Here is a 57671-nt window from a genome sequence, read left to right as displayed (position 1 = left end):
GTGGTAGGTAGGGCTGGGCGGCTGGGCCTTACGATGTATCTTCACTAAGTATCTGCATAGGCAGTGTTGTGCAGAATAGAAAATCAGGGCGAGTGAGAAGGAAAGCGGGGTGCGGAAAATGGTGAGCAAGAAACCCATAGGCGGCGGCCACGAACCTGAGACCGAGCTGCGGCCTGACTCATCCGAGCATCCCGGACTCGCGGGCGATACCGGCGGCATTGAGCCCATTTTGGCGCAGAAAATGCTCGATTTTGAGAAGGAATGGCTGAAAGTTGCCCGCCGCGGACCGCGTATGGCCGGTGCGCGACAGGAGGCAATTCGACGTCGCTTTGCCGAGGACTTCGGCAACAACACAATCCGTTACCACCAGGTGCTTTCACGACTTTTGGATTCGCCCGCAGCGGAAGCTGCCGAGCCCGTGCTGGTTCATCGGCTGCGTGCCGTGCGGGATAACCAAGACGCATAACGTTCAAGCTTCACTTCACGGTTTGGCAGCAGAACATATAGGATGTGGGATGTGTCTGACCAACTAAACCCTCAGAATTCACCGCGTCCGGGCCGTCATCGACTCGATGACGACTTCGACGACTTCGATGAGTACAGCGATTACGCGGAGGCTCCTGCCGCTGGCGGCGCTCATGCGTACTCCGAGCCGTCGGATGCTCAACACACAGCGCCAAAATCTGCGGCTCCCGCCGCTGGTGCAGCTGCTGCTGGTGCCACCGCCGCCTCTACCGATGCCAGCGCTGGGGCTGCTAGTAATTCCGCAGCTGCTGATGGTGTTGATGACGGCGACATCGGTGACGGTGCCGGTGATGGCCGCTACATGCGCGTTCTCGCTATCGTGCTGCTCGCTATCGGCGTGTGTCTGGTCGCCTACGGTGCCTACGCACTCAGCACACGTGGCGACGATGCCGAGAACACCGGCCAGAATGACACCTCGGCATCCGCTCCGGCTGACTCTGGTGCGCCTGCTGACTCGGCCAAGGGCAGTGATCCGGCAAAGGATGGTGCTGCTGGAGACAGCGACGGCGATGTCCCGGCGCCGCCACCGGCAAATGAGCCAGGCAAGCCGGTTCCTCCCTCAGAGAATCCACCGGCACAGGATGAGGCCAACGAAGCGCCCCAGATTGATCGCAAGGCTGTCAAGGTCAGTGTCCTGAATAACTCTGAGGTCGTGGGTCTCGCCGATGACCTGTCCAAGCAGATGGGCGAGCAGGGCTGGGGCGCCGGTGAGACCGGTAACGCTCCTGAAGAGAAGATGGGTGTGTGGGAGAAGACCACCGTCTACTTCGACCCGAGGAACGAAGAGGAAAAGGCCGCCGCTGAGCAGATCGCGCACGACAACGGTTGGGAAGCCGCACCTCGCGATGACCGTCTCCGGGAGGCTCCGGCGGGAATCGTCGTGGTCGCCACTGACCCGGCTCACTAGACTCCCGGCCCACCAGGCTTCGGTCTCTCACTAAGGTTTGCGGCCTAAGCCTCAAAACCTGCCGCCGTGGTGCGAAGCCCCCATAGCTTCCCAAGCCCCGCGTAAGCCACACATTTCATGGCTTACGCGGGGCTTTTGCATATTTTGCAGTCTCAAACAGATCACGGTTGAAAAAGGGGTACTAGTATTCTGCTAGTAGCCAGTGAGGTCTGTGAGGTTGTTATGTTCGCCGTAAAGCGTCGTCGCGTTGCTGTCGCCACCGCGTTGGGTTGTGCTGCAACACTGTTGGTGTCCTGCTCGGGGGTTGAATCCAGCAGTGACAAGGACGGGAACGCAGGCGCGTCGACAAGCACTGCGCCAGTGCGCGTAGATCCGGCTGCACCGAAGCTGACCGAGCGCGTCAGCGCCTATAACTTCATCCGCACAAACGACGACGGATCAATGAAAATGCTGGCAACTGTACAGGTCATGAGCGCCAAGGGGTGGATGGGCCTTTCCGACGAAAAAGGTCAGTTCACTACCTTGGATAAGGGCAAGTACACAGTGCAGGCGCGCGGTGCATCTGGCTGCAGTGGCATCGGCAGCCCCGCAACCGAAGGGTTGGGTGTCATCGGCGAAGTGCACGTCGATGACAAACGGAATGCAGATGTCTGGAACGTTCCGTCCAAGGTGGATGAAGACAGTTTCACCACAGTTGCGCTTGTCGATTCCAACGGTGACCTTGCCTCCTGCGCAAAAACCGTCACCTGGACGGAGCCAACTGAGGAAAACGACTCCTAGTGTGAAAAAATAGCGGTATGACTGAGCAATTTTCCGGATCGGCGCAGCCATCACTGGGAGTGGAATGGGAAGTGGCGTTCGTTGACCGACGAACGCGCGACACCGCCCCCGCTGCCGCCGAGGTGCTCGACATCATCGATGCGGAGCATCCCGGACATGGGCTCCAGCGCGAGTTCCTCGCCAACACCGTGGAGCTCGTCACCGGTGTGCACATGAACGTGCCCGATGTCGTAGCGGAGCTCCAAAGCCAGCTGGACATGGTTCTCGAGGCCGCTGACCGCGTTGGGGTGGATGTGTGGTCATCGGGTTCGCATCCGTTCGCCCGCGGTACTGCTCAGCAGGTCAGCGCTAAGGGGCACTACTCCGAAATCATCAACCGCACTCAGTGGTGGGGTAACCAGATGATCATCTGGGGAGTCCACGTCCACGTTGGCATTAAGGACTCCGAACGCGTTTGGCCGATCATTCAGGCCCTGGCAACGAAGCTGCCGCACATGTTGGCGCTGTCTGCCTCCTCACCGGCCTGGAACGGCGAGGACATGGGTTACGCTTCCAACCGAAGCCTGCTCTACCAGCAGCTTCCCACCGCTGGTCAGCCGCCGGCGATTTACACGTGGCCCGAGTGGGAGTCCTACATGCACGACCAGTCCCGCTCCGGCGTCATCAACCACACCGGCTCGATGCACTTGGACATTCGCCCGGCATCAAAGTACGGCACCATTGAGATTCGCGTCGCTGACGCTACCTCTAACCTGCAGGAACTCGCCGCTGTCGTGGCATTGACGCACTGTCTGACGGTTTACTACGACCGCATGTGGGAGGCTGGCGAGGAACTACCGTCGCTGCAGCCCTGGCACATCGCCGAAAACAAGTGGCGCGCCGCCCGCTACGGCATGGACGCGCTGGTCATCGTCAATCGCGATACCGACGAGCGGTGGGTTCGCGACGAACTCCGTGAACTTGTGGTTCAACTCGCCCCGCTTGCCGACGAACTGGGTTGCAGAGCCGAACTGGAATTCGTCAACAACATCGTGGAAATGGGTGCGGCATACGAGCGTCAGCGCGCTGTGGCGGATGCGGCCGGGGCGTTGCCTTCCATGGCTACCGAGGATGACGTACGGGCGAACGAAGAGCGCATTGGCTACACCCCGTGGCGGGCCGCCGTGGATCTTGCGGTGCAGGAACTGCGCGCTGGGCATCCGATAGCGCCTGCAGATTTCCACGAGCAAGTAGACGACTAGCCGTCGTTAAGCGGTGTGTGCCTAGACAAAAATTAGTGACTAAGCCTATAGCACTTTTGGGGTGCATAAACCTAGCCACTAACTGAAGAAAGGCGCCCCCTGGGCGGCCCCGGTCGAACCCGGTTCCGCTCCAGGTCGGGGTCCAATCTTGACGGGGAGTGTCCTCTCGTTATTCCCGGCTGTCATCGCGGGCGAGGCTGTCCTCGTCGACGAGCCTCTCCTTGAACGCCTCGTGGCCAACGCGGTTACTAACAATTGGCGATGTACCCAGAGCAAACAGGATAATCAGGGTCAACAGAGCCAAGTCACTACTAGTAGCTGTGTGCGCTGACGCGTGCGTGGCGACGTGCAAAAGCGAACCCGACAGCGTCAGAATTAGCCCCAGCGTTTGTGGCTTGGAGGATGCGTGCATGCGACTGATGGTGTCGCGGAAGCGTATTAATCCCACGGACGCTGCAACGCACAGTAGCATTCCGGTGATAATGAGTGCGATGGCGATAATGTCTGCCACGAGAATCATTTGGGCTCTCCCTTCACTGTTTTCGGAGCTGCTGTAGGTGTTGCCTTAGACGCTGCTTTCTGTGCTGCCTTCGGCGCCGCTTTCTGTACCGGTTTCTTCGGAGCGCCCTTCACTGAGCCTTGTCCTGCGACTTTCCCCGTGCCCTTCCGAGCGCTCTTCGCGGGCTGCTTTCCGTCATCCGGAACACGGAACTTGGCGACTGCCAGCGAAGACAGGAAACCGAGCAGCGCAATGATGAGCATTGGGTAGACCACCGAAGTGTCCAAGCTCCAGGCCATGAACGCAGCGAGCATGCCCTGCAACATTGCAGTCATGGACTCCAGAGCCACCAGGCGGTCCAGCGAGTTTGGCCCTGCGATCATGTGCCCGAGGGTAATCATCACCGCAATGAAATAGCCTGCAGCAGCTACGCCGAGCAGAATGTTAAAAACTTCCGGATTCATCGGCTGCTCCTTTCTCCCCTTTTTTCGCTGCTCGTTTCGCCTTGCTCGCCGCTTTTCGCACTGCTCGGCTGCTCTTCGCCAGAGCCTGCCTTAGTCGGTTGCTCATGGACATCGCGGTTCTCAAACGCGCGAATCACCCGTCGCTCGATTCGGGTCAGCTGGTTGATCTGCTCAGCTACCTTGCCTGTCGACGAAGCGTCGAGAAGATGCATGGTCAGCGTCTTTTTTCGCTTATCGATGTCCACGATGATGCCGCCCGGCTGCAGATTAATTAGTGCCATTGCAGTTGTGAGCGAAATATCGTCATTGGTACGCATGGGAACTTTGATGATGGCCGTCGGCGGTGGATCATCTCGTCGGATGGCCAGCCAGGCGACACTAATAGAGGCCTTCACAAAGTCGATTGTCCAGGAACCGAACAGTCGCACCATGCCACCGAAGTTGATATCCAGCGCGCTGTTTGGCGGGATAGGCATGGCGAGGTTGAGCAACGTGGCTACCAGGATTCCCGAAAGCACATTGGCAAATGTCACCTCGCCCCACAGCATGACCCAAATAATCAGCGTGAACAGGAACAGCAGGATTGAAATACGCGGTGGTCGTTTTGTGGCCACCTTGGCGCGAGCTTTACTCATGAGCTTTCACCTGCCCCTTCCAATGTGCTGGTGGGACGTTCGGTCACCGGGGTCGACTCCCACGGGCTCTTGGTGCGGCCTGGGTTTTTCAGTTGCTCCAGTCCCTTGTCATCGGCCGAGTCGATACCGAGAACTGCCGCGCGGTACTCATCAACATTTGCGACGTTGCTTGCCGCTTCGGTAGCCACATTGGACAGTGGTCCGGCCAGAATGGTAACCCCCACAGAGGCCATCACCAGCAGGGCCGTCGGCATCACCATGCCGAGTGGCATCCTGCCGACGTCGTCACGCTCTGCGATAGCAACCATCTGAGTCCTTTCCCGGAGCGCGGCTGGCTGCGCCAGCACGGTGTCACCCTCTGGGGCATCGGAACGGTCGCGCCAGAAGGCCTTCGACCAGACGAGAATCATGGTGTAGAGGGTCAGCAGGCTGGTGATAATCGAACCCGCAACCAGAATCCACGCGGTGACGGAACCGTCTTGGGCACCGGCCTCGATGAGCATGACCTTGCCTAAGAAGCCCGAGAACGGCGGGATACCACCGAGGTTGAGCGCGGGCACGAGGTATAGCAGCGCCAGCAATGGTGAGGATTTGGCCAGGCCGCCCAGGCTGCGCAGGGAGGAGGAGCCCGCCTGGCGCTCGATAAGTCCGACCACCAGGAACAACGCTGTCTGCACCAGAATGTGGTGGACGATGTAGAAAATCGCGCCGCCGAGTCCCAGCGTATTGCCGACGGCAATACCGAAGATCATGTATCCGATGTGGGACACCAGCGTAAATGACAAGAGACGTTTGATGTCATTTTGGGCCATGGCACCGAGAATGCCCATGAGCATTGTCGCTAGGCCGGCCCACATCAGGACGTCGTCAAGCCTGCCGTCTGGGAAAACGACACTGCGCGTACGGATGATCGCGTAGACACCCACCTTCGTCAGCAGCCCCGCGAAGACCGCGGTAACCATCGACGGTGCGGTGGGGTAGGAGTCTGGCAACCACGCCGACAGCGGGAACACCGCTGCCTTCACTGCGAAGGCAACGAGCAGCACTGCGAAGATCGCGGTACGGGTGCCATCGGGGATGTCCTCCATACGCAGAGAAATATGCGCGAAGTTCACCGTGCCGACCGCTTGATAAACCAGGCCAATCGCCAGCAGGAACACCATCGAGGACAGCATGTTGACCATCACATACGACACGCCTGCGCGCGTGCGTGACGACGATGCCCCCAGCGTGAGCAGCACGTAGGAGGCTACGAGCAGAACCTCGAAACCGACATACATATTGAACAGGTCGCCAGCCAAGAAGGCCATTGAGACGCCCATGTTGAGCAGCATGTACGTCGGAACGAAGACGGAGATCGGCTCATCTTCGTCACCATCGCTAATACCCTGGCCGATGCCGAACCACATCACGGCAAAGAGGACCAGCTGAGAGACGGTGACCATCAACACTGCGAGGTTGTCGGCTACGAGCGTGATGCCGATTGGTGCGTCCCAGCCGCCCACCTGGACCGTGTGGATGCCGTGCGCGTAGATGAGATACACCAAGGCGCCGGCGACTCCCAGCAGACTGCCGAGCGAAAACAGCGCGATCGCCTGCTGTGCTTTGGGAAAACGTGCCAGCAGCAGTGCAATCGCGGCGGTGGCGGCGGGGACGATGATAGGCAGCGGAATTAGTGCCAGAATTAGTTGCTCAGTCGTCATCGTCGTCACCTCCTGGGGAGTTGGATGGCGGGGTCACGGGCTTTTCGAAACTGGCCGGACCGAAGCTATCGCCGGCCTCTGTGGGGCGACCGGTGGTGGGATCGTCGGACTTGTCGTGGTCCGGAGCAGCTGATGGGTCGCTGGCCCGACGCATTGCCAGGCTGCGGTCCTCGTGGTCATCTTGCACGTGATCGCCGATGCGGTAGCGGTGCTGGCGATAGAGCAGAGCCAACAGGAAGGCGGTCATGCCCATAGAGATAACGATCGCGGTGAGGATGAAGGCCTGAGGCAGCGAGTCGGCCTGGGCATCGCTGACTAGCGATTCTCTATCCCAAATCGGTGGCTGCCCCGGGGAACCGGAGCCAAGCAGGATGAGCAGGTTGATACCGTTGCCCATCAGCAACAGTCCCATGAGCATCCTCGTCAACGAACGATCGAGGAACAGGTACACCCCTGTAGCGATCAGCGTGCCGACAGTAGCTAGCAGAACAAAATTGAGAATCACTGGTGAGTGTCCTTTCCTTCGGTCCTAGCTGGGGCTGTCGGTTCTGAGGCCTCTGAGGTGGCTGTATTGGCAGAGCCTGCGGGTTTAGTGCCGGCAGGTTTAACGCTTGCTGGGTTAGCACCTGCGGACTTAACCCCTGCGGACTTAACACCTGCGGGCTTAGCCGCCGCCAACTTGCTGCGCAGCTGGCGGGACTGGCCGAGTGCGGCTCGATTCACACGACGTGAACGATCACGCTCAGCGCGAAGGTTTATCTGAGCATCGATGCCACCGCCCAAACTGCGCAGGATGTAGACAATCGTGCCAACCACAATCATGTACACACCCAGGTCAAAGAGCATGGGGGAGACAACAGTGACATCGCCGAGCAGCGGAATCTCCTTCGAGCCGTACCAGGAAGTCAGCGGAGCCCAACCCACGAACAGTGGCCATACAGCGCTAAGAGCCGACACCAGCAGACCGCCGCCGAGAAGTATCTCGTTAGGAATCGGCAGAGTTGCCGCCAACTCACGACGACCACCGATGAGATAACGCATGGTCAGTGCCAGCGCAGCCACGAGACCACCGGCGAAGCCACCGCCGACATCGTTATGGCCGGCAAAAAAGAGGTAGAAGGAAACCACCATCATGGTGGGGAAGAGCACGCGCGATGCCACCAGCACCATGATCGGGTAGCGCAACCGCTCGGCTTCACCGGACTCATCGATGGTGTTCAACCAGCGGGTGGTGCGGCGAGCACGATTCCGCTGCGGCTTGATCTTTGAGCGCATGTGCATCGTGTGCGTGCGGAATACCAGCGAGGTAATCCCCAGCGCCACCATCACCAGCACGGTGATTTCTCCAAAGGTATCCCAGGCACGGATGTCGACAAGAAGCACGTTCACCGCATTCTGGCCGTGCCCAATGTCGTGAGCCAGTGGCGGAATGTCGCCGGAGATCGGCTCAGTGCGACGGGAGCCCATGGCGTAGGCGGCCAGCACTGGGACAGTGACACCGACTGCGATGGCCAGCCATGCACGGTGTCGTATCCATCGCGGATTTGATGCCGGTGCCCGTGGCGAGAGCGTGCGCAGCACCAATACGAAAACAATCATTGAGACCGTCTCAACCAGCAGCTGCGTCAGAGCCAAGTCAGGTGCGCCGTACATGGCGAAGATAATGGCCAAACCGTAGCCGGTCACACCTACCAGAATGACACCGGAGAGCCTGTTTTTCTGTTGGGTAGCGGCCAGAGCCGCGATGATCATAATCAGCGCGACCGCGCCCTGCGGTGCGGAGTCCCACAGTTCCATCCGGAGCTCATCACGGTCACCGAGCAACAACGCGCCGATGGACAGCACGATGAGGGTCAGCAGAATGACCGCTTCATTTAACGGAAGGGAACCACGCTGGGTCGCAGCAGTGGCACGGAGAGAAAGACGGCGGGCCAAGTCCAGGATGCCGTCGTAAAGCGCATCGGCACTACCGAGAGCCGGTTGCTCAAACTGCAGCTGACGCACCAGTTTGCGCTGCCAGTGCATGATGCCGCCTGTGACCAGAATAGTGGCTGTCAGCGCCAGTGGGAGGGTGAAGCCGTGCCAGAGAGCCAGGTGCGATTCTGCTTCCGCATTCGGGAAGGCACTGGTGAGGTAAGGCGAGATAATCGAGTCGAGGACCTGCGGAATCAGACCGAAAACCAAACCTGCCAGCGCCAGCAGCCATGCCGGGCCAATCTGATCCCAGGTCGGGGAATCCATCTCGGCGACGACGGGGGAAGTGCCACCACCGCTAGCGTGCGTGTCGGCCTTAGTCGCAAACGCGGCTCGCAGCAGGTACAGCGAGTACGCCACGGTAAGAATCGACCCTACGACCAGGCCAATCGTGGTAAACACCGACGGCATACCATGCAGTGGTTCAGCATTGAGCGTGGCCTCCAGCGCCGCTTCCTTCGCGACAAAGCCGAAGAACGGCGGCACACCCATCATCGAGGCGGCAGCGAGAATCGAAATCACCAGCAGCTGTGGCGACTTTTTGCCCAGCCCGGAGAGCTTACGGATATCGCGCGTACCAGTCAGCCTGTCAATCGTTCCCGCCACCATGAATAGCGCGGCCTTGAACATGGCGTGACCGAGAGTCAGCGCCAGGGCGGCCAGTAGCGTCGCGCGGGTGCCTATCGACGCTACCGTGATGATGAATCCCAACTGGCTGACGGTGCCATACGCCATGATCAGCTTGAGATCCTTCTGGCGCAGAGCCATCCAGCCGCCCATAATCATGGTCAACAGGCCGAGCGGGATGATGATTGGTTGCCACGCGCTGGTGGTGTTGAAAGTTGGTGCGAGGCGGGCGACCAGGAACACACCGGCTTTGACCATCGCTGCCGAATGCAGGAAGGAAGAAACCGGGGTAGGGGCAGCCATTGCGCCGGGCAGCCAGAAGTGGAAGGGTGCGATAGCGGACTTAGAAAGTGCGCCGATGACCAGCAGGATTGCGGCTGTGGAGACCGCCGTGGAGTTCAGCTGCGACGTGGTCAGCGCGCCAGGTGCTGTGAGGTCGGAGAAGTTCCAGAAGCCGGTGGTCACTCCCATCAGGACGATACCGACCAGCATGATTAGCCCGCCAAGTGTCGTGACCAGGAGCGCCTGGCCTGCTGCGCGACGGGAGGAAGCTCGCTCGGCATAGTAGCCCACCAGGAGGAAGGAAAGAACCGAGGTAATTTCCCAGAAGACGAACATCAGCATGATGTTGTCGCTGATGACCAGGCCGTACATAGCCGCGGCGAAGGCAACCATCTGGGCTGCGAAAGAGCCTATGCGACGGCGTTTTCCGGGCGGTGGATTGACGAAGTATCCGGAGCAATACACCAGTACGAGAAAGCCGATGGTCAAAACCAGTGTGCCGAAGAGCGATTCAATAGGGCCTAATCGCAGGTTGACACCCAAGTGGATAATGGGCATCCACGAAAAATGCGTGACGGCGGGTTGCGTGATTGCGGAAGTTTCCCCGTTTGCATTCGCTAGAGCTAAGCGAATCAGATGGGCGCCGGTGTAGATAGCGCCGCCTGCCAGAGGGAGGCTGAGAACGAGGAACCCGCGGGTTCCGAGCCACTTAATCGTCCATGGTGCGATCGCTGCCGTAAGGAACAGGATGCACAGGAGAGAAGTCACCACTCCATAATGAATGGAACGCACCAGTTCATGCAACCCCGTTTTAGGGACTTAAGTATCCAAAACGGGGTTAACTGAGTGTGAGAAAACGGGAAGTTTTTTCCGGTGTGGTGAAAATTTGGGGGTGGGAATTTGGGCATTTTTTTGGGGCTTGGCAACCGACTGGCCAAGCCCCAAAATCAATGCACTTGTTACTCGTGTGCTGTTCGAATGTCACCTGCGCATTAGCCATGCAGGCGGTTAGCAGCACAGACCAAAGCGGAGAGCACAGAAGCCTCCGGAGTCTGGCCAAAGCCCATGGTCCACACATGGTCATTGTTGTGACCTGCGTAGACAAAGGTAGCCGTAGCCTCGAAAATCTCGAACTGGTGGAATTCCACAATTTCAACGCGGTAACCTGCATCAGCCAGCAAGTTGGTGCAAGCCGACACCGGCCCCATAGCGGTAATCTCCTGGGTGAAAGTGCGAGTGTGGCCGTCCTTGTCGGTCAGTGACAAATCAGCGTTGAAGTTCCAGCGGCCCAGGGTGCCGCGGGTTGCCTCGAAATTCTTGATTTGGATTGGGCCGTTAGTGGGGGAGTAAGTGTCCTTGAACTTCTGCCAGTTCATGCCACGAGCTTCCTGCCTCAAGCCGCGAGGCAGGCGATGTCCGAAGCGAGCCCTAAACGGATCGTCGGAATAGGTTCGCACATTGCCGTTGTTCTGATGCTCCAACGAAGGGCGCTTGCCCGTGAAGGTCGTCGAAGTGGACATGTTCTTCTGGGTGCGAGTGGAAAACATTCTTTTCTGGTCCTTTGCTTAATTGCTTTGCTGTGAGTGGCGGACCAACCAAGTGCTTCGAGAAGTTGCGGCCAGAGACCCCGCGTGGAGGGGTCAGTCCTGTCGGCCTCCACCGGGGTTCGTAGCCTTCGCTACTCGAATAAGAATGTTCTGCTGCATGGGTCGAACCTTACTACAGAAAAAAGATGTGACACAAGTCATTCAGCCAATATTTTTGGCATTGACTTAAATTCCGTTGACGGAAGCCAGGAAAACTGCCTCGCCAATAGCGATGTCGCGAATCTCGTTCGGGTCCACCGATTCGTCAGCCGAGTGAATGCGGGCCTGTGGCTCTTCCACGCCGTAGAGCGCGATGTCAGCACCGGGTACGGCCTCGAGCAAAGTGGCGCACAGTGGAATCGAGGCACCCTCGCCCATGCTTGCGGTCTCCTTGCTGTAGGCGGCCGACAGGCTGTCGGCAACCAGTTGCACAACCTTGCCCTCAACATTGGCCCGGAATGGGTTCGCCAACTCGTCGCGCTCAACCGTCACCTTCACGCCCCACGGAGCATGAGCACGCAGGTGATTCTCCAGTGCGTCCTGTGCTTCGGCCGGGTCGACGCCGCCTGGGATGCGGAAGTTGATGTGCGCCATAGCGGTCGATGGGATTGCATTGACAGCATTGGTCGCTGGTGGACAGTCGATTCCGGTCACAATCACAGACGGACGAGCCCAGGTCAGATCAGAGACGGAAGCGTCCTCGTTGCTAATCAGGTCCACGCCGTCGAGCACACCCGCATCGGCGCGGAAAGTTTCTGGCGCGTAGTCCAGCCCCTCCCAGCGCTGCGAGCAGTCCAGGCCATCAATAGAAGTAAAGCCATTTTCATCGCGCAGGCTGTCGAGCATACGAATCAGCGCCGCGAGTGCATCCGGAGCCGCGCCGCCGAACATGCCCGAGTGAACAGGCTGTTCCAGCGCATCGACGCGAACTTCCACATCGGCGGTGCCGCGCAGGGTGGTCACGAGCGTCGGCTGGCCAACCTCGGCATTGCCGACATCCGCAATGAGGATAACGTCGGCGTCGAAAAGCTCCGGCTGTGTGGCGATGAGGTTGTTCAGGCCCGCCGATCCGCGCTCCTCGGAACCTTCCACGATGAGCTTGATGTTTGGCATGTCGACGCGGCCTGCAAGCGCGTCGTCACGCAGCGCGCGCAGCGCAGCTAGGTGCATGACCACGTTGCCCTTGCAGTCGGCAGTACCACGGCCGTACCAGCGACCGTCGCGCTCGTCGAGCGTCCACGGATCTGCGGTCCAAGCGGATTCGTCGCCCGCCGGCTGAACGTCGTAATGGGAGTAGAGCAGTACGGTCTTCGCGCTTTCCGACGACCCGGGGACGAAACCCGACAGTGCAATCGAGCCGTCGACGGTGTGGTGCGCCTTCAGTTCGATGCCCAGCTCTGCGTACATCTCGGTAACCGCCTGAGCTGCGTCAATGCAAGCCTGTTTGGTTTCTTCGGTGCCGTGTACGGAGGGGAAAGCCACCAGCTCGGTCAGCTGGGTGCGGATGGTCTCGCGTTGGCTGGAGATGTGGTCTCGCAGGGCGTCCGTGAGTTCCTTATTAATAATGCTCATGTGCGACAGTGTAGGCGCACAACCATGATGACGTTGGCAGTGGCATCGACGTTGGGAGTTACGGCGCTTAACCTTGCACTCTAGGGGGTTGAGTGCTAAAAAAGTGAATTAGCACTTGCTCTAATTGAGTGCTAATAAAAACAACTTCACACCTTGTGTATGTGTGCGTTGTATGCGAGTTGCAGCAAACTGCAGCACATACTGCAGCGCACGCTGAAACAAGTGTTGAAAAAGTCGTTAAAAAGTACAGTGTTGACTCCGGTGATGGAGAGGGCGGCGCTTCCCTCGAATCACATGCCGTCGCGGGCGCCTGGGTCAACTTCCAATGTAAGTGCCACATAAATAGACGGAGGATTCTTCAAACCTCATGGCTAAGATGATTGCATTTGACGAGGAGGCCCGCCGCGGTCTCGAAACGGGTCTGAACACCCTGGCAGACGCTGTCAAGGTTACGCTGGGCCCGAAGGGTCGCAACGTAGTCCTCGAGCGCAAGTGGGGCGCACCGCTGATCACCAACGACGGTGTCTCCATTGCACGTGAAATCGAACTTGAGGATCCTTACGAGAAGATCGGCGCTGAGCTGGTCAAGGAAGTTGCCAAGAAGACCGACGACGTCGCTGGTGACGGTACTACTACCGCTACCGTTCTGGCTCAGGCTTTGGTTTCCGAGGGTCTGCGCAACGTTGCTGCTGGCTCCAACCCGATGGGCATCAAGCGCGGCATCGAGAAGGCTGTCGCGGCTGTTACCGAGAAGCTCCTGGAGTCCGCTAAGGACATCGAGACCAAGGAGCAGATTGCTGCTACCGCTGGTATCTCCGCTGCTGACCCGGCTATCGGTGAGCTGATTGCCACCGCTATGGACAAGGTCGGCAAGGAAGGCGTCATTACCGTGGAAGAGGCCAACACCTTTGGTCTCGACCTGGAGCTGACCGAGGGTATGCGCTTCGACAAGGGCTACATCTCCGGTTACTTCGCCACCGACATGGAGCGCCAGGAGGCCGTTCTGGAGGATCCGTACATCCTCCTGGTTTCCGGCAAGATCTCCAACATCAAGGACCTGCTGCCGCTGCTGGAGAAGGTCATGCAGTCCGGCAAGCCGCTGCTGATCATTGCTGAGGACGTCGAGGGCGAGGCTCTGTCCACCCTGGTCGTCAACAAGATCCGCGGCACCTTCAAGTCTGTCGCTGTGAAGGCTCCGGGCTTCGGTGACCGTCGTAAGGCAATGCTGCAGGACATGGCGATCCTGACCGATGGCCAGGTCATCTCTGAGGAGGTCGGCCTGTCGCTCGAGACCGCTGACCTGCCGCTGCTGGGTCGCGCTCGCAAGGTCGTCGTCACCAAGGACGAGACCACCATCGTCGAGGGTGCTGGCGACCAGTCCGCTATCGAGGGCCGCGTCAACCAGATTCGCGCTGAGATTGAGAACTCCGACTCCGACTACGACAAGGAGAAGCTGCAGGAGCGCCTGGCTAAGCTCGCCGGCGGTGTTGCAGTCATCAAGGCTGGCGCCGCAACTGAGGTCGAGCTCAAGGAGCGCAAGCACCGCATCGAGGATGCCGTCCGTAACGCAAAGGCTGCTGTGGAAGAGGGCATCGTCGCTGGTGGCGGTTCTGCACTGCTGCAGGTTTCGCACGTGCTTGACGACGAGCTGGGTCTGGCCGGCGACGAGGCAACCGGTGTCCGCATCGTGCGTGCGGCTCTGGCAGCTCCGCTGCGCCAGATTGCTCTGAACGCTGGCCTCGAGGCCGGCGTCGTTACCGAGAAGGTTGCTTCCCTGCCGCAGGGTGAGGGCCTGAACGCTGCTACCGGCGAGTACATCGACCTGATGGAAGCTGGTATCAACGACCCGGTGAAGGTTACCCGCTCCGCACTGCAGAATGCCGCTTCCATTGCGGCTCTGTTCCTGACCACCGAGGCTGTTGTCGCTGACAAGCCGGAACCGGCAATGCCGGCAATGCCGGGTGGCGACGAGATGGGTGGCATGGGCTTCTAAGAGAGGTCCTAACTGCTTGAGTTAGCCTTAAAAAGCGCCGCTGAGGGGTGTCCCTCAGCGGCGCTTTTGCTGTGTAACTTGAGAAAGTTTAAGTCCCCGAACCCACCCTCGTCGCATCAGATGCCTCAGCGCTTGGTAGTGAAAAATAACCGATGATCTGTACCCATGTACGCAATGCCGAGGACTATCTGTTATTAATCCTGCTGCCTCAGTACAGGTGAGATCTTTGGGTGTCCCTTTAAGGCCAGAGACAGGCCGTCGCGCTCGCCGACAATCTGGATGCAACTACCGACTTATTAAATTGTATAGGCTTCGCTTTTTAGCCTTGCCGGTTTCACTACCGGCCCTGGCTGCTGTACTATTCGGCCGGCTTGTTTTCGGCCTCAATAAGCTCGGTGGCCCAGTTAACTTGCTGGATACGGGTATCCAACGCGCGGTACTCCTTTGCTGCCCTGTCGGCCTTCTTACGCAACGACTGAATATCCACAGTCGCGACATAACGAATCTCCGAGGCCGAGTATCGATCACGTCGGCCCGAGGCTTTGTCGGCTGCGGAAGTGTAGAACTCCCGCAGAGTTAGCTGGTGGTCGCGCTTCGCAAGCGCGTCGCTAAGCGTGCCGTCATCGAATGGGGTAGCAGAATTAGTGGCGTTGATAGAGCGCACTAGCCACTCGAAGCGCGTCATCAGCCGTTCGGCTTCAGCGATGAGCGACTTGGGGTCTTCATCGGGGGTATCTCCTTCTTGCACCAGAGAAACGATTGCTAGTCGACGCCTAACCTCAGCTAGGCGGTCAGCGGTTTCTGCACGGGAGGCAAGAGCTTCGGATAACAACATGGCCTTTATTGTACGCGCAGCGCTTATCGACGGCCTTTGTGCGCGGTTCCACCCCACAATCTTGGTAACACGGAACGTTAACTGCTGGGAAATTGCAGGTAAGGGCACCCGCATGGGGGACGTGCGACAGAGATATTCAGTAGGATAAGGGGTATGGCTGACAAGAATGAAGAGGAATTCCACATCGTCGATTTGGCGAAGACCGAAGGTTACGTCGTCGATGATTCTGATGAGGACGATCCGGTACTGGTCACCCCAGACGGTGAGCGGGTTGATACCTGGCGCGATGGCTACCCGTACGAAGAGCGCATGACGCGCAAGGAATACGAGTCTATTAAGAGGAAGCTGCAGATTGAGCTTCTGAAGTGGCAGAACTGGACCAAGGAAACTGGTCAGAAGCACATCATCCTCTTCGAAGGCCGTGACGCCGCCGGTAAGGGCGGTACCATTAAGCGCTTTAATGAGCACCTGAATCCGCGTGGTGCTCGTACCGTGGCTCTGGAAAAGCCGTCGCCGCGTGAGTCCACCTCGTGGTACTTCCAGCGCTACATTGAGCACTTCCCGTGCGCAGGCGAAATCGTCTTCTTCGACCGTTCTTGGTACAACCGTTCGGGCGTTGAGCGCGTGATGGGTTTCTGTACTGAGTCTCAGCACGCAGAGTTCCTGCGTGAGGTTCCAATGCTGGAGAACATGATTCTGGGCTCCGGTATTTCGCTGACCAAGCTGTGGTTCTCGGTGACCCAGAAGGAGCAGCGCACTCGCTTCGCTATTCGCCAGGTTGACCCGGTGCGTCAGTGGAAGCTCTCTCCGATGGACCTCGCATCGCTGGATCGTTGGGGTGACTACACCCGCGCGAAGGAAGAGCAGTTCCGCTACACGGATACCGATGAGTCCCCGTGGATTACCATCAAGTCCAACGACAAGAAGCGTGCCCGCATCAATGCGATGCGTTATGTGCTGAGCAAGTTCGAGTACACGGAGAAGGACCACGAGCTGGTCGGTACTCCGGATCCGAAGATTGTTAAGCGCGGCCGCGACCAGATTGGTGACTAGTTCGGTGGCTCGTGACTGACAGAGTTCTTGTCTAGAAGTAACGCCCGCAGGAGTGCTCAGGCACTCGGCGGGCGTTTTCTTATGGCTGGCGGCAGCGGGCCAATGGAGTTGCTGACTGAGTTTATGACGAAAACGGTCAGAAATTTTGCCCGAAAGTGTCATAAACTGGGTCAGTTTCACATTTGCAGCCCGTAAGCTTATTAGTCCGTCAGGCTTTAGCACGCCAGCTTGCAGCCTCTACCCTTCAATCAGCTCCTGGCCCCAGTAGGAATCTGGGGTGGTGCCAGGGGCGATCCAATACACAGCGGAGCCGATGTGGCGGTTCCACTCATTGAGCAGGTCACCGCGATCCAAACGGGCCTGGATTGCGCTGAACTGGTTGTCCGGGTTCTTCTGGAATGCAACCCAGACCAGGCCAACGTTCGGTCCTTGGAACGGGAAGGCCGGCTCACCGGGCTGGTCTTCGTATGCATAGGCGCGGCGGCGCAGGGCGTCGTCAGGTTGGCCATCTTGCTCACGGGACAGTGCCAAGTGAGACTGGCGGTGGATGAGGTACTCTCCCTTGTCATCGATGGCGTCCATGTCCTCTTCGTCGAACTCGTCGTTGCCGCCGGAAAGAGGAGCGCCGGTGTGGAAGTCACGGCCGATAACGATGGAGCGTTCGTCGGTGCTGAGCTCATCCCAATTGTTCAGGTCGAGTGCGATACGGCGAACGACCATCACGCAGGAGTTGTTAATCGCCTTGTCCTTGGAGTCGATCCACACCTGTTCGGACCATTCATCCGGAGTGGACGGGTTGACGGTGCCGTCGAGCTGACCCAGCGGGTTGCGTGGGGTAGCGCCGTGTGGCTGCGAGCCCCAGGCGTAGGAGAAGCCCTTCTGGAACCACTTCACGCGAGCCCACGGAGCTGCTTTCTTTTCCAGCAGGCGGGCCGCGGCAGTAACGGTGACTAGGTCGTCACCGCACAGTTGCAACACAAAGTCCGACTGGCCCCATTCCGGGCGAAGCCTGTCGTGTTGGAAAGCGGGGATATCGTGCAGGCCAGCGGGCTTGCGCTCTGGTTTGCCCAGGATGTCGAAGATGGGCTCACCGAAACCGGCGGTAATGGTCAGATTTGCGGTGGCTGCGACCATTTCCGGTTCCAGATACCCCTCGATGTCCTGGCCTTGGGTGAGGCGGCGGGCAACGTCGGTAAGCGAGGAGAATAAGTCCTTCAGACCCGCTGCGTCGATGCCATCCTTCAGGTCTAATGCGACGAGGCGCAGGTGTGCCTGGCCGGGCTGTTCAATGCCTGACTGGACCGGGCCATCGAACGGAATCTTGGCACCCCTCAGGGAAGTGTCGGAAGCCTGGGTCACTCGAGGTCACTCCTTGAAAGAGGTGGGATGAATAGTCTTTATGACTACGAGCATAATCACATTGGGGTGGGCACCGCGTTTTCGGAAAACGGCAGCACTTTCGGCCTCTGTTAGCCCTTGATGCGTGTCTTTTCGTTCTCCCAGGCTAGGTCGCGTAGTTCATTTTTACGCACCTTGCCAGTGGAGGTGCGTGGCAGCTCATCAATGACAACTACATCGCGTGGAATCTTATAACCGGCGATGTGTGCGCGACAGTGTGCAATGACAACTTCGGCTACGTTCTTGTTGTGCTCGGCCGCTTCTTCCGCAGTGCCCTGGCAGCGGGCCTCCGGCCGCAGAACTACGTATGCACGTGGGCGTTCGCCCCACTTGTCATCGGGCACGCCGATGACAGCGCAGTCGGAAACATCTGGGTAGCTGACCACAGCCTGCTCGACCTCAATGGTGGAAATGTTCTCACCGCCGGAGACGATGACGTCCTTCGCGCGGTCAAGCAGCTGAATATAGCCGTCGGGATGCATGACACCGAGGTCGCCGGTATGAAACCAGCCGCCACGAAAAGCGTATTCAGTGGCTTCGGGATCCTTGAAATAGCCATTCATGACACCGTTGCCAGTCATGATGATTTCGCCGATGGTAGTGCCGTCGCTGGGGACGTCAATCAGTGGTGCGTCGAGTGCATCAGTTTGTTCGATGATGCGAACATCCTGGTTTGTAACGGTCGCGACTCCTTGGCGCGCTTTGAGGACAGCGCGTCGGCGCACAGTCATGTCCTTCCAATCAGGTTGTGATTCACAAACCGTGAAAGGACCGTAGGACTCTGTGAGGCCGTATACGTGCGTAATCTCGACACCGATATTCTCACAGCGCGTGATAATTGTCGGACTCGGTGGCGCGCCCGCGGTCATGATGCGCAGATTGCTGACGCGACGCTTGTTGTCATCATCGACAAGTGTGGTCAGTACAGCTGGTGCACCGCACATTGCAGTGACCCCTTCCTCGAGGATGAGTCGCCACATTTCGGGACCACGAACAGCGCGAATCGCCACTTGACGAGCGCTGGTCGACATCGCCGCCCAGCCGGTACACCAGCCGGAACAGTGGAACATTGGCAGCGTCCACAGGTAGACGGTGTAGTGGTTGAAGTGCATTGTTTGCACCTGTCCGAGTGCATTGAGGTACGCGCCTCGGTGCGTGTACACCACGCCTTTCGGCTTACCTGTTGTACCGGAGGTGTAATTGATGGCGATGGGGTCGTGTTCGTCGTCGACGCTGTAGGGCAGGTTCGGGCGATTCTTTTCCCGCTTGACGACGCTGTCCCCAGCCAAATACTGGCTAAAAGTAGCAGCTGCTATATCTTCAGCCCGGTAAGCGGCAGTGTCAGCAATCTCGGGCTCGTTGCCGTCGCCGTCGGCGATATAGATGACCTGCTTGAGCAGATGGCCGACTGTTGGTAGAGCCGTGTCAATTAGTGGTTGTTCGCCGAGCAGCGTAGTGATTTCAGAGTGCTCGAGGATGTACTCGATTTCCTTGGCGGCCAGGCGGGTATTAATTGCGACTACCACGCCACCGGCCAGCGGAATGGCGAACTGCGCGAGAAGGGCTTCGTAGCTATTGGCCGCCAGAACGCCGACCCGATCGTTTTTCTTCAGCCCGTCGTCGAGCAGTGCATGCGCAAAAGCCTGCGCATCGGCGGCCATTTCGGCGAAGGTAATGCGACGCGGGCCGTCGACGAAACCAATTTTGTCCGGGTGGACACGGGCGCTGCGCTCTAGAAAACGCAGCGGTGTGATTGGCTGGTCTAAACCATTTTTGCTAGGAAAATTAGTCATGTGAAATAGCGTAAATGGTCAACCGTCAAAATGTGAAGAATTACTCAATATAAAGTAGAAACCTCGCTCACTTAGCCCTCTGTCCAGTCCTTACTTCTTCTTTGTCACTACCGGCTCAATTGGGTTACCTCGCCAGGAGGTGTGTGCAGGAACGTGATCACCGCGCATGACGAGGGAACCGGGCTCGACGCGGCAGCCGTCGTCAAGCACAGATGCCGGCAGTGCGACTGAGTGCGGTCCCAGTACGGAGCCGTGTCCGATGTGGACGGTGTCGAGCGTCATCACACGGTCGGTGAACAGGTGCGTCTGAACGACACAACCACGGCCGACAGAAGCACCTCGCTCGATTGTGACAAGGTCGGTCTCGGGCAGCCAGTACGTCTCCAGCCACACGCCGTGGCCAACGTTAGCGCCGAGCAGACGCATCGCGCGTGCGATACCGCCGGTGGCCATCGCCGGGTTCAGGTACCACGGCGCGGCGACCATTTCGACGAATGCATCCTGCAGCTCATTGAGCCAGACGAACTTGCTCCACAGCGGGTGATCACCGGGCTTGTGCTTGCCGACGCACACCCACTTGGCCACGGCCGTGATGAGCAGCCCCAGCACACCAACGATTAGCAGCACGGCAGGGGAGAGCAGCCACGCGACCACCAGGCCGAGCAGGGCAGCGCCAACGCCACCTGCAGTGACCAGCTCCGCGGTGAACATACCAATTCCCTGCAGGCTCAACAGCGTGATCGTCGCCAGCATGAGAGAGACCATCGGCGCCAGGACACGCAGCGTCTCGACGATGCCGCGGGCGACCTTCAACCCCGTAGTCGGACGGTAGGTCTGCGCCGACTCATCGCTGGAGACAGTGCCCACACGGCGCATGCGCTCCGGCGGCGAACCCCACCAGTTGGAACCGGACTTGGTCTTCTTCGGCGTAGAGGACAGCACCGCCACCAGCGAGTTCTTCGCCAGCTTGCGTTCCGGAAGCGTGATGCCGGAGTTGCCCAGGAAGGCGCGCTTGCCGATACGGGAGTCGCCCACCAGCAGCCAACCACCGCCGAGTTCGTAGCTGCCGACCATGGTGTCGTCAGCCAAGAAGGACTCGTCCTTGACGTGCAAGAACTTCGGAATACCAATCGCGGTGGAGACCTCGCTGTCGTGGCCAATCCGGGCACCCAGCGCACGCAGCCACAGCGGAGTCAGCATGGAGGCGTAGACGAAGAACAGGTCATGACGAGCAGCATCCATCAGGCGAATTGTTGCCCAGGATTGCCAACCCACGCGCGAACGCACCGGGAACACTCCCGGCTTCAGGCCGATGCTGAACAGGCGCACGAGAATCAGCGTCAGCAGGGCATATACCGCAACACCGACGAAGGTGGCGGGAATAGCCCACAGCACGGCGCTGCCCAGCGTTGGCCAGAGATTCGAGGTGGTTAGCTCGGTGGTGCCGTCGATAAGCCCCGTGCCCCAACCGATGACAGCAGCCATCGCGACCGCAGCGGACAGCGGCACCAGCGTCAGTAACACAGCGGTAAGACCGTAGATAGCCACCCAGTGGCGACGCGCCGGCGGGACTTCCTCCGGGAAGCGGTGCTTGGACCGGCCGACCTTGCGAGCCGGGGAACCCGACCAGCGCGCGCCGGCCTTGACCTTCTTTTCACCGGTGACGGTGGAACCCGCTTCGATGTGAGCGTCATTGCCGATACGCGCGCCGGGCAGCAGCGTTGAGCGGGCACCGATGCGGGCGCGCTTGCCAATAGTGACTTCGCCGACGTGGACGACATCACCATCGACCCAGTATCCGGACAGGTCTACCTCCGGTTCGATGGAACAGTAATCATCCAGTTTGACCAGACCGGTCACCGGCGGCAGCGCGTGCAGATTCACGCCCTTACCAATGCGGGCGCCCAGCATGCGGGCATACCACAGCACGAACGGAGCACCCGCCACAGAGTGCGTACCGGAGCTCTCTGTCAGGCGTTCAGCCGCCCATAGGCGCAGATGCACCGAACCGCCACGCGGGTAGTCGCCCGGGGTGATGTTGCGCGTGAGCAGGCGTGTCGTCGCCGCGTTGATGGGCATAACCCCCAGCGGGGTCAGGAACAACACGGCCAGTACAGCCACCAACCAGCCTGGTAGTGTCAGCGGCCCGCCGATAACCCAGTTGATAATCGCAAGCCACGTTACCCAGCGCATACCACGTGCCCACTGCAGCGGCACCATGAGACCGACCTGCGCCCAACGGGTCTTGCGGGAGACAGGCGTCGGCTCGGGCACCTTTTCCAGGTGGGCGGTGGGGTCTGGCGCGTCGGCAAGCATGTCGTCGCTGATGAAACCGCGCGCGACCAGTTCCTCGGCGAGATTGCCCAGGCGGGGATGGTCGTAGAGATCGCGTACGGCGACCTGCGGGGCGCGCTGGCGAATGCGCGCGATGACGCTCGCCGCCGCCAGGGACGTGCCGCCCAGGGCAAAGAAGTCCGAGGCCGCGCCGGGCGCAGGTACGGACAGCACGTCCGCCCAGATATCGGACAGCCATTTCTCCACAGGGCTCAGCTTGTCGACGTCGCCCTCACCCGCACGCGCGGGCAGTGGCCACGGCAACGCCGCCTTGTCGACCTTGCCGGAGGTACGAACCGGCAGCTCATCCATGATGTGCAGGCGTGGCACCATCGCGGCTGGCATAGCATCGCGGAGAGTGTCCATGCACTTGTCGTAGTCCATGGCTGCGGCGTCGCCACCGGCCCCGACGTAGCCGACCAGGACGGAGTCGCCGCCGCCGGTCTTCTGCACCACGACAGTCGCCTGAGTAGCGCCGGGGAGGGCAGCCAAGTGCGCCTCGACCTCGCCGAGCTCAATACGGCGCCCGCCGATCTTAACCTGATCGTCGACGCGGCCAGCGAAGTACAGTCCGTCCGCATCCATGATGACGTGGTCGCCGGTGCGGTACGCGCGCTCCCAGCCCAGGGCTGGCAGCGGCGCGTACTTCTCGGCGTCCTTCTCCGGATCCAAATAGCGCGCGAGTCCCACACCGCCGATGACCAGCTCGCCCTTCGTGCCCGGTGGGACGGGGTTGCCCTCCTCGTCGATGACGGTGAGGTCCCAGCCGTCCAGCGGGTATCCGATGGTTACGGGCTTACCGGGCTTCAACTCGATGCCGGAGGCCACGACGGTGGCCTCGGTGGGGCCGTAGGTGTTCCACATCTCGCGCTCTGGGGTGGACAGGCGCTCGACCAGCTCTTGCGGGCAGGCTTCGCCGCCGACGATGAGCAGGCGCACGCTGTCGAGTGCCTCGGCGGGCCACAGGCCAGCCAGCGTCGGAACCGTGGAAACAGCGGTGATGTGGCGGGAAATCAGCCACGGGCCCAGGTCCACGCCGGAGCGCACCAGCGAACGTGGTGCCGGCACCAGGCAAGCACCATTTCGCCAGGCCAGCCACATTTCCTCACAGGAGGCGTCGAAGGCGACGGACAGGCCGGCGAGAACGCGGTCGTCCGGGCCGAGCGGTCCTTCCGGGTGGTTGGCCAAGAACCATCGGGCCTCCGCATCGACAAAAGCGGCGGCGCTGCGGTGGGTGACCGCCACGCCCTTGGGCTTGCCGGTGGAGCCAGAGGTGAAAATAGTCCAGCAGTCGTCGTCAGGAGTGGGCTCCTGCGAGATGATCTCGCGTGCGCTCGGCGGCGTCGATTCCGTCTCTTCCTCGTCGGAGTCGGCGTCGGAGTCCAGCGGGCGGGGGCGATTACGTGCCGTGGAGCCAGCCAAATGTAGGCCTTCAGCATCGAAGTAACCGGCGATACCGGCCTCGCCGAAGACCATTTCGGCACGCTCGTCGGGGTCGTCCGCGTCTACCGGAACGTAGGCGGCACCGGCAGCCATGATGGACAAAATTGCCAGGTAGAGCTCGCGGTTTCCCGACGGCATCCGCACACCAATGCGGTCGCCGCGACGGATGCCCTGTTCGTAGAGCCACGTAGCTGTGGAATCAATCTCGTTGATCAATTCCGCATACGTGACGACAACCTCGCCGTCATCGATGGCCTCAGCCTCGGGGAACCTTCGCGCGGTCGCCCGGACGATGTCAATGAGCGTGCGCTCAAGCGGCTGCTCCGTAGCGCGCAGGAACTTCTGCTCCGTGCTGATCACTTTGAAGCTCCCTTCTTCTTTTTCTTGCGCTTTTTCTTCTTCTTCGACTTCTTCCGTTTTGGACGCTGGGCATCGCTTGACGACGTCGCCTGCGTCTTATTCTCCGCCATGCCCTTGGTGTCTGTCTCAGTGGCCGTGGCCTCTGGGGTAGCGGTCTCAGGGGTCTTCGCGCCGGCATTGTCAGAAAGCGGAGTACCGGTGTCAGCTTCGTGGCTTGCAGCGGAGTCGTCGGCAAGCGATGCAAGCAGCGCGCGTACCTCGGGTGCACATTCAGAGACGGCGGCGCGCTCGGCTCTGCGGAGTGAGCGTCGCAGAGATGCGCGGGTGGTGTTGCCCGTTTCTGTCAGCGCGATGAGCTGGCGGCGACGATCTTTGGAGTCTCGGGTGCGCTCGACTAGATTTGCCGACTCCAGAGAGTCGATTAGGCGAACCATGTCAGAGCGGTCCATGCCGAGCAGTGCGCTCAGCTCGGTTTGAGCCATGTCGCCGCCATCGGCGATGGCCTCCAGAACCCAATATCCGCGGATGGAAATCGACTCAATCTGAGTGCGGCCAAGAGCCGCGTTGACACTGGTACGGACAGCCGCGTCGAGCTGTGCCAGGCACCAGGACGCGGATTTGCGCAGGGCCGCCGGTGCGACGGCGGGTTCGTTTGCGGAGCCGGGCTTGCACTTGGACTTAGTTCTGGCCTTAGTACTGGCCTTGTTTTTGGCTTTCGCCCCCTTGCGAGCCTTCTTCGCCTTGGTGCCGCTCTGTGCGTCAACAGCAGGCACCTTCGCGCCTACGTCGGCTGCCACACCACCGCTGGTGTCGGCTGAGTCCGCCGAGGAAAGTACGGATGAATCAGACATACTTCCCATACTAGACAATCTGGGGAACCATCAATAATGGGACATGGCCAACTAAAAATGCCCTTGTTTGCCTGCGGACTGTTAGAAGATCGGTGCTTTGGGGTGGGTAAATAAATGAAAAACTGCCCTGCAGGTAGGCAGGGCAGTTGTAGTTGATTTAGTTGGCCTTCTCCATCGGGCGGCCGAAGTGCTCCCAGTCGATCATGCCGCCGGTGATGACGATGGTGTCGATACCGTTCTTCTCCAGCCAGGAAGAAACCTGAGCGGCACGTCCACCGGAGCGGCACATCAGGTAAATGTCGGAATCCAGATCCAGCTCGCCGTAGCGGGACGGAATCTCTTCCATGGGGATGTGAATGGCGCCGGTGGCGTGGCCGTCATCCCACTCCATCTGTGAGCGGACATCAATGATCTGTGCGTCTTCGGGTACTTCAGATACGTTTACGGTTTCCATAGTGCGCACTATACGCAATCTGGCCTTATCGCCGGAAGCACAAAGGCCGCCGGAGGAAAACTCCGACGGCCGTAGCGCTGAATCACAGGAACTGCGTCAAAGGGGCGAACCCCAGGAAGGGAGTTGGTTAGCGCAATTCTTAATTGTGGCTCTTACTTGTGGCGCTCGATAGCCTCAGCCAGGATGCGCTCAGCCTCGGCCTTGTCGCCCCAGCCCGAACCGGAAACTTCCTTGCCCGGCTCCAGGTCCTTGTAGTGGACGAAGAAGTGCTCAATCTCGTCCTTGGTGAACTGGGAGACATCGTCGATGTCCTGGTAGTGGTCGAAGCGGACATCATCCAGGACGCACAGCAGCTTGTCGTCGCCGCCGGCCTCGTCGGTCATCTTGAAAACGCCGAGCGGACGAGCCTTGACAATAACGCCCGGGAAAACCGGCTCCGGCAGGATTACGAGAGCGTCCAACGGGTCGCCATCCTCGCCGAGGGTTTCATCGATGAAGCCGTAGTCGGCCGGGTAGGCCATTGGGGTGAACAGGTAGCGGTCGAGGTAGACCTTGCCGGTCTCGTGGTCGACTTCGTACTTGTTGCGCTGACCCTTCGGGATCTCAATAGTGACCTCAACGCTCACGGCGATGACTCCTTATAATCGGTGTACACTTCTCTGACGGCTATCTTATGCGAAACCCGCTCAAAACCGTTTATTTGTGCACCTTAAGTGAGGTTTTGTTTCCAGGAAGAAGGTGTTTGTGACCGTGGGTAGTACCGACTCTGACAGCTCCAAAACCGCCGCTAAGGGCACGCAAAAATCGCCCAGTTCCGTAAAATCCGGCAAATCCAAGAAGTCGCGTGGACTGAAAATCGGCGGTGCCATCGCCGGTGTTCTCGTTATCGCAGCGGGCAGCGGCGTAGCGGTTGTCGTCAATAACAATCGTCAGATTGTGGTCGATGCGCCGCCCGCCGTCAGTCATGTTTCCGCTCCTGTGACGGCTGCGCAGTCTTCGCTTGACGACGGCACTCTGGACCAAAAAGTCAGCGCCATCATGGACGCTGCTGCGGCTGATCCAGCTTTCGGTGAGCTGCATGGAATTGTCAGCGATGCTACGACCGGCCAGAAACTGTGGGGGATCAATGACACCGCGGTGGCCATGCCGGCGTCCAGCATGAAGATTCTCACCGCGTCTGCCGCACTGTTGGACTTAGGTGAAGATCATCGAGTCTCCACCCGCGTCTCCCGGATCACGGGAACTAATGACATCGTTTTGCACGGCGGGGGCGACCCCACCTTAAGCGAGGACGGGGAAGGGTTCTTCCAGGACTCGGCTTCAATCGCTGAGTTGGCGAAAAAGATTTCCGTGGTCATTCCTGAGGGGGTCGGCAAGGTTTATCTCGACAACTCTCTATTCACCGAGAGCTTCCACGAGACCTGGGAGCGTGCGGGGCTGGAGGACGGTTACATCGCACCGGTGGAGTCGGTGATGATGGATGCTGGTCGTATTGATCCGACGAATGAGGAATCGCAGCGCAGCGCCACGCCAGCTGCGGATGCCGCCGATGCACTGGCCAAGGCGCTTGGTGCGGAAAACGGAGGCAGCCTGAGGGATGCGGCCAAGGATGGTCAGTCGCTGCCTCTGGATCCAGACCCAGTTGCGCTCGTGCAGTCGGCTCCGCTGGTTACCCGTGTGCACGAGATGATGAACTACAGCGACAACGTGCTAGCCGAGTCCATTGCCCGTGAGGTGGCTATCTCTCGCGGCCTGCCACCGACTTTTGAAGGAGCTGCGCGCGCAGTTCGAGACACCCTCGCGGAGCACGGTTTTCCGCTCGACGGCGCGGTGCTGTCGGACTCCAGTGGTCTGAGCACGGATAACCGTATTTCTCCGCAGCATCTCTCCGAGGTGCTCAATTCGGCTGCGGGGCCGGTGGAGTCGGCCGAGCAGGGGGGACTGGCGGAGCCGCAGGAGTCGTCGGAAAGCACGTCTTTGCGCCCACTGTTGGATAGCCTGCCGGTGGCGGCGGTGTCCGGCACTTTGTCGACGCGCTTTGCCGGCCAGTCCGGGGCGGGCATCGTCCGTGCGAAGACAGGCACGCTGAATAAAGCCTCGGCGTTGGCGGGGTATGTGGTGACGAAGTCGGGGCAGGTGCTGACGTTCGCACTGATTTCCAACGAAGCGAGCCTGTTGCCGGCACGAGCTGCGGCCGATAAGGCAGCGAGCGCCCTGGCGGATATCTAAACTGAGATTCATTTGCCACTGAAATTAATTTGAGGAGATGAATCCGCAATGGCCTCTCACACTTCCGCGATTAGGAACTTGCCAACCGTTCACGAGGTTGCCGCACAGGTTCGCGAGGGAAAGCTAAGCCCGGTGGACAGCGTGCAGCGCAGTCTCGACGCTATCTCCAGACTGGATGGAGGGATTCATGCCTTCCGTGAAGTGTGGGCGGGTAGGGCTCTGCAGGCTGCGCGGGAACTCGAGCAAAGTGAGAACCTCTCGGAGTTGCCGCTCGCAGGTGTGCCATTCGCGCTGAAGGAAAACACCGCTCTAGAGAACCCGTTTGTCCAGCAGTTGACTAGCGCCGGCGCAATCGCAGTGGGAACTACGGTGAATCCGCAGTTCTGTACGTGGGGGACGACGACGCTGCCGGGGCTGGCCGTCGACAATCCGATTCTGCCGGGGCACACTCCGGGTGGGTCCTCCGGCGGATCCGCAGCGGCTGTCGCCGCTGGGATGGTTCCGTTTGCGCAGGGCAACGACGGCATGGGGTCACTGCGTATCCCTGCAGCGTGCTGCGGGCTTTCGACCCTGAAGGCGACCCCGGGAACAATGCCGGGGCGCGTGGGCGGCAATGACTGGTACGGAATGTCTGTCCAAGGGGTGCTCACAGTCAACAACGAGGACTTGCGCCTGATTACCAAAATCCTCACAAATGGCATGGTGGATGCGGAGGATCCGGCGAAGACCCTACCTGAAAACTTCGCCGTCAGCGTGGACACCACTGCGCCCGTATTCGGGTTAAAGGCTGCACCGGAGTACGTCGATGCGGCGCAACAGGCGGCGAGAGTATTCGCGGACAAGGGCTTTGCCGTCACGGAAAAGAACATGCCGTACCCGCTGAACCCGCTGCCGATGCTCGCGCGCTGGACTGCGGGGGTGGCAGATCAGCTCCGTGACGAGCCGTGCCCGGATCACCTGGAGTGGCGCAACCGAGTCCACGCTGGCATTGGGCGCTTGCTGCGTTTCACAATCAATGGCCGCCAAGTGGCACGCGATGGCGCCCGCATCGAGCGTGAGCTGCCGGGTGACACCATCTTGATTACTCCGGCTCTGGCCAAGAATCCACCGCGGATCCGCGCATGGCATCGCATGCCCTGGATTGTGAACCTGTTGTCCAATCTGCGCTTCACCCCTTACGTTTCGACGTGGAATTACCTGGGATTCCCGGCCGGCATCGTTGTGGAGCCGACTTCTGGATTGCCGGTGCAGCTGATCGCGCGCCCGACTCAGGAGCGAATTCTGCTTACCGCGATGGAAACCATCGCAAGTGGTGGGCGCGTTGGCTAGACCTTTTTGGCCGGACCGCAGCCCTCATTTCCTCATCATTCGGCAAGCTGTCCGCGCGATAGTGCAGCAGGTGGGGCAGGAGTTGGGCAGCGGTATCGTCATTGGGCTTTCCGGCGGTGCGGATTCGCTCGCCCTGACCGCCGGGGCCTGTGCGGAAGCTTTCGGGCCCAAGGGGGCACTGGCCGGCCGCAACGTTCACGCCGTCGTCGTTGATCATCAGCTTCAGCAGGGCTCTGCAGAAGTCGCTGAGCGCGCCGCCCACATAGCTCGGGGGATGGGGGCTACGGCCGAGGTTATCGCGGTCGATATCAATAACGATTCCGACCGCGGTCCCGAATACGAGGCGCGTTTGGCTCGACACCGAGTCCTACGGCAGATCGCCCAATCTCGAGGTGCGGCGCTGATGCTCGCCCACACGTTGGACGACCAGGCGGAAACAGTTTTGCTGCGGCTGGCCAGAGGGGGTGGCCCGCAGGCGCTGTCCGCTATCCGAGACAATCTCACGTGGTCGGACGGGACTCGGATTCTGCGTCCGCTGCTCGGTGTGCGACGCACCGACACCCAGCTCTGCTGTGAAGAGCTGGGCTTAAAGGTCTGGCACGACCCACACAACCAGGACGACCATTACGCCCGCGTCCGGGTTCGAAAGACGATTTTGCCGCTGCTGGAGCAGGAGCTGGGGCCGGGAGTTGCGGAAAATCTCGCTAAGACTGCGGGGATTGCAGCAGTCGACAATGACTTTTTGGACGCTCACGCCGAGTCGGCTCTGGATGCGCTGCTGGGGGAGGAAGTGGCGTCGGCAAGCGGGAGCCTGTCTGTGCGAGGGGTCGCTGAGCTTGACGACGCCATCGCGGTGCGCGTCCTCGCTCGTTGGTTGAGGCAGGCGGGTGCGGAGCCCAGTAGTAAACAGATCGACATGGTTATGGCGCTCGTGCACCGCTATCACGGCCAGGGGGAAGTGCCGGTGACCCGCGGGCGCGATGGTGCTGACAGAAATGCCAGGTTGGTCGTTGAGCGAAAAGATGGCACTCTACAATTGGTAATGAATCGTCCCGCGGTGTCTTAAGAAAAGGTGCCGCAATCCAACTTCCGGCGGCCGAGAACTATCGGTTGCCATAACCCTGAACTTGCACTGGGGCAGTTACGCTCCATCGACACGCCGCAATAGAAGTGCGGAAAGGAAATGCGATGCATGATGTGAAGGATTTCAACGTCCCCGCAAACCCCTACGGCGATGAGGTAGAGGCAGTTCTCATTGGCGAAGAGGAGCTGCATGCTCGCATTGCCGAGATGGCGCATCGTGTGAATGAGAAGTACAAGGATGCCGACAGCGATCTGATTCTGGTCGCAGTGCTCAAGGGCGCGGTGTTCTTCCTGACTGACTTCGCCCGTCAGCTCAGCATTCCCAGCCAGATGGAGTTTATGGCGGTTTCCAGTTACGGAAACTCCAGCTCGTCGTCAGGCGTGGTGCGTATTTTGAAGGACCTGGATCGCGATATTGAGGGACGCGATGTCGTAATCGTTGAGGACATCATTGACTCCGGTCTGACCCTGTCCTGGTTGATTAAGAACCTGCGCAACCGTAATCCGCGCTCCCTGGAGGTCATTACGCTGCTGCGTAAGCCGGAGGCTGTGCGCACCAAACTGGACGTTGCGGATGTTGGCTTCGACATTCCGAACGAGTTCGTCATCGGTTACGGCCTGGATTACGCCGAGCGCTACCGCGACCTGCCGTACGTCGGCACGCTGCACCCGCGCGTTTATCAGAACTAGGTCAATCTTCGGCACTTACTGCACAGTGCCGATGCTTTACGACGGGCATTGCGCGCGTACCTCCCGCAGTTCTAGCTGTGTTCTAGCTATGAAAAGTAGGAGTTGGAAACTTTTTTCGGTTGCGATGCGTTATGCCAACTGTGGGGTCAGGTGCCATGAGCCCTGACCCCACGTTGTGTCATTGATGTGTCTTCGAGAAGAACTCGTTGATGCGTACAATTAATAAAAGCAACTAATAGATGTAGAGAGCGAAAAGCGAACCCACTGTATGGACAAGAAAAAGGTGTTCCGGTTTGCCACCGTTGCCGGCATCATCCTGATTATCCTCTTTGCTATTACCCAGCTGGCGGATGATTCCCGGGAATACCGCGAGGTGGATACGTCCGTTGCCCTGACCCAGTTGGATAAGGGCAATGTCACGGAAGCTCAGATTGACGATCGCGAACAGCGAATTCGCCTCACCCTGAAGAAGGGCGTGGAGGTCGAGGGTACTGAGGACGTCACGAAGGTGATGACCAAGTACCCAGCGCGTGCGACCGACCAGGTCTTTGACAAGGTCGCTGCCGCCAAGGGCATGGAGAAGTTCGATACCAAGGTCACGCAGGATTCCTTCCTGATGTCCACCTTGGGCTTCCTGCTGCCGATGGTGATTTTCTTCTTCGTCATCATGTACTTCTTCAGCCGCATGCAAGGCGGCAAGAACGGCATGTTCGGCTTTGGTGGCAACCGCGCCAAGCTGCTGAACAAGGAGACCCCGACCAATACGTTCGAGGATGTTGCTGGTGCCGATGAGGCCGTCCAGGAGCTCGACGAGATTAGGGATTTCCTGCAGCACCCAGCTCGCTACGAGGAGCTCGGCGCGAAGATTCCGCGTGGTGTTCTGCTCTACGGTCCTCCCGGTACCGGTAAGACCTTGCTGGCCCGCGCCGTCGCTGGTGAGGCAGGAGTGCCTTTCTACACCATCTCGGGTTCGGACTTCGTCGAAATGTTCGTCGGTGTCGGTGCCTCTCGTGTCCGTGACCTGTTTAATCAGGCCAAGGAAAACAGCCCGTGCATTATCTTCATCGACGAGATTGACGCCGTCGGTCGCCAGCGTGGTGCCGGTATGGGCGGCGGCCATGATGAGCGTGAGCAAACCCTGAACCAGCTGCTGGTGGAAATGGATGGTTTTGGTGATCGTCAAGGTGTGATCATCATGGCTGCGACCAACCGTCCGGATATTCTCGACCCGGCGCTGCTGCGCCCGGGCCGTTTTGACCGACAGATTCCGGTGGGTGCACCAGACCTGAAGGGCCGCGAGGCAATTCTGAAGGTCCACGCCCGGAACAAGCCGCTGGGGCCGGATGCGGATCTGACGTCGCTGGCCAAGCGCACCGCCGGTATGAGCGGTGCTGATCTGCAGAACGTGCTGAATGAAGCTGCGCTGCTGACCGCTCGCGTCAACGGCAATATCATTACTGCGGATGCGCTGGAAGAGGCAGTCGACCGAGTTATCGGCGGTCCGCGCCGTACCTCCAAGGTAATCTCCGAGCAGGAGAAGAAGGTCACCGCCTACCACGAGGGTGGCCACACCCTGGCTGCGTGGGCGCTGAAGGACATCGAGCGTGTTTACAAGGTCACCATCTTGGCTCGCGGTCGCACGGGTGGCCATGCGCTGACCGTTCCCGAGGACGACAAGGGCATGTATAACCTGCCAGAGCTTTTTGCTCGTCTGGTCTTCGCCATGGGTGGTCGCGCTGCCGAGGAGCTGGTCTTCGGACTGCCGACTACCGGTGCTTCTGCCGATATTGAGCAGGCCACCAAGATTGCTCGCGCCATGGTGACCGAGTACGGCATGTCACCGGAGCTCGGCCCGGTGAAGTACGGGGAGGAGCAGGGCGATCCGTTCGTCGGCCGCGGTGGCAGCGGCTCTCTGGACTACTCCCCGGCGGTGGCAGCAACCATTGATCAGCAGGTTCGGCTTCTGATTAATAAGGCTCACGACGAGGCCTACACCATCTTGAAGGAAAACCGTGACACTCTCGACGTGCTGGCTGAAAAGCTGCTGGAGAAGGAGACGCTGCGTCGTCCGGATCTGGAAGTTATCTTCACCGATGTCGTTCCGCGTGAGCGTCTGAACTTCTTCGATAGCGACACCAAACACCCGGCCGATGGCCGCGAGCCGGTGAAGACACCGGTGGAGTTGGCAATCGAGCGCGGCGAGGAACCGCCGAAGCGTGTCAACATCTTCGCGCCGGTGCGTCGCCGCGAACCGGAGAACCAGGACGCGGGCAACAACGGCAATGGTCAGGGGCCGGCAGGCTCCACTGGTGCCGGTAATGCTAGTGCCTCGGGTCTGCCGGGCGCCCAGCAGGACCGACCGAATGTTCCGGTCTACGGTGGCACCCCACCGCCGGCTGGTTGGACCGCTCCAGGTTGGCCGCCGAAGGATACCGGCAGCACGCACGGTTCGGCTCCCGCACCGGCTGCCGCACCGGCACCGGCGCCAGCTCCTCGCCCGGAGGGGCAGAGCCAGCCGGGTTCGCAGGATGGCCAGGGCAACGCGCGTGGCCAGCACCCAGGCACTGCTAACTACCCGGCAGGCTCCCCGGACTTCGGCTCGAAGGCAACCGGTACTCGTAGCAACGGTGGCAACGGTCCCGCGAATATCCCTGCCCCTCCGAAGATGCCGTGGGACAGGCAGGGCGGACGTCACCGCCAGGACAATTCTGGCAGCGATGCCACCCCGACTACGGTGATGCCGTCGGCGGGACAGCAGCAGGAGCTGCGCGGATTCCGCCTGCCGGATAACGAGCAGCCGGAATACACTGAGCGTTCGGAAAACGCGAAGAACGCCGACAACTCCGATGACAAGGGTGCACAGATGCACGATTCGGATAAGGACGGCGTCGTCAAGCGAAACGAAGACAACAGCGCCTGGCAGAACAAGCCGGACACCAACGAGGAGCGATAAGTACACATCATGGAGCGCGAATTCGATCAGGAGCGAGCCGAGGCTGCGGTTCGTGAACTGTTGATTGCCGTCGGTGAGGATCCCGACAGGGAAGGCCTGAAGGAGACACCGGCGCGAGTGGCGCGAGCCTACCGTGAGGTTTTCGCGGGCCTGTTTGAAGATCCGTCTGAGGTGTTGGCGAAGACCTTCAACGAAGATCACCAGGAACTCGTTTTGGTCAAGGACATCCCGATTTACTCCACCTGTGAGCATCACTTGGTGCCGTTCTTTGGCGTTGCCCACATTGGCTACATTCCGGGCAAGGACGGTCGTGTGACGGGCCTGTCCAAGCTCGCTCGTCTGGTCGATGGTTATGCGAAGCGCCCGCAGGTGCAGGAGCGGCTGACCAGTCAGGTTGCGGATGCCTTGGTGGAGCGGCTGGATCCGACCTCGGCGATTGTCGTTATTGAAGCGGAGCATCTCTGCATGGCCATGCGCGGTATCCGCAAGCCGGGTGCGCGAACGGTGACATCAGCCGTTCGTGGTGGCTTCAAGGCGGATGCCCGTTCGCGCGCAGAGGCAATGGCGCTGATCCGCAAGAGCTAACGCAACAGTTAAATGGTCGATTGGAAAGGCTGGGCAACGAGGTGACTGAATCCCCCTTGCAAGCGCAGGCAGGACAGCAGGCGGAGATGAGTGTCGGAAATCAGCTCTGCAAGGTGATGGGCATTGTCAACGTCACCGAGGACAGCTTTTCCGATGGCGGCCTGTACAAGACCTTCGACGCGGCCATTGCCCATGCGCACGAGCTGCTCGCTGAAGGCGCGCACATTCTCGACATCGGTGGCGAGTCCACTCGCCCTGGCGCACACCGCGTTTCCGAGGATGAGGAAATTGCCCGGGTCGTGCCGGTGGTCCGCGAGCTCGCGGCAGACGGGCACCTGATCAGCGTCGATACAATGCGCGCAAGTGTCGCAGAGGCAGCAATCGCCGAGGGTGCGGTATTCATCAACGATGTCTCCGGCGGTCTCGCAGATCCCAACATGTACGCAGTCTGCGCCGATGCCGATGTGCCCATCTGTCTGATGCACTGGAAGACCGATCGCTTCGGCTCCGCTTCTGGACGCGCTGAAACTCACCCGGACGGCATTGTCGCCGATGTCCGTGAGCACCTGCTTCAGCTTGTCGACGGTGCCATGGGCGCCGGAATCGTCGAGGAAAATATTGTCCTCGACCCAGGCCTGGGCTTTGCCAAAAACGCCGATGACAATTGGGCGCTCCTCCACAACCTGCCGGAGCTTATTGACCTCGGTTTCCCCGTGTTGGTCGGTGCTTCCCGCAAGCGTTTCGTCGCCGCCGTTGGCAGTGAGGCACGCGCACCAAAGCAGGCTGATGCCGCGACTACCGCAATTTCCGCGCTGTCCGCAGCGGCGGGCGCATGGGCGGTTCGAGTTCACAATGTGGCCGACAACCTCGACGCAGTGCGTGTGGCGCAGGCATGGAACCTTGGACGTTCACTGACCGGTTACACAGCGGTCGGCGACTATCCGGAAGGTGGGTCTAACCGCGCGGCGCAGCACGACGAGTCGGCTGCGGAATCGCCAGCCGAGTCGACTCTGGAAGGAGACGCGTAAACACAGTGGCTGATCGCATTGAACTCAAAGGTCTGAAAGCCCACGGCTACCACGGTTGTCTCGACTTCGAGCGCCGCGATGGTCAGGACTTCATCTGTGATGTCACCCTGTGGCTGGATTTCTCCGGTGCCGCTGCCAGCGATGAGCTGGACAACACGGTCAACTACGCCGACATTGCAGCCACAGCGCATGGAATTTTAACCGGCACCCCTCGCAACCTCATTGAAACAGTCGCGACCGAGATTGCCGAAGCAGTGCTTGCCGACGACGATGCCCGCGCCGAACGCGGATTGTCCCCGCTGTTACATGCGGTGGAAGTGACCATTCACAAACCACATGCGCCCATCCCGCTCGACTTCGATGACGCTGCGGTGACAGCCCGCCGTTCGCGGAAGAAGCGGTTGGCATGATTCGCGCAGTTCTTTCTATCGGCGCGAACATGGACCGCGCGCGAGAAAACCTAACAGGTGTGCAGGCCTTCTTCGCCGATGAATTGGTCGCATCCTCAAAAATTTATGCCACCCCGCCTTGGGGTGGGGTGGAGCAGGGTGACTTCCTCAATGCCGTGCTCATTGTCGATACGTCCCGAACACCAATGGAGCTACTGGAAGCTGGTTGGAAACTGGAAAATGACGCTGGTCGAGTGCGTGAAATTCACTGGGGGCCGCGGGCGCTCGACGTGGACATCGTGCAGGTCATCGACAAGGAATCCGGCGAGGAGATTATTTCTGACGATTCGACTCTGACCCTGCCGCATCCGTGGGCAACCGAGCGTGCCTTTGTGCTGGTGCCATGGCTCGATGCCGACCCGGATGCCGAATTGGAGGGAGTTCGGGTCGCGGAACTCGTCGATAAGCTGGCACCTGAAGACGTAAACGCGGTGCGCCTAGCAGACAGCGCGGATGGAGAAGGGGCCTAGAGATGAAACCGACCTCACCGATTACGTTGGCAGCATCTGCGCTGGTTCTCGCGCTGGCGTCATGGATGATCCTGGCACAGTTTTTCGGTGCGCTCGGGCCGCGAAGTTGGTGGGACCTGGGGTTTCCCTGGTTGCTCACAGCCGTCTGTGTGGCGGCAGCGCGGTGGATTAAGTCGGTACTGAAAGAGGCGAAGGTCGGGCAGGATCGCAGCCAGGTGCAGCCGTTAACGTTGTCGCGATGGTTGGTGGTCGGTACGGCATCCGCGTGGTTGGGTGCGATTCTCGGAGGACTGTACGCCGGTGGCGTGCTGTGGGCCTTGCCGAAGTGGACGGAACTTGCGGCCGCACAGGCCGACGGGCCGATCATGATTGTCGGCACAGTATCCGGCATTTTGCTCGCTGCGGCGGGGCTGTGGCTGGAAAAAGTTTGCCAATTGCCAACTGATGGCGAAAATTCTTCGCCTCCTAGCGGGGAAATGGGAACTAACTCGGTAGGGTGGGAGTTATGACTGACCTCTCCAACGCCGGTAATGACCCGAAGCGCTCGGGTGATGCCGCATATTTTCAGAGCGACGCGGCAGCTACTTCGTCGGATATGGCTGAGTCTCCGTCTCCGTCGCCTTCTTCAGCTTTCGAAAGCTACTCCGCTGGGGCTAACTCCGGGGCTGATGCGGCATATGCAGATGAGCAGAGCAATGATGTGACGAAATTTAGTTCTTCCGATGGTATGACGGAGAAAACCGCCGTCATTCTCATGGTTGTGCTGCTGGTGCTCGCAGTGATTGCCAGTATCGTCATGCTCTTTGCCAGCTCTGCCGGCTGGATGAAGGTTGCCGTGCTGCTGGCGTTGTGGTCGGCAGTTATCGGGGCTGTGCTGGTGACTCGATACCGCAAGACCATTGCGCTGGAGCGCAAGCGGTTGGAGACTGTCGAGGAGCTGCACAAGGTGGAGCTTGACCGCGAGCTGGCCACTCACCGTGAGCAGGAACTGATTCTCGAGCAGAACTACCTGGACTCGCTTGAGGGCAACAATGATGACAATATTGCGGCGCTGCGCGCTGAGGTCTTTGCACTGCGTGCCCAGCTTGCTGAGTTCATGGGGGAGGATTTCGACGACGAGCAGGTTGCTCTTCGCGCCCAGGCCGAGCGTCTGCGTGAGCTCGACTCGCCACAGCAGGCTTCGCCGATGAAGGACCCGACCGGCCACGACCGGCCGACACCACGCGCGACTTCCCACCGCGCTGAGATGACCGCTAACGGCACTGTCGGCGCTCATACCCAGCACGGCGGCACTGGCTCCACTTCCTCCGCTTCGCCGGTTGAAGATGCCGAGGCCACCGACATGCGCCGTACATTCTCGCCGTCTGGCCAGCCGGTTGACGTCCACGAAGTCGCCGATTCCAAGGATGACGAAGCCGTTTCCAAGGAGAAGTTCTCCACTAACTCTTTCCGCGCCATCAACTGGCAGGAAACCCCGGCCGAGGATGCCGCAGAGGATGATTCTCAGGGCGGCGCTCACGAGGCACACGGTGCGCGGCACCCATTCGCTGCGCCGGAATCGGACGACACCTCGGACTTTCCGACTCGCCAGCTGCAGGCCATTCGCGATGAGGATCTCGCAGAAGAGCCAGCTCAAAAAACGCGGCAAGAGCCTGCGCAGGAGCCTGCAAGCCACGGTCGGCGCCGTGCTGAGGACAACAAGGGCAGCCTGACGGTTGCCGAGCTGATGGCGCAGATGCGTAAGAAGAGGGAGCACCGCGAAGACGAAGAGGCCTAGTCGCTTACTGAGTGTGCGCGGCCTACTCACCGCACATAGCTGGTTTGGTCTAACCTAGTCAGTCATGACGCAAAGCCAGCATGATTCCCATCCCCATCGGACAACCGCTCCGCGGTTGACGGTGGGGATTATTTCTGCCGGAAAAGTCGGGGTCGCGCTCGGCCAGGCGTTAGAACGCTGCGGGCATCGTGTCACTCACGTGGTCGCGCGCTCACCGGAATCTGTCACACGAGCGCATCTACGCCTCCCGAACGCACAGGTCAGTAGCATTGCCGACACAGCTTCCACTTGCGAGCTCATCGTCATCGCCGTGCCGGATCGCGCCATCGCTGAGGTCGCCGAGGAAGTCGCCTTCCACGTCGGCCCCGGACGCATCGTCATGCATACTTCTGGTTCCCTCGGGCGTGCGGTGCTCGATCCGGTCGCGCTCACCGGCGCGCTGACCATCGCAGCCCATCCCGCAATGACGTTCGCAGGGCTTGACGACGACTCCGAGCTCCTGACCGGTTGCCCATGGGGCATCACGGTCGGGGATGAGCTTGCGAAAACAGTCAGTGAATTGCTCATTGGTGAACTCGGCGGTCGTCCGGTGTTCATCAACGAACGTCACCGCGGCCTCTATCACGCGGCTATGGCCCACGGCTCAAACGGCCTGGGCGCAGTTGTGGTCGATGCGGTAGAGATGCTGGCAACCACTATCGGCGAAGATGCGGTAGCTGAAGACACCGACCTAGCTGAGCTGCGTCGAGGCCAGGCTGCCGAGCTGCTCCGACCACTGCTGGAAGCTTCATTGGACAATGCCTTGAGGTGGGGTTCCCGGGGGCTGACTGGCCCGGTGACGCGGGACGACCTTGGAACCGTCGTCAAGCACGAACGTGAAATTGAAGCGGTGGCGCCGGAAATGGGAACCGCCTACCTGGCCCTTGCCGAGCGCATCGCCGAGCTGCGCGGTGCCAACGAGGTTTTGCGGTACCTACGCCGATGAGCTGAGCGGACTGGTTGTTCTGGTCATCCGGGATGTGGCGTAAGGTATTGCCGTCGGACGAAAAGTTTGGTCCGGTAGATCTGAACGCGGAGGAAACATGACGGGGTATACCGCCGGAGAGACAACTGTTCACAGGACTATTGCGGGAATCGCGCAGGTCACCCGTGCGTTGCGGAAAACCGGGCGGCCGGTGGTGCTCGTACCTACGATGGGTGCGCTACACCAGGGGCACCTTGAACTAGTACAGGCCGCGAAGACACTGCCGCGCGCTGTTGTGGTGGTGTCGATTTTCGTCAATCCGCTGCAGTTCGGTGAGGGGGAGGACTTTGATGCCTACCCGCGGACTCTGGATGAAGACGTGGAGAAGCTCCGCGCTGTCGGTGCTGAACTGGTCTTTGCGCCGAACGCGAAGGAGATGTACCCCAACGGTTTCCGCACGACGGTGCAGCCGGGGCCGCTGGCTTCGGAGCTCGAAGGTGCTACTCGCCCGGGGCACTTTGCCGGTGCGTTGACAGTGGTTAACAAGCTTTTCAACATCACCAACTGCACTGATGCCGTTTTTGGTGAGAAGGACTACCAGCAGCTGTGCCTGATGCAGCAGATGGTCACTGATCTGAATATGCCGGTGCAGCTGCACGGTGTGCCAGTGATCCGCGAGGCCGATGGGCTGGCTATGAGCTCCCGCAACCGCTACCTGTCCGAGGAACAGCGCAATCTAGCAGTAACCCTGTCCGCTGCGCTGACTGCCGGTGCTTTTGTCGCCGACCGTGGTGCGGATGCTGTGCTGGAAACCGCGCGTGGTGTGCTCGCCAGCCAGCCTGAAGTCGAGTTGGATTACTTGGAGTTGCGCGACGCTGCGCTCGCCCCGCTTTCCGACGAGGTGTTGCGCGGCGACGGCCAGGAGACCGAAGCTCGCCTACTGGTTGCTGCGAAGGTCGGCACTACTCGTCTCATTGATAATGTTGGCTTGATTCTGGGTGCGCCGCGCCCAGATTCGGCTACCGGTTTCGGTCAGCTCGAGCAGAAGGACGCCGAAATTGCGTCAGCGGCCCTGTCGGCTGCGGGGCTGGACGGCGAGCTGACTGAGCAAGAGGCCGCTGAGTTGGCTGAGCTGCAGGAAAAGGTCCGCGCTGCTCGAGATGCCCGCCTGAAAGATGAGTCCAGCAAAGAAAACCTGAAGAACGCCGGCTTTGGCGTTGAACAGGACAGCGAGTAGGACGGCTTTTCGAAGTAGTTTTTCGTGGCTGGGAAGTTGTCGTATTATAGTGTGCCGACTAACAACCTGCCACGCTAAGGGGTGCCGCGGTAGGCAAGCATCCAGGGGACGAATCCAGGAAGGGACCTACCTTTTTCATGTTTCGCACTATGTTGAAGTCCAAGATTCACCGTGCCACGGTGACTCAGGCTGATCTTCACTACGTTGGATCGTGCACGATTGACGCTGATTTGATGGAAGCGGCCGACCTGCTTGAAGGCGAGGCCGTCGACATTGTCGATATCAATAATGGCAACCGACTTACCACTTACTGCATTACCGGAGAGCGCGGCTCGGGCATCATTTCCATCAATGGTGCCGCCGCTCGTCTGATTTCGCCGGGTGACCTGGTTATTATCATCGGCTACGGCATGATGGATGACGCTGAGGCGCGTACTTACAAGCCGAATGTCATCTTCGTCGATGAAGACAACAAGATTCTGGAAAGTGGCAATGACCCGGCGGATGTTCCGGAGGGGTCTGATTTGAAGAATCCGCGCAGCCCGGAGAACTAGGGCTAGTCCACGCAGCCCGCAGAGCTGGGTCTCGACTGCGTGGGCGGAGGGAAAGGCCGAGCCGGAAAACCACGACACCAGGGTGTTTACTTTGCGTTAAATCGTAAGCCATTAGACCGTCAGCTAAAGCTCATTGGCGAGTTGGTTTTTAGAAACCGAAAGGTAACGCAACGTCCTTAGCTTCTTAGAGGATCTAAAAGTTTTAGTTTTCCATTTCCTCATCTAGTCGAAGCTATACAAAGGCGGTCTCCCCCGTGGTTCGTATTGGCAAGAATCTGCTGACAAATCCTTTTGCTACCTCTCGCAGCTCCCTGACCTGCACTTACAAGTGTGGTAATGCTTGTGCTGACGATGCTCCGAATGAGTTCTCTGACAACCAGTACTTCGGTGATGTTGCGAAGCAGGCATTCTCCCAGCGCGCATTCTCCCGTCGTGCTGCACTGAAGGTCACTGGTGCTAGTGCTCTTGCGGTCGGCGGTGGCGCCGTGCTGGCCGCTTGCTCCTCTGATGATTCGGGCAGCGCCGCAGGTGGCTCCGACGCCTCTGGTACCGCTGCTGCTGGTGACGGTAGCAAGGGCGAATCGCCGGAGGGTATGCGTTTCGACGCCGTTAAGCCGAACACGGAAGACGCAGTCGTTATCCCGGACGGCTACGAGCAGAATGTTCTGATTCGCTGGGGCGACCCAATCCACGAGGGTGGCCCAGAGTTCGACTTTGACAAGCAGACTCCGGAAAACCAGAAGAAGCAGTTCGGCTTCAACAATGACTTTGCTGGCCTGATTAAGGCTGAAGACGGCACACTGCTGTACGTCTGCTCGCACGAGTACACCACCGAGCCGATGATGTTCCGTGCTTACAAGAAGGAAGATGCCACCAAGGAGCAGGTTGACATCGGACTGGCTGCTCACGGCCAGACCGTCCTCGCTGTGGAAGAGGATGAGAAGGGATTCCTGAAGCCAATCCTGAGCGATAAGCGTAACCGTCGTATCACCGGCTTCACCGAGTTCACCGTTGACGGCCCGGCTGCTGGTCACGATTTGCTGAAGACCAAGGCTGACCCGACCGGTATGAAGATCGAGGGAACTTTGAACAACTGCTCCGGTGGCGTTACCCCGTGGGGTACCTACCTGTCCGGCGAGGAGAACGTCGACCAGTACTTCGGCAACGTTGGCAAACTCAAGGACGAGGACACAGTTAAGAAGCTCAAGCGCTACTCGGTCAAGAATGAAGAGCTGTCCGACCGCGCGTGGGAGAAGTACTACGACCGCTTCGATGTCTCCAAGGAGCCGAATGAGCCGAACCGCTTCTTCTGGCTGGTAGAGATTGACCCATCTGACCCGAACTCCACCCCGGTCAAGCACACCGCACTGGGCCGTTTCAAGCATGAAGCCGGTCAGATTTACGTCACCGACGACGGCACGGTTGTGTGCTACTCCGGCGACGACGAGCGTTTCGAGTACATTTACAAGTTCGTCTCTTCCCGCAAGGTTAAGGAAGGCGACCTCAAGCACAACATGGGCATTCTGTCCGAGGGCACGCTCTACGTCGGTAAGTTCAACGGTAATTCCGAATCCGAGATTGACGGCTCCGGTGAGCTGCCGAAGGACGGCCGTTTCGACGGTGACATTGAGTGGCTTCCGCTGATGACCGCCAATGCAGACGGCAAGCACGAGTCCCACGTTGATGGCATGACCGCCGAAGAGGTCTGCATTTACACCCGCATCGCCGGTGACAAGGTCGGTGCGACTCGCATGGATCGCCCGGAGGATATCGAGCCGTCCCCGAAGACCGGTAAGGTCTACGCGGCGCTGACCAACAACAAGTACCGCGGTAAGGCGAGCCCGGATAGCTCTGGCAAGACCCAGGACAACAAGGCCGCCAAGAAGACTGATGGCGCAGGGCGCCCCTATGAGGGCGCGACTGAGGTTGCACCAATCACCGAGAACAAGAATGGCCTTGTTCTGGAGATGGAAGATGACCACGCTGGTACCAAGGGCAAGTGGAACCTTCTGCTGGTCTGCGGTGACCCGAACGAGGCTTACACCTACTTCGGTGGCTTCGACAAGGAATCGGTCTCGCCAATTTCCTGCCCGGACAACGTCGCCTTCGACGAGTACGGCAACCTGTGGGTTTCCACCGACGGCAACGCCCTGGACTCCAACGACGGCCTGTTCGCCGTTGCTGTCGAAGGCGAGCGTCGTGGTGAGACCAAGTGCTTCCTGACTGTTCCGGTTGCTGCTGAGACCTGTGGTCCGCAGATCTTCTCCAATCGCGTGATGGTCAACGTCCAGCACCCGGGCGAAATCGAGACGGATCAGGGTCACCCGGTCGGCGACAACCCGGACCCGACCACCAACCCGACCTCGCACTGGCCGGACGGTGGCAAGGAGCAGCCACGCCCGGCAGTCGTTCAGGTTGTACGCACTGATGGCAAGAAGATTGGTGTCTAAAGGGCACTCAACTAGCAGGTCGGCGGTGTAGTCGGCTAACCTTTATAGCCGTGACTGACGCGAAGAAGACCCCTGAAAACACCGCCACCGTTCCTGAGCAGCTGCGCATTCGCCGCGAGAAGCGTGACCGCCTGCTCGAGGCTGGAATTCAGCCGTACCCGGTCGAGGTTCCCCGTACACACTCTCTCAAGGATGTCCGCGAAGAGTGGGGTCACCTCGAGGCCGGCGAGGAGACTCAGGATGTCGTGACCGTCATTGGTCGTGTCATGTTTATCCGTAATACCGGCAAGCTCTGCTTTGCCGCTCTGCAGGAGGGCGACGGCACGACCCTGCAGGCCATGCTTTCCAAGGCTGAGGTCGGCGAGGACGCTCTGGCTGCTTGGAAGTCGGACGTAGATATGGGCGACTTCGTCCTCATTACTGGCCGCGTAATTTCTTCGCGCCGCGGCGAGTTGTCCGTAATGGCTACCAAGTGGCAGATGGCCTCGAAGGCTCTGCGTCCACTGCCGGTGTCGTTCGCTGATCTGTCCGAGGACAGCCGTGTGCGTCACCGTTACACGGACCTGATTATGCGTGAGCAGGCTCGTACTAACGCACTGACTCGCATCAAGGTCATCCGCGAGCTGCGCCACGCCCTTGAACGTCGCGGTTTCCTCGAGGTCGAAACCCCGATGCTGCAGACTCTGCACGGCGGTGCAGCTGCACGTCCATTCGTGACTCATTCCAACGCTTTGGACATCGATCTCTACCTGCGCATCGCGCCGGAGCTTTACCTCAAGCGCTGCGTTGTGGGCGGTATGGAGCGAGTCTTTGAGATCAACCGTAACTTCCGCAACGAGGGCATCGACTCCTCGCACAGCCCGGAGTTCGCGATGCTGGAGTACTACGAGGCTTTCGGTACCTACGATGACTCCGCCCGCACCGTCCGCGAGGTTATTCAGGAAATCTGCGTCGCGGTCTTCGGTTCGACGACCGTTACGCTTGCCGACGGCACGGAGTTCGACTTTGGCGGCGAGTGGAAGCAGATTGAGATGTACCCGTCGCTGAACGAGGCACTTGCTCGCAAGTTCCCTGGTCAGCCGGAAGTCACCATTGATTCCACCGTCGAGGAGCTCAAGGCAATCGCAGATGTGATTGGTCTTGAGGTTCCAGAAAAGGGCGGCTGGGGCCACGGCAAGCTGGTTGAGGAAATCTGGGAGCTGCTCTGTGAAGATCAGCTCGACGGTCCTATTTTCGTCCGCGACTTCCCGGTCGAGACCTCTCCGCTGACTCGTCAGCACCGCTCCAAGCCGGGCGTGACTGAGAAGTGGGATCTTTACGTCCGTGGCTTCGAGCTGGCTACCGGCTACTCCGAGCTGGTTGACCCGGTTGTCCAGCGTGAGCGCTTCGAGGATCAGGCGCGACTGGCCGCCGGTGGCGACGACGAGGCCATGGTTTTGGATGAGGACTTCCTGCACGCAATGGAGCAGGGTATGCCGCCGACGACCGGTGTGGGCATGGGCATTGACCGCCTGCTGATGGCCTTGACCGGTCTCGGCATTCGTGAGACTGTGCTGTTCCCGATTGTGAAGCCGGAAGCGTAAGCGACGTATCTTTTAAGCATGTAGTCTGCAGCGGCCAGCCGGAAAACTACGGCTGGCCGGCGAATTCATGTGTAGTTATCCCGGTGTTATCACCGGGATTATTTTTATCCCGTAGTTTCTTCACCCATGACTTCGGTAAATGGGAATAAGAGAATTAATCGGCGATCCGTATTGCGCTTGGGAGCAGCAGCGGGAGCAGTAGCGAGTGCGGGTGCCGTAACGGTGGCCGTCAATAGCGTCGGGACGCGAGCAGTTGCATCGGCGGCTCCGAACCAAGCGCCGTTTCCATTCACAGGTTTGACCAGCGGTCTTGTGGTGACGGACCTGGAAGTCGTGACCGTGACCGATACGTCGGTTACCTTTTCGTGGGCGACGTATGCAGGCCCACATCCAGCGTGGGGGAAGCTGGCTCCACTGGCACCGGCCGACACTGAAGTTGCGCTCGTGCCAGTCGACGCTGATGAGGGCGGAGAGCTGCCCGTGGTGCATAAGGACGAGGCGCAGGTTGGCTACCACTTTGTGACCGTCGATAAGCTGCGGCCTGGAACCACGTACCGTTTCGAATGTCGATCGAATGGGCTGGTCGCCGAGCCGGGATTGATTACCCGAAACCTCCCCAATACGCCTGAACAAACTGGACGGTTCACGACGTTGGTCGCTCCGGAGGGGGAGTATCTGACCACGATTGCCATCCTCAACGACACTCATATCGGCGAAAACGGGCACGGTATTGTTGTCGGCAATTTGCCTGCACCTATTTTCCCTGAAGCCGGTGCCGCACCGTACCCCGAGGTCATGTTGACGGCTGCCCTCGCTGAGCTTCGGGGGATGGGTATTGAAAAGGTTTTCGTCAACGGTGATGCCACGTCGGAGGCACGTCCGGCGGAGGTCCGTCGATTTGCCGAGATTATGAACACTTTTGGCGCCCAGGGGCAGCAATGGTTTGTCACCCGCGGAAATCACGATCGTCCGCATAAGCCAGATGCCGATCCGTCTGCTGGCTACGACGAATTCCCGGTTTTGGAGGGTACCGAAGATCATCGCGATCCCTTCGGTGTTCTCCTGGGGCGTCCGCGACAGGAACTGTGGGTCACTCAGCAGGGGCCGGTCCGCATCATCGGTCTGGATTCGTCGAAGTTGGATCAGTCCGGTGGAGAGATTAGCCCGGAACAGTTCGATGCACTGGAGCGGGAATTGCAGCGTGACCCCAATAAGCCGACGGTTGTGCTGGCTCATCACCCAATTACTTCTCAGGCTGGCTGGACAAATGCTGGCGGCCCCACATTCATCCTCAACAGCGCTGATGCACGCCGTTTGCAACAGCTGCTTAACGACGCTCCGGGTGTATTCTTCGCGGGAGCAGGCCACACCCACCGTGCAAAGCGTACTCGCGGTGATATTGGTGCCGGCGTTGATTATTTGGAGACCGGCGCGTGCAAGGCATACCCCGGTGGCTACACGCTGCTGCATGTCTATTCCGGTGGTTACCAGGTTAATTTCCACCGTTTGAGCAGCGAAGATGCGCTTGCGTGGACTGCGCGTGCCCGTTGGGCGATGTACGGCTTCGAGCCCGAGGCACTGCTTGGTGAGCTCGCTGATCGAAACTACGTTATTAACCGTGTTATCGCCTGACAAGTTAGAAACCTGAAAGTTTTCTGTTACTTGGCAATGTTTTTTCAATTCTTGTGACAACGGTCACGTGATTCATTTATTGTTATGCCAGTAATAGTTCTGACTCGAAAGGCCATGATCACATGAGCGAGAAGAAGAACCGCGAAGATTCGACTGTCGGCCGCAATAACCCTGGTCGCGACGCTATCGGAGCGGCAATGCGGTTCATCACGTCGATTACTGGTTCGGACTTCGCCCAGAAGTACGACCTTCAGCCAAAGATCGACCGCGTGGTGTACCAGTCCACCAAGTCCGGTTTCAAGACCCTTGGTGCCGCGAATCGTCAGTTTAAGAAGATTTCCGGTTCCGGTAAGCCGGAGCGTCCGGCTGAGGAAGCCCAGGCTGCACAGGAGGCCGCAGCCGAGGAGAAGGCAAAGAAGCTCTTCGACCTCACCCCGACCGAGGATCAGCAGATGATCGTCGAGACGGTGAAGGAGTTCGCTGAGTCTCGTCTGCGCGAGGCTGCTTACAAGTCCGACCACGAGGCAACTCCGCCGGAGAACCTCGTCTCTGAGGCTTCTGAGCTGGGCGTCACCATGATCAACGTCCCGGAGGCTTTCGAGGGCATCGCTACAGGTGAGGACGTCACCACCAACGCGCTGGTCGCAGAGGCTCTGTCCTACGGTGACATGGGTCTGGCTCTGGCAGTGCTGGCTCCGGCCGGTGTCGCTGCCACCCTGACCGCTCACGGCTCCGACTCGCAGCAGAAGACCTACCTGCCGGCATTCGCTGGCGAGAACGTCCCGGCTGCAGCTGTTGTTCTCGCAGAGCCGCGCCCGCTTTTCGACGCACGCAAGCCTGAAACCACCGCGAAGCGCGAGGGTGATTCGCTGGTCCTCAACGGTGTTAAGTCCTTCGTTCCGAACGCCGGCGCAGCTGAGCTGTTCATCATCGGTGTTGAGCTCGAGGGTAAGCCAGCTCTGGTTATCGTTGAGTCCGACACTGAGGGCCTCCACGTTGAGGCTGACCCGTCCATGGGTCTGCGCGGTGCCGCAATGGGCCGTGTCATCCTGAAGGATGTCAAGGTTCCGGCTGAGAACATTCTCGGCGGTGCTAGCACCTCTGCTGAGGATCGTGAAGAGGCATACCTCGACATTCTGCGTCGTTCTCGCCTCGGCTGGGCTGCGCTTGCAATGGGTACTTCTCAGGCAGTTCTCGACTACGTCATTCCTTACGTCAACGAGCGTCAGGCATTCGGCGAGCCGATTTCCCACCGCCAGGCAGTGGCATTCATGGTCGCCGACATCAAGATTGAGCTCGATGGCCTCCGCATGATTACCCTCCGCGGTGCTTCCCGCGCTGACCAGGGTCGCGGCTTCGCTCGCGAGGCAGCTCTGGCTAAGACCTTCGCCACGGAAAAGGGTATGAAGATTGGTTCCGACGGTGTGCAGCTGCTCGGTGGACACGGCTTCACCAAGGAGCACCCGGTTGAGCGCTGGTACCGTGACCTCCGCGCAATTGGTGTCGCCGAAGGCATCGTCGTTCTGTAAACCGCTAGATACTTCAGCCGAAAAGAATTAAGAGGAAAGAAAATGATTAACCTCGAACTGCCGAAGTTCCTCAAGGCGGGCGCGTCCCAGTCGCATCAGGCCGCCGCTGAGATCTTCCGACCGATTTCCCGTAAGTACGATCTCGCTGAGCACGAGTACCCGAAGGAACTTGACACCCTTGCCTCCATGATGGACGGCATGGCAGATGGTGGCCGTGGCTTCTCCGGTGCTTCCGGCGGACGTGGCGATGACAAGAAAAAGAAGCGTACCGGTGTAAAAAACGGTGGCAACATGGCTTCGCTGCTCAACGTTATTGAGACCTGCTGGGGTGACGTGGGCCTGACCCTGTCCCTGCCGTACCAGGGTCTGGGTAACGCAGCTATCGCAGCTGTTGCTACTGATGAGCAGCTGGAGGCTTTCGGTAAGACCTGGGCTTCCATGGCAATTACCGAGCCGTCCTTCGGTTCTGACTCCTCCGCAGTTTCCACCACCGCCAAGCTCGATGGTGATGAGTACGTCATCAACGGTGAGAAGATCTTCGTCACCGCTGGTGAGCGCTCCGACTCCGTCGTTGTGTGGGCGACCCTGGACAAGTCCAAGGGCCGCGCTGCCATCAAGTCCTTCCTGGTGAAGAAGGGCACCCCGGGCTTCACCGTGGAGCGCCTGGAGGAAAAGCTGGGTATTCGTTCCTCGGATACCGCAGTGCTCCGCCTGGACAACGTCCGCGTTCCGAAGGAGAACCTGCTGGGTTCCCCGGACATTGATGTTAAGAAGTCCTTCGCTGGCGCAATGGCGACCTTCGACAACACTCGTCCGCTGGTTGCGGGTATGGCCATCGGTGTCTCCCGTGCTTCGCTGGAAGAGCTGCGTCGCATCCTGGAAGAGGCTGGCATCGAGATTGACTACGATGCACCAGCGCACACCCAGAGCGCTGCTGCAGCTGAGTACCTGAAGCTGGAGTCCGACTGGGAGGCTGCGTACCTCCTGGCTCTACGCGCTGCGTGGATGGCTGACAACAAGCAGCCGAACACTCTGGAGGCTTCCGAGTGTAAGGCTAAGGCCGGCCGTGCAGGCACCGAGATCTGCCTGCGTGCCGTTCAGCTGGCAGGTACTTTCGGTTACTCCGAGCGTAACCTGCTGGAGAAGTGGTCCCGCGACGTCAAGATCCTGGATATCTTCGAAGGCACCCAGCAGATTCAGCAGCTAGTTGTTGCTCGCCGCACCCTGGGTCTGTCCTCCAAGGAACTGAAGTAATTACAGTTTCAGAGCGATCTACATGCTGGTGAGCCGATAATTGTTCACCTAGGTGCTCAAGCCACATTTCCTAAAACGCCGTCCTGCCATGAGTTGGCAGGGCGGTGTTTTATTTTTGCGCTGTTTCAAGTTGCGTGTGTTTGCTGTTGCGTTCCTATTTTTCTGAGATTAGAGGGAAAGTTCATCTATTTTTCATCTTTAGGTTCTAGGCTTTATTGCCATGAGCATTTCTCGCCGGGCCTACCTCTCTGTTGCGACTCTTGCTGCAAGTTCAATGGCCGTCGCAAAAACCTCGGGAGCTTACGGCCTGGAGTACGTCACGTCAGGGCTGGGGCTTACCCAGTCGGATTCCAAGTCGTGGCAAGTACTAGCTAGTGACTTAGAGGTCATCACTGTCACAGACACGTCAGTGGCATTTACATGGGCAACATATGCTCCTGGGGTGCAGACAGCGTATGGCTTTATTAAGCCGACTGTCCCTTCGGATGAGCGGGTGCTGCTTGGTCCAGCGGATTCGACGCAGCTAGAGCTCGTGCACGAGGGATATTCAGAGTCGGGCTACCACCATGTGGTCATTGACGGGTTGGAGCCGGGACGGGAGTACCGCTTTGAGTGCTGGTCCCACAACTGCCGCGCGGTCCCGTCGCTGAATATCACCATGAGCAAGACGGCGCCGGAGAAGACAGGCGTCGTAAGTACTCTGCCAGCGTTGGCGGGTGCACATTTGGCGACGTTCGCGCTGACGAATGACACACACATTGGTAAGCCCAATCATGACGGCATTCGCATTGGCAACCTCGGTCTTTCCTCCGATCCGGGAGAGCAGCCTTTCGCCTCTATGCAATTGCAGGGTCTGGTGGACACGGTAAAGGCTGCCGGGTTAGACACTCTCGTCGTCAATGGCGATTGCACGGATAGCAACCGTCCTGAGGAGTATGACGAGCTCATCAGGGTTTTGGATACTTTCGGTGAGTTTGGGAAAAACTGGTTTGTCACCCGTGGTAATCACGATGTGCACCCGCCCGGACTGCCCAATATCAATGGTTTCCGGGGACGCGGAATCCGCAAGGGCAAGACCGCGGTTCCGGATTACTTCAGCCAGCGTCTTGTGCCGACGCAGCAGCACTGGTCGACTCGCGTCGGCGAAGTGCGTCTCATCGGTGTTGATACTGCCGAGTTTGGTTATGCAGGTGGGCGTATTAATGAGCGCCAGATGCGTGCATTGCGTGCTGAACTCGCAGAGGATCCAGAGCGTCCGACAATTTTGTTTGCGCACCACCCGTTTACTCAGGATGCGGTGCGTTCGCATTTCGGTGGTGAGGCATTCATGGTCGAGGCTCAGCAGGCCAAGATTTTCCAGGAGATCCTGGCTGCCACGCCGGGCGCCAAAGGGGTGTTCGCTGGTCATACGCACCGCAGCCGTCGTGGTATCGCTGACTATGGGGATACGGACTTCTGTGAGCGGGGCGCTGCACTTGGCTATCCGGGTGGATACACGCAGATTCGAGTGCACACTGACGGTTACCAGATCAGCTACCACCGCACCACAACACCGCAGTCGCTGTCCTGGTCAACGAAAACTCGTTGGTCGATGTTCGGGTTGGAGCCAGAGTTTATGCTGGGAAAGATCTCCGATCGGAACTACGTCAATTTCTTCAAGAACAAAGTGCCGCTCTGAGCTAGTGCTAGCTTCAAGCAGGGTACGCTGGGCAACGCATAGTGTTAATGGAAAATACGTAGTGGCAAGTTCCGCTGTGGGCGAAGTCGCAAGCCACCACGTTATTGGCCGAGCACAAGTGTGGCTCTGAAGTAATAAGGAATTTAGCGATGACCGACCAGTACAACCCGCGTTCGTCCTCCCCGCAGGATTGGGAGCAGGACGGTTATGCAACATCTGCCTGGGAGCAGCCGCAGGGCGGGGATCAAGGCCAGTACCAGTACCAGACGCAGGGGCCGAACCAGGGCGGCTACACCCAGCAGTATCCGGCTTATCAGCAGGCTCCGGTACCTGAGCAGAAGAGCAACAACGGTCTGTACGTGGCCTTGGGTATCGTCGGTGTTGCACTTGCCGCAGTCGTTGGTATCGGTGGCGCGTACTACCTGAATAATTCCTCCGATAATTCCCCGCAGTCTCCCGATACGGTTGCGGCAGGGGACTCGTCGTCAAGCACTGCGTCCCCGGCGCCGGGGGAGACGTACACGGAAACCTATACCCAGACCGTCGAGCCGGAAACGACGAAGCAGCCGGAGAGCAGCGCCTCTACAACTACTCAGAGAGGCAATTTCGGTCTTCGTGCGTTCGGTATGGATCGCGATGATATCGATGCCAAAGGTTGGGTTGGCAGTACCGCTCGCTGCTCGGGTGGGTATTACGCGCGTGTGCTGGCGGAGACTTCTTCGGGTAAGGCCGTGATTTGTGAGAACTCCAATAACCGCCAGCAGCGCCATTACATTGGTGACTTCGGTGAGATTTCGGATACCCCGGATGCGTACACAGTAGATAGTTTCTCCGGGAACCGCACTGTCGCGAAAAATGGTGGCTACACGTATACCGTCACTCCGAATGCGGTAACCGTGACCCAGGACGGCGAAGAGATTTTCCGTGAGCCCGTCACGGACTACGGTGTTTTGAACGCCGGCTAATCAGCTCTAGTTCTTCCTAGGACACGCAAAAAGGACGCGGTAACTTCCACAATGGAAGTTTTTACCGCGTCTTTTTCGTGTCTGCCGTTCGCTTTACGACGGTCCCTGCTCCCTAGGCCGCCTTCTCCTGGGCAGCATTCTCCCACGGCTTCGGCAGGTGGCGAGGAACAACCTTGCCGACTGCGTTGCGTGGCAGTTCATCGAGGAATACGGTCTCGCGCGGAACAGCGAATCGGCTGAGGTGCTGCTTGACATATGTGCGAATCTGCTCATTGGTCAGGGCGCGACCCTCAGGGGAGTCATCGCGGACAACCCAGGCAACCAGGGCCTGGCCGAAGCGCTCATCCGGAACACCTGCGACTGCGCACTCGCGGATGCCTTCGAGCTGGCTGAGCGCATCTTCGGTCTGACGTGGGAAGACGTTCTCGCCACCGGAGACAATCATGTCGTCCTCGCGACCGGAGATGTAGAGCAGGCCATTTTCCATTCGACCCAGGTCACCGGTACAGACCATGCCGTCAATGACCTGTTTGTCCGCGCCGGGGCGGGTGTAGCCCTCGTACAACATGTTGTTGCCCACGAAGATTCGACCGGTCTCGCCGTCGGCAACGCGGTTGCCGTCTTCGTCGAGGATCTGGACACGAGTGCCCAGCGGTGCGCGACCTGCCGTGGTCGGGTTTGCCTTGAGCTCATCCGGGGTAGCAATGGTAGCCCAGCTGACCTCGGTGGATCCGTACTGGTTGTAGAGAACTGGCCCAAAGCGCTCGAGGGTCTTGGTGACAATTCCCTCCGGAATGGCCGAGCCACAAGAGGCGATGACCTTCAGCGATGTCGCACCGATGTCGTAGTTCTCCGGGAGAATCTCAATCATGCGCTGCAGCATGGTCGGCACCAGGAAGATGGTGTGCGGAGAGTGCTGCTCGATAATGCGGAGACTGTCGGCCGGATCGAACTTGCGGCGCATGATCATGGTGGAACGCAGTGCGATGCACAGCTGTGCAGTTGCGAATCCCCAGGTGTGGAACAGCGGAGCCGCAAGGTAAGCCGGACGACGCTGGCGCAGCGGAATGCGGCTCATGATGGACGATGCCGGCATCCAGCTGCGCGGCTCCGGGCGCTTGGCTCCCTTTGGAGTGCCGGTGGTTCCGGAAGTCAGAATAATAACGCGGCCACGGCGCGGGCGGCTTGGCAACTGGGCGGTTGGCCACTTTGCCGGCGGTGCCGTCTTCAGCATCTCCTGCATGGAGGTCCAGCCCTCGCGAACACAGGAGGTGTCACCGTAGTTTTCAAACCAGGACACGGCGACCGGGCACTCATCGAAGTCCTCCGGCAGCATGTGAGTGAATTCCTCATCAATGAAGAGGAAGTCAATCTTCTGCTCACGAATAACGGCCAGAGTCTGCTCGGCAGCGGCGCCGGTATTGAGCAGCACCAGGTCGGTGCCGAGGCGACCGTGGGCGCACAGAGCCATAATGAAACCGCGGTGGTTGCGAGCCAGCACGCCGATGCGGTTGCGCTGCTGAATATCACCGTGGCGGAGTGCTCGAGCCAGGGCAGTGGAGCGCTCGTGCAGTTCTTCGTAGGTCAGCGAGCCGCCGTCATCAATAATCGCGGTGTGGTGCGGGTCGCGGCCGGCGGCAATGCCGAGGAGACCAGCTGGAAGGAAGTCCCAACGGTAGATGGAATTCAATGCCTTTCCAGCAGCGCCGGGTCCCATCGAGCCGAGGACGCCAGCCTGCGTCACCGGTGCGAGTCCGAGAACGAGGTCCGAGGTAGCTCGCGAAGCTTTGCGCACCTTATTGAGAATCGAGGTCTGTGGATTAGATGTCATAGTCACTCATCTTCCGTGGTTCATGTCCTGTGGTCTTCGGAGAGGCCTAATCAGGCGAAACCGCATCGGTAGGACCGCCGATTTAGTTTCTTTTACAGTAAGAATAAGTGTCCTAGGTCACTTTTGTGTAGCTTTTGCAAAATTTTTTTATGGAAAACGAATTGTTGTGAAGATATGCGCGGTGACCAGTGAAGATGGTCAAGTATCAGTTCTCTTTCGCAGCTCAATGGGTGCTGACCTTATCCGGGGAAGGTTCTGGTTTGGAGCTGATTCCTTTGGGGAGGGCTCCTGAAACGTGTTCTAATCCAGCTGCACCCTCGACTCGGTGGCGAAGGGCGAACCTATCCGATACGGCTCCAGTCCAGACCACTACGGTGACGTCGGCTGAGGAGCTGGACGATGATCGCGATGACGATATGGATGATGACCGTGACGATGACATGGACGACGATGATCACGATGACCGTGTGAACAATTAGTCTTCTAATCGGCGTAGATTTTGTGAATTATCGGCCCCCACGTAACCCATGAACCCCCGCTCACTAGTGAGCGGGGGTTCATGGGCGTTTATGGCAGGGACACTATTTATTGTCCTGCGGTGTCCTGTGCCATATTCTGCTTAGCGGCATGGCTGACATTGTCGGCGATATCTGTTGACAGTTGTTCGGCATCATCCCACGGGCCAGAATTGGATACCCACACATTGAGCTGTATATGCCCGGTTCGGATGGTTTCTAGGTATCCGTCCTGGTCGTTAATGGTAGATGCACGAGACTGGGCGTCTTCGTCTGCTCCACCAACAAGAATGAGAATTGTTCCATTGGAATCTTCAAAGTTGTAGCCACAGCCAATACCTAAGTCCTTCACGCTAGTCGGCACAGCGTGAGTCTCTTCCGGCATGTAGTCGCCAGCATCACAGACGTTAAGCCAGCTGAGCGCCATTTTGTAGTAATAGGAGGCTATGGAGGCCTGGTCGGAATTGGTGTTCTTGTCTTCCAATTCCGAGTTTGCTTCTTCCAGCTCATCAATCTTTGCTTGCAGCTCGCTTTCCCGCTCCTCTGCCTGCTGTTGAAACGAGTAAATCTCTTCATTCGCGCTTGCAAGTTCGGACTCAGCATTCTTACCGCCCATGGCAAACCCCGCCGCGCCGGCAACAATCGCTCCGACTGCGCCGAGGATGAGCGGCAACGTCAAAGGTTTACTCTTTCCGGACTTAGTGCCGGAAGCTCTCTCCGACACTTTCTCGGAAGTGCCCGACTGGTTGCTATTCCACGGATCGATGGGTTCGTGAGCGTTCATTTTTAACCGACTACCTTCACCTTCTGTGCGATTGTGATTGGTTCGAATCCTGGCTGCTGAGCTGTCACAGCAACGATGTATTCACCGGGTTCTGTAAATGTTGCGTAGGCCTTCTCCCCAAACCGGCGAACGATCTGGCAAGGAGTATGTTGTCCAGTCACGCCTGCGCTGGCACTCGCAGTCGGCTTGCCCTCAGAATCGTAGACATCCACCTTGTTTTCACAGGTTTCAGTTCCTCCGGTCTGGCTGAAATTCCACAGCAACCTGACGTTTGCTTCGCCATCAACCAGGGGATAGGTCAACAGGCTATTGGCCCCCTCGAAGGGAAACGTGATCCGAGCAGTGTCGAAGCCGCCCAATTCTTTCTGGTGAGCAGTTGCGTCAATCTTGACGTTTTGGCGCTTGGCACTACCAGGCTCCATGCCGCCAATTTTGGTCAGCTCCATCGAGCTGTTCAGCGTTACTGCACCAGAGTCATCGTCCGTATCCGAAAGTCCGCTGTTTGGAGAATTCTTATCCTGCGAACTGTTGGCATATTCCTGCTCTGGCTCTTCTGACTCGGTCGAGCTCTCAGTCGAGCTAGGGGGTTCGGATTGTGCATCAGAAGCAGGGGACGTTTCTGTAACTGTCACCACTGCGGGGGACTCCGGGGCAGCGTTGTTAGTGGGCATACCTGAGCAGCCAATCAGGGTCAGGGTAGTCGCGGCGGCTGCCGCAGCTAAAACGTGCTTTGAATGAAACTGGGATGACATGGGCGTTAAAAACCTCCGGGTTAAGCGCCGAATAAGCGTTTTCTTCATCTGCTTGACGACGCTATAGCGGAGGCCTCAGAAGCGGTACGGGAGTTCTCCCGGTGACTTTCACTACCCGTGCGGGCTTAACTAAATCCTGTCGGGTTCAGCGAATTAATCGTTGGGCAGAGAATCGAGGGAAAGAACCGTTTAATGAATTTCCAACAGCTGAAAGATGCGGCCAAAAGCTACTTCTCAAAAACCACAGATATTGTGAAGAATGTTCCAGATCGCACTAAAGGTTGGCGCGGCGATTTGGAGGATCAAGGAATTATTTCTAACCGTGTTGGTGTAGATCAAGAAGGTCGTATCATTCCGCCATTTTTTGTCTGGTGGGCACCCTGGATGTTTCGAGTTGTACTCGTTATCGCCGGATTCATAATTGGCGGAATTTTGGAATCCATCAATAGTGGACCATATCCAGATACGGCGATGTTGATTCCATTCGCCATGGGGTTTGCGATGTGGTTCTTGCGAAATCAGACTAGTTGGATTCCCGGCCTCATTATCACGGTGCTGGCAGTCACCGCAGCATCGCTTATGTCTAAAAGCGTCCTTATTTCGCTCGAAGCATTAATCCTTTTCGCTCTCGTAGTCCTAGTGGAATATATCTACGCTCGCGCCGCATTCGACTACAGCACTGCCACAGCGTTTGAAGAGATGAAGCAGGCGCTTTCTACGTACGGCACTGCCTATGAGCTGGAAGAGCGAGAGGACGCCAATGTCAATGGAGAGACTCTGACAACTGTCTCCGCGCTTGATTCGGGGCGCCCTGCTCGGGCAATGATTCGACTGTTGCCGGAGCATGTAGTTCCCGGATGGCTTATCGCAGTAGATCCTGCCAGAAGATTCATGACAGGCCTGTCCCCAGAACAACGTGTTCGCATCAGTGAGATTCAGGAGCAGATGTGAGTCTGAATCCCGCAGTTCGAGACAACCTAGCTGAAAATCTATTTTCAACAGGCGCAGTGCCAACGGGGGCCAAGTTAGCTCAGTTGATTGCTGACATTCCCATGGGCGGAGATGCCTCTTCCTCGGATTTTTGGGAAGCGCGTGTCCGTTTAATTCGAGACTTGTTGTTCTTCGGTGAGCAGTCCCAGCGTGCACTGGACATCATCGATGAGCTGCACACCGAAGATTTCGTTGACGCGGTGCGAAAGAAGTTTGGTGTTTCCTTTCGACTTGTTCTTAAACGAGTACAGCGTCCTCAGTACTTCTTCACTGATGTGCAGATGAAGGCAGTTAAAGAGGGGTTCTTGAAGCCGTATGCAAAGGGCAGCGGAAAAGCGATTACCGAGCACGGGCTTGAAGAGTTCTTTAATCGGATATTGGTTCCAACGTCCAACCGCATGGAGCTCCGTGAATACGTCGACGTTGAAGATAGCCAGGAAATTGAGACTGGTCCGACGAACAATGCAGAGAAAAGAGTCTGGGCTGCCTTTAAAGAGGCCAGTAGTGCAAATACCGACATTCGGTCGATTGCAGATGTCATTGCGAGTGGCTTTCGTGAACAGTCCGAAGGCGCTATCGACGGCAACCCCATCGATAGCGACATGCTGAAGAGTGCAACGAAATCCATCGGTGCGAGTTTTCGTACCGGCTCACCAGAGGCTGAAACCCGCACCGGTCTTATTCGAAGGTTGCAAGCAGTCGATAATCCAGCGGATTTAGTGACTCGACATACTTTCGGTTTGCTTAACGACGGAACGTCGCTGGACCCAACGAGACTTCGTAAAGAATTGCAAATTGCTGAGGGAGCCTACTGTTCTAGTTCCGATTCGACAATTGAGAATCGCGTCCTTCAAAACGTCAATCCTGACGATGTCCTGAAGGCTGATACCGGAAGGGGAAAATCGGATTTTAAGACGCCCCATACCAGTGAAGGGGATGTGATTGCCAAGGAGTTATTACGATTTCTTTCTCCATTTGTTGTGCTCGGTTTAATAGTGCAGTTCATGCAGGAGGGTAATGGATTTATTGCTGTACCGGTTCTGGCTATTTT

General features: G+C 58.9%; 47 protein-coding genes (1 of these 47 cut by a window edge). 29 read left to right on the top strand and 18 right to left on the bottom strand.

Annotated features, from left to right (window positions below; all coding sequences use genetic code 11):
* The first annotated feature begins 118 nt into the window (after nt 1-118).
* The 4 genes from HMPREF2708_RS05835 (at nt 119) to HMPREF2708_RS05820 (ending at nt 3453) form a co-directional block, all read left to right on the top strand.
* The gene (locus HMPREF2708_RS05835) at nt 119-466 is read left to right on the top strand and encodes a DUF3263 domain-containing protein (RefSeq protein WP_070833430.1); all 348 of its coding nucleotides are present in this window, start codon (nt 119-121) and stop codon (nt 464-466) included.
* Nucleotides 467-517: 51 nt separating this feature from the next.
* Nucleotides 518-1432, top strand: coding sequence for a LytR C-terminal domain-containing protein (locus HMPREF2708_RS05830; protein WP_070833596.1), 915 nt, complete (start codon nt 518-520; stop codon nt 1430-1432).
* A gap of 222 nt (nt 1433-1654) precedes the next feature.
* Nucleotides 1655-2212 carry a hypothetical protein gene (locus tag HMPREF2708_RS05825; protein WP_070833428.1) on the top strand — a complete coding sequence of 186 codons (558 nt, stop codon included), beginning with the start codon at nt 1655-1657 and terminating at the stop codon, nt 2210-2212.
* A gap of 17 nt (nt 2213-2229) precedes the next feature.
* The gene (locus tag HMPREF2708_RS05820) at nt 2230-3453 is read left to right on the top strand and encodes a glutamate--cysteine ligase (RefSeq protein WP_070833427.1); all 1224 of its coding nucleotides are present in this window, start codon (nt 2230-2232) and stop codon (nt 3451-3453) included.
* A gap of 169 nt (nt 3454-3622) precedes the next feature.
* Here the strand turns inward: HMPREF2708_RS05820 and HMPREF2708_RS05815 are convergent, their stop codons facing one another.
* The 8 genes from HMPREF2708_RS05815 to HMPREF2708_RS05780 all read right to left on the bottom strand — a co-directional run bounded on the left by HMPREF2708_RS05815 (nt 3623) and on the right by HMPREF2708_RS05780 (nt 12795).
* Nucleotides 3623-3973: a monovalent cation/H(+) antiporter subunit G gene (locus tag HMPREF2708_RS05815; protein WP_070833426.1), complete on the bottom strand. Its 351-nt coding sequence runs from the start codon at nt 3971-3973 to the stop codon at nt 3623-3625.
* Nucleotides 3970-4416 (bottom strand): monovalent cation/H+ antiporter complex subunit F, encoded by a 447-nt coding sequence (locus tag HMPREF2708_RS05810; RefSeq protein WP_070833425.1) that lies wholly within the window; start codon nt 4414-4416, stop codon nt 3970-3972. The genes HMPREF2708_RS05815 and HMPREF2708_RS05810 overlap by 4 nt, the downstream gene beginning before the upstream one ends.
* On the bottom strand, nt 4413-5051 hold the full coding sequence (locus tag HMPREF2708_RS05805; RefSeq protein WP_070833424.1) for a Na+/H+ antiporter subunit E: 639 nt from the start codon (nt 5049-5051) through the stop codon (nt 4413-4415). The genes HMPREF2708_RS05810 and HMPREF2708_RS05805 overlap by 4 nt, the downstream gene beginning before the upstream one ends.
* The gene (locus HMPREF2708_RS05800) at nt 5048-6754 is read right to left on the bottom strand and encodes a Na+/H+ antiporter subunit D (RefSeq protein WP_070833422.1); all 1707 of its coding nucleotides are present in this window, start codon (nt 6752-6754) and stop codon (nt 5048-5050) included. The genes HMPREF2708_RS05805 and HMPREF2708_RS05800 overlap by 4 nt, the downstream gene beginning before the upstream one ends.
* A complete protein-coding gene (locus tag HMPREF2708_RS05795; RefSeq protein ID WP_038626682.1) occupies nt 6744-7259 on the bottom strand; it encodes a Na(+)/H(+) antiporter subunit C in 516 nt (171 codons plus the stop codon). Before HMPREF2708_RS05795 ends, HMPREF2708_RS05800 begins: the two co-directional genes overlap by 11 nt.
* Entirely contained in the window at nt 7256-10408 is a 3153-nt protein-coding gene (locus HMPREF2708_RS05790) for a Na+/H+ antiporter subunit A (RefSeq protein ID WP_141762926.1), read from the bottom strand. The genes HMPREF2708_RS05795 and HMPREF2708_RS05790 overlap by 4 nt, the downstream gene beginning before the upstream one ends.
* Nucleotides 10409-10629: 221 nt before the next feature.
* Complete coding sequence (locus HMPREF2708_RS05785; RefSeq protein WP_070833418.1) at nt 10630-11184, bottom strand: 2-isopropylmalate synthase; 555 nt, start codon at nt 11182-11184, stop codon at nt 10630-10632.
* Between the two features lie 225 nt (nt 11185-11409).
* A complete protein-coding gene (locus tag HMPREF2708_RS05780; RefSeq protein ID WP_070833416.1) occupies nt 11410-12795 on the bottom strand; it encodes a dipeptidase in 1386 nt (461 codons plus the stop codon).
* A 367-nt stretch (nt 12796-13162) separates the two neighbouring features.
* On the opposite strand from HMPREF2708_RS05780, the gene groL reads away from it, so the two are divergent.
* Entirely contained in the window at nt 13163-14788 is a 1626-nt protein-coding gene (gene groL, locus HMPREF2708_RS05775) for a chaperonin GroEL (RefSeq protein ID WP_070833414.1), read from the top strand.
* A 358-nt stretch (nt 14789-15146) separates the two neighbouring features.
* Here groL and HMPREF2708_RS05770 read toward each other — a convergent pair whose 3' ends face one another.
* Nucleotides 15147-15623 (bottom strand): DIP1984 family protein, encoded by a 477-nt coding sequence (locus tag HMPREF2708_RS05770; RefSeq protein WP_070833413.1) that lies wholly within the window; start codon nt 15621-15623, stop codon nt 15147-15149.
* Between the two features lie 153 nt (nt 15624-15776).
* On the opposite strand from HMPREF2708_RS05770, the gene ppk2 reads away from it, so the two are divergent.
* Nucleotides 15777-16676: a polyphosphate kinase 2 gene (gene ppk2, locus HMPREF2708_RS05765; protein ID WP_005510168.1), complete on the top strand. Its 900-nt coding sequence runs from the start codon at nt 15777-15779 to the stop codon at nt 16674-16676.
* A gap of 237 nt (nt 16677-16913) precedes the next feature.
* On the opposite strand, the gene HMPREF2708_RS05760 is transcribed toward ppk2, so the two are convergent.
* The 6 genes from HMPREF2708_RS05760 to HMPREF2708_RS05735 form a co-directional block, all read right to left on the bottom strand.
* Nucleotides 16914-18035 carry a Dyp-type peroxidase gene (locus tag HMPREF2708_RS05760; RefSeq protein ID WP_070832540.1) on the bottom strand — a complete coding sequence of 374 codons (1122 nt, stop codon included), beginning with the start codon at nt 18033-18035 and terminating at the stop codon, nt 16914-16916.
* 110 nt (nt 18036-18145) lie between these two features.
* Entirely contained in the window at nt 18146-19867 is a 1722-nt protein-coding gene (locus HMPREF2708_RS05755) for an AMP-binding protein (protein WP_070833411.1), read from the bottom strand.
* A 90-nt stretch (nt 19868-19957) separates the two neighbouring features.
* Nucleotides 19958-24004 (bottom strand): Pls/PosA family non-ribosomal peptide synthetase, encoded by a 4047-nt coding sequence (locus HMPREF2708_RS05750; RefSeq protein WP_070833409.1) that lies wholly within the window; start codon nt 24002-24004, stop codon nt 19958-19960.
* Nucleotides 24001-24855, bottom strand: a complete 855-nt coding sequence (locus tag HMPREF2708_RS05745; RefSeq protein ID WP_070833405.1) for a MarR family winged helix-turn-helix transcriptional regulator — start codon at nt 24853-24855, stop codon at nt 24001-24003. Before HMPREF2708_RS05745 ends, HMPREF2708_RS05750 begins: the two co-directional genes overlap by 4 nt.
* Nucleotides 24856-25012: 157 nt before the next feature.
* Nucleotides 25013-25309, bottom strand: a complete 297-nt coding sequence (locus HMPREF2708_RS05740; RefSeq protein WP_049171913.1) for a rhodanese-like domain-containing protein — start codon at nt 25307-25309, stop codon at nt 25013-25015.
* Between the two features lie 152 nt (nt 25310-25461).
* Nucleotides 25462-25935: an inorganic diphosphatase gene (locus HMPREF2708_RS05735; RefSeq protein WP_005510088.1), complete on the bottom strand. Its 474-nt coding sequence runs from the start codon at nt 25933-25935 to the stop codon at nt 25462-25464.
* Nucleotides 25936-26059: 124 nt separating this feature from the next.
* On the opposite strand from HMPREF2708_RS05735, the gene dacB reads away from it, so the two are divergent.
* The 21 genes from dacB to HMPREF2708_RS05630 all read left to right on the top strand — a co-directional run bounded on the left by dacB (nt 26060) and on the right by HMPREF2708_RS05630 (nt 51748).
* Nucleotides 26060-27538 carry a D-alanyl-D-alanine carboxypeptidase/D-alanyl-D-alanine endopeptidase gene (gene dacB, locus HMPREF2708_RS05730; protein WP_246840348.1) on the top strand — a complete coding sequence of 493 codons (1479 nt, stop codon included), beginning with the start codon at nt 26060-26062 and terminating at the stop codon, nt 27536-27538.
* A 48-nt stretch (nt 27539-27586) separates the two neighbouring features.
* On the top strand, nt 27587-28867 hold the full coding sequence (locus HMPREF2708_RS05725; protein ID WP_070833400.1) for an amidase family protein: 1281 nt from the start codon (nt 27587-27589) through the stop codon (nt 28865-28867).
* Entirely contained in the window at nt 28860-29933 is a 1074-nt protein-coding gene (gene tilS / locus HMPREF2708_RS05720) for a tRNA lysidine(34) synthetase TilS (RefSeq protein ID WP_246840347.1), read from the top strand. The genes HMPREF2708_RS05725 and tilS overlap by 8 nt, the downstream gene beginning before the upstream one ends.
* 122 nt (nt 29934-30055) lie before the next feature.
* Complete coding sequence (gene hpt, locus HMPREF2708_RS05715) at nt 30056-30640, top strand: hypoxanthine phosphoribosyltransferase (RefSeq protein WP_070833398.1); 585 nt, start codon at nt 30056-30058, stop codon at nt 30638-30640.
* A gap of 268 nt (nt 30641-30908) precedes the next feature.
* Nucleotides 30909-33593 carry an ATP-dependent zinc metalloprotease FtsH gene (ftsH, locus tag HMPREF2708_RS05710; protein WP_070833396.1) on the top strand — a complete coding sequence of 895 codons (2685 nt, stop codon included), beginning with the start codon at nt 30909-30911 and terminating at the stop codon, nt 33591-33593.
* Between the two features lie 9 nt (nt 33594-33602).
* The gene (gene folE / locus HMPREF2708_RS05705; protein WP_070833394.1) at nt 33603-34178 is read left to right on the top strand and encodes a GTP cyclohydrolase I FolE; all 576 of its coding nucleotides are present in this window, start codon (nt 33603-33605) and stop codon (nt 34176-34178) included.
* A gap of 86 nt (nt 34179-34264) precedes the next feature.
* Nucleotides 34265-35206, top strand: coding sequence for a dihydropteroate synthase (folP, locus tag HMPREF2708_RS05700; RefSeq protein WP_070833594.1), 942 nt, complete (start codon nt 34265-34267; stop codon nt 35204-35206).
* A 5-nt stretch (nt 35207-35211) separates the two neighbouring features.
* Nucleotides 35212-35616: a dihydroneopterin aldolase gene (gene folB, locus HMPREF2708_RS05695; RefSeq protein ID WP_070833390.1), complete on the top strand. Its 405-nt coding sequence runs from the start codon at nt 35212-35214 to the stop codon at nt 35614-35616.
* A complete protein-coding gene (gene folK, locus HMPREF2708_RS05690; RefSeq protein WP_070833385.1) occupies nt 35613-36125 on the top strand; it encodes a 2-amino-4-hydroxy-6-hydroxymethyldihydropteridine diphosphokinase in 513 nt (170 codons plus the stop codon). Before folB ends, folK begins: the two co-directional genes overlap by 4 nt.
* A 2-nt stretch (nt 36126-36127) precedes the next feature.
* A complete protein-coding gene (locus HMPREF2708_RS05685; RefSeq protein WP_038626653.1) occupies nt 36128-36634 on the top strand; it encodes a DUF3180 domain-containing protein in 507 nt (168 codons plus the stop codon).
* Nucleotides 36631-37902: a DUF6779 domain-containing protein gene (locus tag HMPREF2708_RS05680; protein ID WP_070833382.1), complete on the top strand. Its 1272-nt coding sequence runs from the start codon at nt 36631-36633 to the stop codon at nt 37900-37902. Before HMPREF2708_RS05685 ends, HMPREF2708_RS05680 begins: the two co-directional genes overlap by 4 nt.
* Nucleotides 37903-37966: 64 nt before the next feature.
* On the top strand, nt 37967-38887 hold the full coding sequence (locus HMPREF2708_RS05675) for a Rossmann-like and DUF2520 domain-containing protein (RefSeq protein WP_070833379.1): 921 nt from the start codon (nt 37967-37969) through the stop codon (nt 38885-38887).
* Between the two features lie 97 nt (nt 38888-38984).
* A complete protein-coding gene (gene panC / locus HMPREF2708_RS05670; protein ID WP_070833375.1) occupies nt 38985-40103 on the top strand; it encodes a pantoate--beta-alanine ligase in 1119 nt (372 codons plus the stop codon).
* Between the two features lie 137 nt (nt 40104-40240).
* Complete coding sequence (gene panD, locus HMPREF2708_RS05665; RefSeq protein WP_070601076.1) at nt 40241-40657, top strand: aspartate 1-decarboxylase; 417 nt, start codon at nt 40241-40243, stop codon at nt 40655-40657.
* Between the two features lie 254 nt (nt 40658-40911).
* Nucleotides 40912-43107: a PhoX family protein gene (locus HMPREF2708_RS05660; RefSeq protein ID WP_070833369.1), complete on the top strand. Its 2196-nt coding sequence runs from the start codon at nt 40912-40914 to the stop codon at nt 43105-43107.
* Between the two features lie 50 nt (nt 43108-43157).
* Nucleotides 43158-44690 (top strand): lysine--tRNA ligase, encoded by a 1533-nt coding sequence (lysS, locus tag HMPREF2708_RS05655; RefSeq protein ID WP_070833366.1) that lies wholly within the window; start codon nt 43158-43160, stop codon nt 44688-44690.
* Nucleotides 44691-44816: 126 nt separating this feature from the next.
* On the top strand, nt 44817-46322 hold the full coding sequence (locus HMPREF2708_RS05650; protein WP_070833363.1) for a metallophosphoesterase family protein: 1506 nt from the start codon (nt 44817-44819) through the stop codon (nt 46320-46322).
* A gap of 122 nt (nt 46323-46444) precedes the next feature.
* Nucleotides 46445-47851 (top strand): acyl-CoA dehydrogenase family protein, encoded by a 1407-nt coding sequence (locus HMPREF2708_RS05645; RefSeq protein WP_038626632.1) that lies wholly within the window; start codon nt 46445-46447, stop codon nt 47849-47851.
* A gap of 42 nt (nt 47852-47893) precedes the next feature.
* Nucleotides 47894-49105, top strand: coding sequence for an acyl-CoA dehydrogenase family protein (locus HMPREF2708_RS05640; protein WP_038626631.1), 1212 nt, complete (start codon nt 47894-47896; stop codon nt 49103-49105).
* Between the two features lie 220 nt (nt 49106-49325).
* On the top strand, nt 49326-50783 hold the full coding sequence (locus HMPREF2708_RS05635) for a purple acid phosphatase family protein (protein WP_070833361.1): 1458 nt from the start codon (nt 49326-49328) through the stop codon (nt 50781-50783).
* Nucleotides 50784-50932: 149 nt separating this feature from the next.
* A complete protein-coding gene (locus HMPREF2708_RS05630) occupies nt 50933-51748 on the top strand; it encodes a hypothetical protein (RefSeq protein ID WP_070833360.1) in 816 nt (271 codons plus the stop codon).
* Between the two features lie 112 nt (nt 51749-51860).
* On the opposite strand, the gene HMPREF2708_RS05625 is transcribed toward HMPREF2708_RS05630, so the two are convergent.
* The 3 genes from HMPREF2708_RS05625 to HMPREF2708_RS05610 all read right to left on the bottom strand — a co-directional run bounded on the left by HMPREF2708_RS05625 (nt 51861) and on the right by HMPREF2708_RS05610 (nt 55630).
* A complete protein-coding gene (locus HMPREF2708_RS05625) occupies nt 51861-53579 on the bottom strand; it encodes an AMP-binding protein (RefSeq protein WP_070833356.1) in 1719 nt (572 codons plus the stop codon).
* Nucleotides 53580-54164: 585 nt separating this feature from the next.
* Nucleotides 54165-54878: a hypothetical protein gene (locus tag HMPREF2708_RS05615; protein WP_070833350.1), complete on the bottom strand. Its 714-nt coding sequence runs from the start codon at nt 54876-54878 to the stop codon at nt 54165-54167.
* Nucleotides 54879-54880: 2 nt separating this feature from the next.
* Nucleotides 54881-55630, bottom strand: a complete 750-nt coding sequence (locus HMPREF2708_RS05610) for a hypothetical protein (protein ID WP_070833348.1) — start codon at nt 55628-55630, stop codon at nt 54881-54883.
* 192 nt (nt 55631-55822) lie between these two features.
* Here HMPREF2708_RS05610 and HMPREF2708_RS05605 point away from each other — a divergent pair, with 192 nt between their 5' ends.
* Both HMPREF2708_RS05605 and HMPREF2708_RS05600 read left to right on the top strand, forming a co-directional pair.
* Nucleotides 55823-56581 carry a hypothetical protein gene (locus tag HMPREF2708_RS05605; RefSeq protein ID WP_070833347.1) on the top strand — a complete coding sequence of 253 codons (759 nt, stop codon included), beginning with the start codon at nt 55823-55825 and terminating at the stop codon, nt 56579-56581.
* Nucleotides 56578-57671, top strand: partial view of a hypothetical protein gene (locus HMPREF2708_RS05600; RefSeq protein ID WP_070833345.1) — the 5' portion only. 208 nt of this gene lie beyond the right edge of the window; only the first 1094 of its 1302 coding nucleotides appear in the window; the start codon lies at nt 56578-56580; its stop codon lies beyond the right edge, outside the window. Before HMPREF2708_RS05605 ends, HMPREF2708_RS05600 begins: the two co-directional genes overlap by 4 nt.

Source organism: Corynebacterium sp. HMSC073H12 (assembly GCF_001837775.1).
GTDB lineage: Bacteria > Actinomycetota > Actinomycetes > Mycobacteriales > Mycobacteriaceae > Corynebacterium > Corynebacterium amycolatum.
This window is presented reverse-complemented; position numbering and strand designations above follow the sequence as displayed.

Coding starts and splice junctions, on each gene's coding strand:
- groL (WP_070833414.1), top strand. CDS start 13,163: ATGGCTAAGATGATTGCATTTGACGAGGAGGCCCGCCGCGGTCTCGAA.
- HMPREF2708_RS05645 (WP_038626632.1), top strand. CDS start 46,445: ATGAGCGAGAAGAAGAACCGCGAAGATTCGACTGTCGGCCGCAATAAC.
- HMPREF2708_RS05835 (WP_070833430.1), top strand. CDS start 119: ATGGTGAGCAAGAAACCCATAGGCGGCGGCCACGAACCTGAGACCGAG.
- ftsH (WP_070833396.1), top strand. CDS start 30,909: ATGGACAAGAAAAAGGTGTTCCGGTTTGCCACCGTTGCCGGCATCATC.
- HMPREF2708_RS05615 (WP_070833350.1), bottom strand. CDS start 54,878: ATGAACGCTCACGAACCCATCGATCCGTGGAATAGCAACCAGTCGGGC.
- HMPREF2708_RS05820 (WP_070833427.1), top strand. CDS start 2,230: ATGACTGAGCAATTTTCCGGATCGGCGCAGCCATCACTGGGAGTGGAA.
- panC (WP_070833375.1), top strand. CDS start 38,985: ATGACGGGGTATACCGCCGGAGAGACAACTGTTCACAGGACTATTGCG.
- HMPREF2708_RS05770 (WP_070833413.1), bottom strand. CDS start 15,623: ATGTTGTTATCCGAAGCTCTTGCCTCCCGTGCAGAAACCGCTGACCGC.
- HMPREF2708_RS05805 (WP_070833424.1), bottom strand. CDS start 5,051: ATGAGTAAAGCTCGCGCCAAGGTGGCCACAAAACGACCACCGCGTATT.
- HMPREF2708_RS05785 (WP_070833418.1), bottom strand. CDS start 11,184: ATGTTTTCCACTCGCACCCAGAAGAACATGTCCACTTCGACGACCTTC.
- ppk2 (WP_005510168.1), top strand. CDS start 15,777: ATGGCTGACAAGAATGAAGAGGAATTCCACATCGTCGATTTGGCGAAG.
- HMPREF2708_RS05780 (WP_070833416.1), bottom strand. CDS start 12,795: ATGAGCATTATTAATAAGGAACTCACGGACGCCCTGCGAGACCACATC.
- HMPREF2708_RS05755 (WP_070833411.1), bottom strand. CDS start 19,867: ATGACTAATTTTCCTAGCAAAAATGGTTTAGACCAGCCAATCACACCG.
- folP (WP_070833594.1), top strand. CDS start 34,265: ATGAGTGTCGGAAATCAGCTCTGCAAGGTGATGGGCATTGTCAACGTC.
- HMPREF2708_RS05680 (WP_070833382.1), top strand. CDS start 36,631: ATGACTGACCTCTCCAACGCCGGTAATGACCCGAAGCGCTCGGGTGAT.
- HMPREF2708_RS05745 (WP_070833405.1), bottom strand. CDS start 24,855: ATGTCTGATTCATCCGTACTTTCCTCGGCGGACTCAGCCGACACCAGC.
- HMPREF2708_RS05675 (WP_070833379.1), top strand. CDS start 37,967: ATGACGCAAAGCCAGCATGATTCCCATCCCCATCGGACAACCGCTCCG.
- HMPREF2708_RS05610 (WP_070833348.1), bottom strand. CDS start 55,630: ATGTCATCCCAGTTTCATTCAAAGCACGTTTTAGCTGCGGCAGCCGCC.
- HMPREF2708_RS05640 (WP_038626631.1), top strand. CDS start 47,894: ATGATTAACCTCGAACTGCCGAAGTTCCTCAAGGCGGGCGCGTCCCAG.
- HMPREF2708_RS05740 (WP_049171913.1), bottom strand. CDS start 25,309: ATGGAAACCGTAAACGTATCTGAAGTACCCGAAGACGCACAGATCATT.
- HMPREF2708_RS05635 (WP_070833361.1), top strand. CDS start 49,326: ATGAGCATTTCTCGCCGGGCCTACCTCTCTGTTGCGACTCTTGCTGCA.
- HMPREF2708_RS05825 (WP_070833428.1), top strand. CDS start 1,655: ATGTTCGCCGTAAAGCGTCGTCGCGTTGCTGTCGCCACCGCGTTGGGT.
- HMPREF2708_RS05815 (WP_070833426.1), bottom strand. CDS start 3,973: ATGATTCTCGTGGCAGACATTATCGCCATCGCACTCATTATCACCGGA.
- HMPREF2708_RS05685 (WP_038626653.1), top strand. CDS start 36,128: ATGAAACCGACCTCACCGATTACGTTGGCAGCATCTGCGCTGGTTCTC.
- folK (WP_070833385.1), top strand. CDS start 35,613: ATGATTCGCGCAGTTCTTTCTATCGGCGCGAACATGGACCGCGCGCGA.
- HMPREF2708_RS05605 (WP_070833347.1), top strand. CDS start 55,823: ATGAATTTCCAACAGCTGAAAGATGCGGCCAAAAGCTACTTCTCAAAA.
- HMPREF2708_RS05625 (WP_070833356.1), bottom strand. CDS start 53,579: ATGACATCTAATCCACAGACCTCGATTCTCAATAAGGTGCGCAAAGCT.
- HMPREF2708_RS05810 (WP_070833425.1), bottom strand. CDS start 4,416: ATGAATCCGGAAGTTTTTAACATTCTGCTCGGCGTAGCTGCTGCAGGC.
- HMPREF2708_RS05725 (WP_070833400.1), top strand. CDS start 27,587: ATGGCCTCTCACACTTCCGCGATTAGGAACTTGCCAACCGTTCACGAG.
- hpt (WP_070833398.1), top strand. CDS start 30,056: ATGCATGATGTGAAGGATTTCAACGTCCCCGCAAACCCCTACGGCGAT.
- folE (WP_070833394.1), top strand. CDS start 33,603: ATGGAGCGCGAATTCGATCAGGAGCGAGCCGAGGCTGCGGTTCGTGAA.
- panD (WP_070601076.1), top strand. CDS start 40,241: ATGTTTCGCACTATGTTGAAGTCCAAGATTCACCGTGCCACGGTGACT.
- HMPREF2708_RS05630 (WP_070833360.1), top strand. CDS start 50,933: ATGACCGACCAGTACAACCCGCGTTCGTCCTCCCCGCAGGATTGGGAG.
- HMPREF2708_RS05650 (WP_070833363.1), top strand. CDS start 44,817: ATGACTTCGGTAAATGGGAATAAGAGAATTAATCGGCGATCCGTATTG.
- HMPREF2708_RS05800 (WP_070833422.1), bottom strand. CDS start 6,754: ATGACGACTGAGCAACTAATTCTGGCACTAATTCCGCTGCCTATCATC.